Source organism: Cohnella fermenti, assembly GCF_004801405.1.
Classification (GTDB): Bacteria; Bacillota; Bacilli; order Paenibacillales; family Paenibacillaceae; genus Cohnella; species Cohnella fermenti.
On the sequence record NZ_SSOB01000047.1, the window covers coordinates 1 to 57,671 of the forward strand.

The 57,671-nt window shown below is 54.1% G+C and carries 47 protein-coding genes and 1 pseudogene (1 of these 48 running past the window's edge); 42 read left to right on the forward strand and 6 right to left on the reverse strand.

Translation table 11 applies throughout. From position 1 onward, the window contains the following. Window positions 1-133 precede the first annotated feature (133 nt). The 40 genes and pseudogenes from E6C55_RS26960 to E6C55_RS27150 all read left to right on the forward strand — a co-directional run bounded on the left by E6C55_RS26960 (window position 134) and on the right by E6C55_RS27150 (window position 47,981). Window positions 134-421 carry a hypothetical protein gene (locus E6C55_RS26960; protein ID WP_136372945.1) on the forward strand — a complete coding sequence of 96 codons (288 nt, stop codon included), beginning with the start codon at window positions 134-136 and terminating at the stop codon, window positions 419-421. A gap of 12 nt (window positions 422-433) precedes the next feature. Continuing rightward, complete coding sequence (locus E6C55_RS26965; protein WP_136372946.1) at window positions 434-889, forward strand: hypothetical protein; 456 nt, start codon at window positions 434-436, stop codon at window positions 887-889. Between the two features lie 6 nt (window positions 890-895). After that, window positions 896-1,876, forward strand: a complete 981-nt coding sequence (locus E6C55_RS26970; RefSeq protein ID WP_136372947.1) for a hypothetical protein — start codon at window positions 896-898, stop codon at window positions 1,874-1,876. Between the two features lie 18 nt (window positions 1,877-1,894). Next, window positions 1,895-2,851 carry a M23 family metallopeptidase gene (locus E6C55_RS26975; RefSeq protein WP_136372948.1) on the forward strand — a complete coding sequence of 319 codons (957 nt, stop codon included), beginning with the start codon at window positions 1,895-1,897 and terminating at the stop codon, window positions 2,849-2,851. A gap of 26 nt (window positions 2,852-2,877) precedes the next feature. Continuing rightward, on the forward strand, window positions 2,878-3,492 hold the full coding sequence (locus tag E6C55_RS26980; protein ID WP_136372949.1) for a hypothetical protein: 615 nt from the start codon (window positions 2,878-2,880) through the stop codon (window positions 3,490-3,492). A 145-nt stretch (window positions 3,493-3,637) separates the two neighbouring features. After that, on the forward strand, window positions 3,638-3,928 hold the full coding sequence (locus tag E6C55_RS26985) for a hypothetical protein (RefSeq protein WP_136372950.1): 291 nt from the start codon (window positions 3,638-3,640) through the stop codon (window positions 3,926-3,928). Further along, window positions 3,888-4,253 (forward strand): hypothetical protein, encoded by a 366-nt coding sequence (locus E6C55_RS26990; RefSeq protein ID WP_136372951.1) that lies wholly within the window; start codon window positions 3,888-3,890, stop codon window positions 4,251-4,253. The genes E6C55_RS26985 and E6C55_RS26990 overlap by 41 nt, the downstream gene beginning before the upstream one ends. Further along, window positions 4,250-4,642: a hypothetical protein gene (locus tag E6C55_RS26995; RefSeq protein WP_136372952.1), complete on the forward strand. Its 393-nt coding sequence runs from the start codon at window positions 4,250-4,252 to the stop codon at window positions 4,640-4,642. The genes E6C55_RS26990 and E6C55_RS26995 overlap by 4 nt, the downstream gene beginning before the upstream one ends. A gap of 35 nt (window positions 4,643-4,677) precedes the next feature. Then, window positions 4,678-5,205 carry a hypothetical protein gene (locus E6C55_RS27000; RefSeq protein ID WP_136372953.1) on the forward strand — a complete coding sequence of 176 codons (528 nt, stop codon included), beginning with the start codon at window positions 4,678-4,680 and terminating at the stop codon, window positions 5,203-5,205. Next, window positions 5,180-9,766, forward strand: a complete 4,587-nt coding sequence (gene essC / locus E6C55_RS27005) for a type VII secretion protein EssC (RefSeq protein WP_136372954.1) — start codon at window positions 5,180-5,182, stop codon at window positions 9,764-9,766. Before E6C55_RS27000 ends, essC begins: the two co-directional genes overlap by 26 nt. After that, a complete protein-coding gene (locus E6C55_RS27010; RefSeq protein WP_136372955.1) occupies window positions 9,759-10,010 on the forward strand; it encodes a methyltransferase in 252 nt (83 codons plus the stop codon). The genes essC and E6C55_RS27010 overlap by 8 nt, the downstream gene beginning before the upstream one ends. Before the next feature lie 30 nt (window positions 10,011-10,040). After that, window positions 10,041-10,343: a WXG100 family type VII secretion target gene (locus E6C55_RS27015; RefSeq protein WP_136372956.1), complete on the forward strand. Its 303-nt coding sequence runs from the start codon at window positions 10,041-10,043 to the stop codon at window positions 10,341-10,343. 23 nt (window positions 10,344-10,366) lie between these two features. Continuing rightward, complete coding sequence (locus E6C55_RS27020; RefSeq protein ID WP_136372957.1) at window positions 10,367-10,669, forward strand: pore-forming ESAT-6 family protein; 303 nt, start codon at window positions 10,367-10,369, stop codon at window positions 10,667-10,669. 77 nt (window positions 10,670-10,746) lie between these two features. Then, window positions 10,747-11,100, forward strand: coding sequence for a hypothetical protein (locus E6C55_RS34305; protein ID WP_211093659.1), 354 nt, complete (start codon window positions 10,747-10,749; stop codon window positions 11,098-11,100). 27 nt (window positions 11,101-11,127) lie between these two features. Continuing rightward, the gene (locus tag E6C55_RS27030) at window positions 11,128-12,477 is read left to right on the forward strand and encodes a hypothetical protein (RefSeq protein WP_136372958.1); all 1,350 of its coding nucleotides are present in this window, start codon (window positions 11,128-11,130) and stop codon (window positions 12,475-12,477) included. 9 nt (window positions 12,478-12,486) lie between these two features. Continuing rightward, a complete protein-coding gene (locus E6C55_RS27035; protein ID WP_136372959.1) occupies window positions 12,487-13,545 on the forward strand; it encodes a hypothetical protein in 1,059 nt (352 codons plus the stop codon). A gap of 202 nt (window positions 13,546-13,747) precedes the next feature. Further along, entirely contained in the window at window positions 13,748-14,218 is a 471-nt protein-coding gene (locus tag E6C55_RS27040; RefSeq protein WP_136372960.1) for a hypothetical protein, read from the forward strand. A gap of 9 nt (window positions 14,219-14,227) precedes the next feature. After that, window positions 14,228-15,313, forward strand: a complete 1,086-nt coding sequence (locus tag E6C55_RS27045) for a hypothetical protein (RefSeq protein ID WP_136372961.1) — start codon at window positions 14,228-14,230, stop codon at window positions 15,311-15,313. Window positions 15,314-15,488: 175 nt separating this feature from the next. Next, complete coding sequence (locus E6C55_RS27050; RefSeq protein WP_136372962.1) at window positions 15,489-15,938, forward strand: DUF5085 domain-containing protein; 450 nt, start codon at window positions 15,489-15,491, stop codon at window positions 15,936-15,938. A gap of 3 nt (window positions 15,939-15,941) precedes the next feature. Continuing rightward, the gene (locus E6C55_RS27055; RefSeq protein WP_136372963.1) at window positions 15,942-16,391 is read left to right on the forward strand and encodes a DUF5085 family protein; all 450 of its coding nucleotides are present in this window, start codon (window positions 15,942-15,944) and stop codon (window positions 16,389-16,391) included. Between the two features lie 15 nt (window positions 16,392-16,406). Next, window positions 16,407-17,030: pseudogene (locus E6C55_RS34910) on the forward strand (serine/threonine protein kinase); the annotation flags it as partial. Window positions 17,031-17,258: 228 nt separating this feature from the next. Continuing rightward, on the forward strand, window positions 17,259-18,047 hold the full coding sequence (locus tag E6C55_RS34915; protein ID WP_230986884.1) for a vWA domain-containing protein: 789 nt from the start codon (window positions 17,259-17,261) through the stop codon (window positions 18,045-18,047). 21 nt (window positions 18,048-18,068) lie between these two features. Beyond that, window positions 18,069-18,923 carry a hypothetical protein gene (locus E6C55_RS27065; RefSeq protein WP_136372965.1) on the forward strand — a complete coding sequence of 285 codons (855 nt, stop codon included), beginning with the start codon at window positions 18,069-18,071 and terminating at the stop codon, window positions 18,921-18,923. A gap of 3 nt (window positions 18,924-18,926) precedes the next feature. Next, window positions 18,927-20,693 carry a protein kinase domain-containing protein gene (locus E6C55_RS27070; protein ID WP_136372966.1) on the forward strand — a complete coding sequence of 589 codons (1,767 nt, stop codon included), beginning with the start codon at window positions 18,927-18,929 and terminating at the stop codon, window positions 20,691-20,693. Next, on the forward strand, window positions 20,690-22,768 hold the full coding sequence (locus E6C55_RS27075; RefSeq protein ID WP_136372967.1) for a hypothetical protein: 2,079 nt from the start codon (window positions 20,690-20,692) through the stop codon (window positions 22,766-22,768). Before E6C55_RS27070 ends, E6C55_RS27075 begins: the two co-directional genes overlap by 4 nt. Continuing rightward, window positions 22,765-23,037 (forward strand): hypothetical protein, encoded by a 273-nt coding sequence (locus E6C55_RS27080; protein ID WP_136372968.1) that lies wholly within the window; start codon window positions 22,765-22,767, stop codon window positions 23,035-23,037. The genes E6C55_RS27075 and E6C55_RS27080 overlap by 4 nt, the downstream gene beginning before the upstream one ends. 66 nt (window positions 23,038-23,103) lie before the next feature. After that, window positions 23,104-30,444, forward strand: coding sequence for a glycine rich domain-containing protein (locus E6C55_RS27085; protein WP_136372969.1), 7,341 nt, complete (start codon window positions 23,104-23,106; stop codon window positions 30,442-30,444). A gap of 135 nt (window positions 30,445-30,579) precedes the next feature. Further along, complete coding sequence (locus E6C55_RS27090; protein ID WP_136372970.1) at window positions 30,580-31,647, forward strand: S-layer homology domain-containing protein; 1,068 nt, start codon at window positions 30,580-30,582, stop codon at window positions 31,645-31,647. A gap of 271 nt (window positions 31,648-31,918) precedes the next feature. Then, a complete protein-coding gene (locus E6C55_RS34310; protein ID WP_211093660.1) occupies window positions 31,919-33,004 on the forward strand; it encodes a CdiA C-terminal domain-containing protein in 1,086 nt (361 codons plus the stop codon). Window positions 33,005-33,020: 16 nt separating this feature from the next. Beyond that, on the forward strand, window positions 33,021-33,500 hold the full coding sequence (locus E6C55_RS27100) for a hypothetical protein (RefSeq protein WP_136372971.1): 480 nt from the start codon (window positions 33,021-33,023) through the stop codon (window positions 33,498-33,500). Continuing rightward, window positions 33,475-34,737, forward strand: a complete 1,263-nt coding sequence (locus E6C55_RS27105; protein WP_168735898.1) for a copper amine oxidase N-terminal domain-containing protein — start codon at window positions 33,475-33,477, stop codon at window positions 34,735-34,737. Before E6C55_RS27100 ends, E6C55_RS27105 begins: the two co-directional genes overlap by 26 nt. Before the next feature lie 1,073 nt (window positions 34,738-35,810). Further along, window positions 35,811-37,235, forward strand: a complete 1,425-nt coding sequence (locus E6C55_RS27110; protein ID WP_136372973.1) for a hypothetical protein — start codon at window positions 35,811-35,813, stop codon at window positions 37,233-37,235. A 111-nt stretch (window positions 37,236-37,346) separates the two neighbouring features. Continuing rightward, window positions 37,347-39,482 (forward strand): glycine rich domain-containing protein, encoded by a 2,136-nt coding sequence (locus E6C55_RS27115; RefSeq protein WP_168735899.1) that lies wholly within the window; start codon window positions 37,347-37,349, stop codon window positions 39,480-39,482. Window positions 39,483-39,523: 41 nt separating this feature from the next. After that, window positions 39,524-41,710: a glycine-rich protein gene (locus tag E6C55_RS27120; protein ID WP_168735900.1), complete on the forward strand. Its 2,187-nt coding sequence runs from the start codon at window positions 39,524-39,526 to the stop codon at window positions 41,708-41,710. Window positions 41,711-41,842: 132 nt separating this feature from the next. Next, the gene (locus E6C55_RS27125) at window positions 41,843-42,910 is read left to right on the forward strand and encodes an S-layer homology domain-containing protein (RefSeq protein ID WP_136372976.1); all 1,068 of its coding nucleotides are present in this window, start codon (window positions 41,843-41,845) and stop codon (window positions 42,908-42,910) included. Between the two features lie 271 nt (window positions 42,911-43,181). After that, complete coding sequence (locus tag E6C55_RS27130) at window positions 43,182-44,183, forward strand: hypothetical protein (protein WP_136372977.1); 1,002 nt, start codon at window positions 43,182-43,184, stop codon at window positions 44,181-44,183. Between the two features lie 19 nt (window positions 44,184-44,202). Further along, on the forward strand, window positions 44,203-44,796 hold the full coding sequence (locus E6C55_RS27135; protein ID WP_136372978.1) for a pentapeptide repeat-containing protein: 594 nt from the start codon (window positions 44,203-44,205) through the stop codon (window positions 44,794-44,796). A gap of 341 nt (window positions 44,797-45,137) precedes the next feature. Then, window positions 45,138-46,202: an S-layer homology domain-containing protein gene (locus tag E6C55_RS27140; RefSeq protein WP_136372979.1), complete on the forward strand. Its 1,065-nt coding sequence runs from the start codon at window positions 45,138-45,140 to the stop codon at window positions 46,200-46,202. A gap of 22 nt (window positions 46,203-46,224) precedes the next feature. Beyond that, entirely contained in the window at window positions 46,225-47,655 is a 1,431-nt protein-coding gene (locus E6C55_RS27145; RefSeq protein WP_136372980.1) for a toxin glutamine deamidase domain-containing protein, read from the forward strand. Between the two features lie 2 nt (window positions 47,656-47,657). Then, entirely contained in the window at window positions 47,658-47,981 is a 324-nt protein-coding gene (locus tag E6C55_RS27150) for a hypothetical protein (protein ID WP_136372981.1), read from the forward strand. Window positions 47,982-48,137: 156 nt separating this feature from the next. Here the strand turns inward: E6C55_RS27150 and E6C55_RS27155 are convergent, their stop codons facing one another. Next, entirely contained in the window at window positions 48,138-50,126 is a 1,989-nt protein-coding gene (locus tag E6C55_RS27155; RefSeq protein WP_136372982.1) for an ABC-F family ATP-binding cassette domain-containing protein, read from the reverse strand. A 227-nt stretch (window positions 50,127-50,353) separates the two neighbouring features. Here E6C55_RS27155 and E6C55_RS27160 point away from each other — a divergent pair, with 227 nt between their 5' ends. Next, on the forward strand, window positions 50,354-51,178 hold the full coding sequence (locus E6C55_RS27160; protein WP_136372983.1) for a hypothetical protein: 825 nt from the start codon (window positions 50,354-50,356) through the stop codon (window positions 51,176-51,178). A 22-nt stretch (window positions 51,179-51,200) separates the two neighbouring features. After that, window positions 51,201-52,391: a SulP family inorganic anion transporter gene (locus tag E6C55_RS27165; protein ID WP_136372984.1), complete on the forward strand. Its 1,191-nt coding sequence runs from the start codon at window positions 51,201-51,203 to the stop codon at window positions 52,389-52,391. A gap of 68 nt (window positions 52,392-52,459) precedes the next feature. On the opposite strand, the gene E6C55_RS27170 is transcribed toward E6C55_RS27165, so the two are convergent. The 5 genes from E6C55_RS27170 to E6C55_RS27190 form a co-directional block, all read right to left on the reverse strand. Further along, complete coding sequence (locus E6C55_RS27170) at window positions 52,460-53,479, reverse strand: AI-2E family transporter (RefSeq protein ID WP_136372985.1); 1,020 nt, start codon at window positions 53,477-53,479, stop codon at window positions 52,460-52,462. A 192-nt stretch (window positions 53,480-53,671) separates the two neighbouring features. Beyond that, a complete protein-coding gene (locus tag E6C55_RS27175) occupies window positions 53,672-54,823 on the reverse strand; it encodes an ABC transporter permease (protein WP_136372986.1) in 1,152 nt (383 codons plus the stop codon). Window position 54,824: 1 nt separating this feature from the next. Next, window positions 54,825-55,946 carry an ABC transporter permease gene (locus E6C55_RS27180; protein ID WP_136372987.1) on the reverse strand — a complete coding sequence of 374 codons (1,122 nt, stop codon included), beginning with the start codon at window positions 55,944-55,946 and terminating at the stop codon, window positions 54,825-54,827. Between the two features lie 17 nt (window positions 55,947-55,963). Further along, on the reverse strand, window positions 55,964-56,899 hold the full coding sequence (locus tag E6C55_RS27185; RefSeq protein ID WP_136372988.1) for an ABC transporter ATP-binding protein: 936 nt from the start codon (window positions 56,897-56,899) through the stop codon (window positions 55,964-55,966). 129 nt (window positions 56,900-57,028) lie between these two features. Further along, on the reverse strand, window positions 57,029-57,671 hold the 3' portion of the coding sequence (locus tag E6C55_RS27190) for a sensor histidine kinase (protein WP_136372989.1). 503 nt of this gene lie beyond the right edge of the window; only the last 643 of its 1,146 coding nucleotides appear in the window; the start codon falls outside the window, past its right edge — the gene reads right to left on this strand; its stop codon occupies window positions 57,029-57,031.

The window sequence follows — 57,671 nt, forward strand, 5'->3', positions numbered from 1 at the left end:
CGGAAAGTCCAGTCCCTTTTTGATTTTCAAAGAACGAAGTACTGGGAATTTGGCGACCGATTCCCAGCCCCCTCGGGGGCTGGGAACTAGCCTTCAAGTGCTTTCAAAACATACTATACGAGGGGGACGGACCATGCGAATATTCGGCCTGTTGCTGCCGGCCTATTGGAAGGGAACGACGGTCAGGATTGCCGATCCGGCGAGCGCAAGAGGGAAGGAGGCGGAGCTGTTGTTCCGGCATCTGGACGCCAAGGAGCAGTACAAGAGAAGCGTGTATGTCTCCCCGAAGCGGGGAGCGACCGGCCGGATCGTCTCGTTGATGAAGTACAAAAGTCCCGAAGGAAGCCCATTCATTTATTACGGCGTACTGGTCAAGGACGTGCTGTATGCGCTGGAAGAAAGCAGATTGGCGAAGGTGTAGGGGGACGGCTCCGTGACGGATATTTTCAACAAAATTCTGGGAGTGCTTCTGGCATTCACCTTGCTCGCCGGAGCTCCGCTCGTGATCAACACGATGGGCAAGGATCTGACGATGAACCGGAGCGTGCTTAACGAGATGACCAACCTGATCGACAAGGTGACGGACAAAGGAACGCTGACGGAGGATGACATGACGGATTTCTATCTGGGCATCTCCTCGTACGGCGTCACGATGGACGCGACGGTTCAGCGATACATCAAGGTCGTCAATCCGGACGGGGCCGGCGGGACCTATACGACATACATGCTCAGCGACCAGGCGGTCGGATCGAGATGGAACAAGGGAGATGTCATCAAAGTGACGGTCAAAGCGGTCGATTACACCTCCTCGCAGCGAATCCAGTACCGTCTGCTGCACTTGACCCCCGCGAAATTCGATCAGACCCTGTCGGGCATGATCCGAAAGTAGGCGGCTATGAGCAGATTTTTCGGCATTGTCAACCTGGTGGTTATTATCTTCCTTGCGGCCTTGCTGACCGGCTATATGACCTATCGCTACAAAGAGAGCAACGAGATCGAGCAATTAAAGCTGAGCTATGCGATCGACTACGCGACGGATGCCGGTACGATGGCCATGCTGGACACGGCAAGCCTGGACATGGATTATTCGAAGTTCAAATACTTGAACATGGACCCGAACCTGGCGCTGGACGCGTTCCTCGACGTCTTCTGCTTCAATTACGACCTGCCTCCGACGAAGGAGAACAAGGACATGATGAAGGATTACATTCCGGTGGCGGCAGTGGCTACATTCGACGGCTACTATCTCGCCTCGCACCAGCTCGTTCATAACAACGGGGGCGATTATCCGGAGACTGCGGAGAACGATTCGGATTGGGATCTCGTCTTCGGGATGAAGCTTCCCTACAGCTATAAGCCCGACGGGAATTCATCCGCAACCTACGCCTTGAACATGGGGCTGGAATACTACTATGCCCTCGAAGGGGGCACCTTGTCCAAGCAGATGGGGCTGCCGCCGGACGAATCCGGAACGTTGACTCCCAATGAGGCGCGCAAATACATTAACGACAAAATCGCGAACAGCATGGCCGACAGCATCGATACCTTTAACGAGAATAATCCGAACTGGCAGAATTCGTTCTACATTCCGAGTTCGCTGACGACCTTCAGCGGCGTCAATCCGATCGAAGGTCCAAGCTTCCTCGTTCTGGTTCAAGGGTTGAATCTGACAACGGCCCGGTCGATTAGCGGATTCAGCGTATCCGGCTCGAAGATCGACCTTGTCCGAAGTGTCGTCGGTTATACGCGCAACGGCCAGCACTACTACGCCTTCGCCGATAAGGTGCCCGAAGGAGTTGCCGTTGAAGAGCTCTTCACTTCGCTCGACGAGGCGGCGGAGGACGGCTATTCCTTCGATCCCCTGTTCATGAATTAAAGAAAGGAGGAATGCGGCATGCTGCGGACACTGCCGATTGCGCTTGTGCTGCTTCTGACCTTCGCGGCTGTCGCTCAAGCGGAGAATGCCTCCGTCCTGCTTAAGATGTATGGCATATCCGCGACCGATCCGGTGGAAGAAGAAGCGAAGCTAAGTCTGCTGGAGGAAGAATATTCCGTCAAGGCTTCCGAGGTCAGCTCCAATACGATGCTTGCCGCCGCTTACGAGTTGATGAGCCAGTACAGCGAGGAGGTGCTGGCCGGAATGGATTCGGAGATTTATGCCTTATCCGACGAATTGAACGCTATTGAGGCGGCAATGGGGGCCAGCAAGGAGCAAGACGTGGCCACGATCATGGAGCTTGATTCGCAATATCGCACCGCAGCCGCAAGGCTCGAGGAGAAGCGCCGGCTCAGGGACGAGTGGACAGAAGCCGCACAGGCACAGCCACTCGACGTCCCGTCGCAGGAGAAGCTGGAGCAGGACAAGAGCAGCCTGAACTCGCTGGGAGATAAAGTCGACCGCCAGAGGCAGAAGTACGAGCAAGCGTTGGAATACCCGGAGCTTGGGGAAGTGACGAGCTTCAAGTCCCCGCTGGCGATTCCGGTGCGGATGACCTCGGGCTACGGAGTAAGGCTGGACCCGATAACGCGGGACCGCATGACCTTCCATAGCGGCATGGATATGGGGGCACCGATCGGAACGGCCGTGCTGGCGGCGTTTAACGGTTATGTGGAGGAGGCTTCCCGCAATGAAGAACTCGGCTATTATGTCATTCTTAATCACGGGAGAGGCATCAAGACGCTCTACGGGCATCTCTCCGGCTATCAGGTCGAGCAAGGGCAGCAAGTGAAGCAGTACGAACCGATCGCCGAGTCCGGCAACACCGGCTCCCGCTCGACGGGACCGCACCTGCACTTCGGCTTGTTCATCAACGGCCGAACCGTGGACCCGGGTATTCTGGTGCCGCATTGATATCGCGATCAAGGAGGCGGGTTCTTATGCTAGTCGTGTCGAAGGAACGCTATCGGCCTTCCATGCTGAATACGATCGTTCTGTTTAAGGATCATTGGTATTACTACGTTCACCGGAGCGTCTACGACCAGACGGTGCTGTTGGCCGATCAATTCGGTTCGGCAGAGGAATTGGCCGAGCTCGTCGGCGGGACGCCCGTCAATCGGGAGGCTGCCGATTGGTTCTACGAGCATGCGCCGGCGCCGTTGCGGATTCTGGCCCCCTTCCTTCTGTTGGTGGAAGAGGAGCTGGAGCAGGACATGGAGATGTGTTGCGGAGCGTTGCACGTTATCACCTCCATGATTCACGTTAAGCACTTCATTCAGAAGCCGCTCGAGATTCGCAAGAGTGTGCTGTTCTCCTCCGCTGTCAAGGAAGAGTACGAGATGATGTGGGAGAGCTTCTTCCTGTCCGCGATTCCCCGCGAGCGGGCGGAGCCTTCGCCTTCGCTCCAAGCGCCTCTTCCGGATTCGATGGAGACGGAGCAGTTGTTCCGGCCGAGGGATTCCTGCGGCTCCGCGGGGCGCGGCGCGCAGGGGGATGCGATGCATCGGGAGGCTACGGAGGCGGAGAAGGCAGCGACGCGGAATCTGCTGCGATAGTTCGATAGTTCGCGGCGGGCGGTGCGGAAGCAAGCTTATTTATGGAGGCAGATAGAGGCAGATAGAGGCAGATAGAGGCAGATAGAGGCAGATAGAGGCAGATAGAGGCAGATAGAGCAGATTCATAGACGGGAGAGGTCGGCGCATGATGGAGCACGATTATAGAAGCGAGGCCAAGCAAGCGATTGCCGTGATCACCGGGGAGCTGAACACGCTTCGGCAGGAATCGGAACGGCTGAAGGAGAGATATGGCGAGGCCGCGGCGACGAACGATCTGACCTTCATTAAGATTCTGGAGGAAAAATACGGCTGCCTGACAGATGAGATCGGCCGGATCGGAGCGGCCGTATCCGAAGTGGAAGCCGAACTGGAGGAACGGAAGGAGGCGATCGGAATTGGGGGGGAAAACGAAGCTTCTCGACTCTCGCCAGCTTGAGGGGCTCTATCGCGAGAGCAAATCGTTCGAGCAGCGCGGCAACGACGGCATGCAGAAGATTGTGAAGGAGCTGTCCAAGCTGAACGAGCTTGTTGTCCAGCGCGACTTGAACGGAGAAGACAAAGCTGCCGCAAGGCAAGCGGTCTTGACGATTCACGAAGCCTTGAATTCTCTCAAGCAGAATCTGGAGGATACGAGGTTATTGATCGAAGCGAAGATCGCGGGCACGGTTCATTCGAGAGACAACGGAGGAGCGAACGGTTCGGCATCGAGGGCGGTCGGCGCTTGGGGGGATATCCCGGGCAACGTTCGATTGAAGAGATGAAGACCAGAGAGATATCGGCCGACGAATTCTCGTCGCGCTTCGGAGTCGAACGGGCGGCCGGCGACTTCGCTTACTTCGTCTGCGACAACGGAATCGGCATGATCCGGGACAATCGGACCCGGACGATGGAAGTGATCGTCCTTCCGGAGGCGAAGCCGGAAGCGCTAAGCGAAGAGGATGAGATCGCTCTGATGTCCGCGATCTGCGGAGAGTACGAGCAGGATTGCCTGTGGAATGACGGGCTGCCGAAGAGCGATCGGTTGCAGGATTACGAAGAGAGGGAGCAAGCCGCAGGGCGAAGGCTTAACGGAATCCGGGCGATGCTCGGAGGCGCAATCGCCGTCTGCTTCGCGCTAATTGCGTGGTTCTGCCTTCAGGACTGGACTTAATCGCAACAGACTCTACTCGGAGAACGGTGGACTTCATGAGCAGAATGATTTTCCTCGGAATCGCCGCTTGTATCCTTCTGATCGCGATCTATACGCTGCATCGAATTCGTTCCTGCCCGCCGGAGCCGAAGCTGTTCGGCTGGCCTGAATCCGATTCGGCACAACTGCTTGCGTTCCTGGAGGCCGCCGACAACGCCTATATTCTGACTCACTTGCGCAAGGAGATCAGCTACTTCAGCAAGTATGCGGCCCACTCCGTCTGCAACGAGGTCATCGACTGGATCTTCAAGAACCCTCCGAAGATGTTCGGCACCCCGAGATCCCGAACCCGTACGTGGACTGTTCTGGATCGGGACCCGGAGCGGCTGATCGTCCGCAAGCAGGTCTTGCAGCATCAGATCGAGGTGAGGCGAGGAATGAAGGTTGCGCTGGGCGACGATATGGTGGAGCTGTGGAACGTATCGAGGAGCTCGGGCGGTTATCTGGTTACGGAAGTCTCCGCCGAGCCGCAAACGAACAAATCTGGAGGGAGCGGGCATGCAGCTTTCCTTGCTGAAAGATAACGAGCTATACTCCTGCGTCCTGCCGGACAAGCAGAGAGGGCAATATTGGGTTACCCAGAGGAACGAGCAGGGGTTCGAGGAGCAAGTCATCGGAGTCGAGGGAATAGCCGGACGGTGGATTCTGAAGTCGAACCGGAACGCGTACATTCAGGACGTCAACAAGCGGAGAGTGAAGGAACTGGCCGTCGAGGCGCCGTGCTTCTACAGCATCTTCCTGAGAAACTCCAAGCAGACGGTCTGGATCTACGCGGAGCCGGTATCGGACGACCGGAAGATTGTCAATAAGTATGTGCTGCCCGATCAAGGCAAGCTGACGATCGGCCGTTCCGACGATTGCGACATTCGGTTCGGCAACCGGTACGTCTCGTCGAAGCATGCGGAGCTTCTCCTGTCTTCCTCGGGCTTGACGGTTCAGGACTTGGGCAGCGCGAACGGGACGTTCGTGAACGGGTTTCGGGTTCAGCGCAAGGAACTGCGGCCCGGAGACATCATCTACGTGATCGGGCTCAAGATCATCGTCGGTCAAGGCTTCATTGCCATCAACAATCCGGACGGCCAGATGAACTGCAAGCCTCAGCTCCTGAGACCTTACGCGAAGCAGATGCCGCTGCCTTACGACGAAGAAGAGGAATTGTCGCGGGAAGGGGCATCAAGCCGGATCTTCTACCGTTCGCCTCGTTTCCGCAGGGACATCTCCAGAGCGGAGCTGAAGATCGATCCTCCTCCGGCTCCGGCGAGCCCGGACCAGACGCCGCTTCTCCTGATGCTGGGACCGTCGGTCACGATGGGCTTGTCCGCGGCGGTTATGGGCGTATTCTCGGTGCAGAATGTGCTCAGCAGAGGAGGCTCGCTGGGAAGCGCTACGCCTACGATTGCGATGTCGCTCAGCATGCTTCTCGGAACGCTGCTGTGGCCGATTCTGACGAGGAAGTACGACAGGAAGAAGCGCGCCGAACGCGAGAGCCGAAGGCAGAGCAAGTATCGGGATTATATCGAGCAGATCAGGCAGGAGATCGCGGACGAAGCCGTCCATCAGAGCCGGATTCTCCACGAGAACCATGTGACCGTCGACGATTGCGTGACCCGGATCAGGCTGCGTCAGCGCAATCTGTGGGAGCGGACTCGCGGGCAGAACGACTTCCTGACGGTGCGGCTAGGCCTCGGCCAGTTGCCGCTGGATGCGGAGATTCATTATCCGGAGAAAAGATTTATGCTGGACGACGACAACCTGCAGGAGGAGCTGTACAAGCTGGCGGAGGAGCCCAAGGTTCTTCAGCAGGTTCCGGTTACGCTGTCGCTCGCCGAGGACTGGGTCAGCGGTTTTATCGGGAACCGCAGCAACGTCGTCGACCTCGTCAAGGGGATTATTCTTCAATTGATCGCCCTGCACAGCTACGACGAGTTGAAGCTGGTCTTCCTCTTCGATAACAGCGAGCAGGAGGTGTGGGACTTCGTCAAGTGGCTGCCGCACTCGTGGAACAACGATCGTTCCGTTCGTCTATTGGCAACGACGCCAAGCGAGGTCAAGGAGCTATCCTCTTGCCTTGAGAAAGAAGTTGCGAAGAGAGAAACGAGCCGCAGCGGGGAGGAGGCGAAGGAGTCAGGCCCTTATTACGTTCTGTTCATGATGAATAAGAGCCTGGCTTCCAAGTTCGATGTGCTCCACACCCTCTATAAGCAGAAGAAAAACATCGGCTTCAGCGTGGTTCATCTCTACGACGAGCTTAAGAACGTGCCGAAGGAGAGCTCCATGGTCGTGGAATTCGGCGGCGGCGCCTCCAAGCTCTACGACAAGGACGATATTACGGGCAAGCATATCGCTTTCCAGCCGGACTTCTACCTGAAGCAGAACGAACGCGACCTGGCCGTAAGCCTGGCCAACACGGAGCTCGACTCGGCCGCTTCTTCGTACGCGCTGCCGAATATGCTGACGTTCCTCGACTTGTTCGAGGTGGGCAAGATTGAGCATCTGAACGCGCTCACGCGCTGGAAGGAGAACGATCCGACCGTCTCGCTCGAGACCGCCATCGGGGTCGATCCGACAGGCGAACGCTTTAAGCTCGATCTGCACGAGAGGTTCCACGGCCCTCACGGCTTGATCGCCGGAATGACCGGGTCGGGGAAGAGCGAGTTTATCATGACCTTTATCCTGTCGCTGGCCGTCAACTACCATCCATACGAGGTCGCCTTTATTCTGATCGACTACAAGGGCGGCGGCATGGCGAACGCCTTCACGAGCTTGCCCCACTTGGCGGGAACCATCACGAACCTGGATGGAGCGGCGGTCAAGCGTTCCCTCGTCTCGATCCAGAGCGAGCTGAAGCGCCGGCAGTCCATCTTCGGAGAGACGAGCAAGCGGGTAGGCATCAGCAATATCGATATTTACAAATATCAGAAGCTGTACCGGGAAGGTCAAGTGACGGAGCCGCTCCAGCATCTGTTCATCATCTCCGACGAGTTCGCGGAGTTGAAGACGCAGCAGCCGGAATTCATGGAGCAATTGGTCAGCGCGGCGAGAATCGGCCGGAGCCTGGGGGTTCACTTGATCCTGGCAACCCAGAAGCCTTCGGGCGTCGTCGACGATCAGATCTGGAGCAACAGCAAGTTCAGGATCTGCCTCAAGGTGCAAGAGAAGGCGGACAGCATGGACGTCATCAAGCGGCCCGACGCGGCCGAGCTGTCGGTGACGGGAAGATATTACGTGCAGGTCGGCTTCAACGAGCTGTTCGAGCTCGGCCAGTCGGCCTGGGGCGGAGCGCCTTATTATTCTTCCGATCGGACGGAGAAGCCGAAGGAGGAAGGCATCAAGGTAATCGACAATCTGGGGCGGGTCGTCAAGGAGGTTCGCATCGATCGGAACAAGAACGCGATCAAGAATCCTCCGAAGCAGATTGACGAGATCAATAAGTATCTGTCCGGCATCGCCGAGGAAGAGGGAATTCGGATCAGGCCGCTGTGGATGGAGCCGATTCCCGCCCTTATCTATGTGGACGAGCTGCGGGCCAAGTACAAGGCCACGGCCACGGCTTCCGGTCCTGCAGTTCTGAACCCGGTTATCGGCGAAGTGGACGATCCCGCCAACCAGCGACAATTCGCGATGACGCTGCCCCTGACTCAGGAAGGCAATGTCATCGTCTACGGCGCGGCGGGCAACGGCAAGACGACGTTCGTTACAACGGCGATCTGCGCGCTCATGAACGAGCATACGCCGGCGCAGCTCAACTTCTACTTGCTGGACTTCGGCTCCGAGACGCTGCGTTCGTTCGCCAAGGCGCCGCATGTCGGCGACGTGCTTCTGTCGCACGAAACGGAGAAGGTGAACAACCTGTTCAAGCTTCTCTTCGGCGAGATCGACCGGCGGAAGAAGCTGTTCGCGGACTACGGCGGGGACTTCTCGTCTTACATCCGGGCGACGGGAGAGGACCTGGCTTCGATTGTCGTCGTCATTCACAATTATGCCTCCTTCACGGAGATTTACGATGACAAGGATGAAGCGATGGCGTACTTGACGCGGGAAGGGCTGAAGTATGGAATCTACTTCATCCTGACGGCCTCTAACACCGGGGCGGTCAGGTACCGGCTGCTGCAGAACTTCAAGCAATTGTTCGTCCTGCAATTGAACGATCCTGCCGATTATTCCGGCGTGCTGGGTCACGTGGACGGCGTCTATCCTTCCAAGTTCAAGGGAAGAGGCATCTATAAGACGGACACCGTTTACGAATTCCAGATCGCGCATGCCGTTCACGATATAGAGAACACGTTCGAGAGCATCCGGCAATGGTGCAGCGACTATGCGCAAAGCTGGAAGCATACGGGAGCTTCGAGAATTCCGATTCTTCCGGAGCGGGTCGATCTCGACTATCTCGCGGAGAGAATCAAGCTGGAGCAGGAACCCCGATTACCGGTGGGAGTGGAGAAGAGCAGCCTGTCTCTCGCCTATTATCCGTTCCGGCAATCCTATATCAGCCTTGTCCTCTCGCAGAATAACGATAATCCGGACTTCATCCGCGGCATTGAGGAAGTGATCGCCGCCCAGGGGAGCTCCGAGATCGTCGCTCTGGACCCCGAGAGGCAGACCGTCTCCGAGCTGGAGCAGAAGGTTGCGGGGCTGTTCTACACGCTTGTTGCCCGCAACAACGAATACAAGGATGCGCTCGAGAGGGGCGATCCTCCTCCGAGCTTCGGACAACTGTCCTGCTTAATCTATTCGTTGTCGGGTGTCTTGTCCGTCATCTCGGGGGACTGCCAGGACAAGCTGAAGGTGCTGCTCGAGAAGGGGATCGCCGCCTATCGGGTGAGCGTGATCCTGTGCGATTCCGCCTCGAAGCTCTCGTCCTGCTCCTATGAGAATTGGTTCAAGGCGAACGTGTCGACAAGCGATGGGATCTGGCTCGGCAACGGCATTGCCGATCAGTACCAACTGAAGCTGGCCAAGACGACAAGCGAGCTGTATCAAGAGATTGGAGACGAATTCGGCTATGTGGTCGTCAAGGGCAAGCCGATTCTGATCAAGCTCCTGTCTCTTCGCGCATCGGAGAAGGAGGCGGCTCTCGTTGGATAACATCCTGGTCGAGATCTATCTGCCTGTCGCCGGAAGATGCTTCGATGTGTATATCCCTCTGACGAGCAGGCTTCACGAGGTTGAAGTACTGCTGGCGAAGGCGTTCATGGAGGTCTCCGGCGGATACTTCGTCGGCTCTCCCGATTCCGTTCTATGCGACCGGGAGTCCGGCACTGTGCTGGATATTAACAAGTCGGCTCTGGAGCTGGGCATGTGCAACGGATCCAGGCTGATGTTAATATAATAAATTTTCTGTTGAGAGGAGCAATGATTCATGGCAAGAAAGATTGTTGTCGATCCGGCCAAGCTGGAGAGCGCGGCACAGCAAATCGATGCGCAGGCGGCCGATTACGAGCAGCAGTTCAAGCAGTTGTTCATGGAAGTGGATGGGATGGGAGCCGCGTGGAAGGGCGTGGACAATGTCGCTTACACGACCCAAATCAAGGGGTTCGAGGACGACTTCCGGAAGATGAAGGAGCTTATGATTCAATACTCCGACTTCCTGAAGACAAGCGCGACAACCTACCGCAACACGCAGAGCGATCTGGTCAGTCAGGCCAAGAAGCTGGTCAATTAAATTCATAGAAGGAGGAATCCATTATGGCAATCGAGGGCATCAGCATATCGCTTGGAGAGGTCTCGAAGACGGCGGGGACGATTCGCACCCTCAACAACAGCCTGTCGGATCGACTGGATCAAATTATGAAGGCCATGAACGATCTGGAATCGACCTGGAGCAGCGATGCGTCGACCACGATCCGCAACAAGTTCAACTCCTTGTCGCCGCGGTTCAAGGAATACTATCAGGTGGTCGATTCGTATGCCAGCTTCCTGGATACGACCGTAACCAACTACGATACGGCCGAGACCCAGATCAACAATAACGCCAGCGCGTTCAAGTAGAGCATAGCTGCCTATCGGGGATGTTCCCTGTCCCCGATAGGTTATTCCAATCCGAAGAAGGGCGGGGGAGCGAGCGAATGGGCATTAACGTAAGTCTTGCGAATTCTCAAGCCGGTTCGATAGACGGCCAAGCTGCGGCGTTAAGGGATGTCGCCAATGGCTTGAACGATTACCGAACGGCGCTGAACGCTTCATGGCAGGCGGAAGAGACGGTGTTCATCAACGCCGCGTTCGATCGCATTGTAAGCGAGCTTCGCCAATTGGCATCCGATCTGAATTCGATCGGCAGCGATATTGCAAGTGTCGCGGCAGAGATCAGGCGGGAAGAAGAGGCAAGGGAAGCGGCCGAACGGGCGGCCAGGGAACAGGCGGCGAGAGAAGCGGCCGCAAGGGAAGCCGCACTGAGGGAAGCGGCATCGAAGTCGAAGTAAGATGAGGCGGGAAGGAGAGTGCGACACTTGGCCATGATCTCCATTCAACTGGATACCGCAAGAAGCTTAAGGGAGAGGTTATATGCTTGCTCGGTCAGGCTGGCGAATGCAAGCAACGGCTTCGATATGACAACGGCCGGCGTCGATTCGCAGATTGCCTCGCGTCGAAGCATCGGCTCCCGGATATCCAGGGCTTCGAATGCGCTGTACTTGCTGGAGGACCGACTCAGACAATGGAATGCGTTTATTCTCCTGGCCTTGGAGCGATATCAACAGATAGAATTCGAATTGAACGTCAAGGCTTCGGATATGGTGGCTCCGTCCTTCTTGCAGCAAGCTGTTTGGGAATATTCTCAATTGAAAGATAATTCTTATTACAAGTTTTATTTGGATGCCATCAACCCTGCGTTATCCTCTTTGGATAAGAGCAACTTGATGATGTATGCAGGTAATTTAAAATTTTACATGAAAAAAGATGAGTTCGGCAATATCCTCCTTAAAGTGTGGGATTTTAAGGAGGCGAGTGTCAGCAATCTTGCGGATGTCAACAAATACCGCAATCTTCTTATTCAGAACTTTGGGGGGACAGCTTCCCGCTGGGATCGAAGCTTTGTTACTCAACTAGTGAATGATGGAATACCGCTATACGGTCCTCATGGTTCTAGCTCGAGTTTTTTTGCAAGCAATAGCAATAAATTTATGAGGTTCGACACAAGGGGAATTCCGGTTGACGATTTAAGCCAATATATCAATGACTTGCAGTTCGACAAGAGCAAGAATTTTTTTAACGCTTTGAAAAGTGCGGCTTTAGATGACTTAAAGGTCTGGGAGGACTTTAGAGGCTGGAAAAACACGATAAATGTGACTGGAAAAAGTCTGGGGATCTTGGGGAATGCGGTAACTGTTGCAAATGATTTTGTTGACAATTTCTATAGTGAAGAGATGGGCTGGAGCTTCTCGGGAGACCAATGGGAGAAGTTCGGCGTCGATTTGACTGTTGATGTAGCATCAGGGGCTGCGGCAATGGCTTTAGGGGGAGCGATAGGTACTCTTATTCTCCCTCCTCTGGGGACTGTAGTGGGAATAGGCGCTGGAGCAGCAATAAACTGGCTCATGAACACGGATGTGTTTACGGGAACCAGTGCTGTAGACTGGGCAAAGGACGAAATCAAAAGCAGCATCGACTTCATCGAGAATAACTACAAGGACGCGACAGATTGGGTAGGGGATAAAACGAAAGAAGGAGTAGACTGGGTCCAATCGCAAGCGCAAGGCGTGTGGAAGCAAGCGAACAATAAGCTGGAAGAAGTTAAATCAGAGGTGGTAAACTCTGTAATTAAGGGGGTTGGAAAGAAACTCTCTAATATATTCGGCTAGAGGTGTGAAATGATGCCGCAATTACGGGAAGAGGATGTAGTCAGACTTCTATCGATCGCGAAGAATCGATTGCATCCGGAGGCCGTTGTACCGTTTTTCTGGGGCGTATTCTTTTACGAAGCCCTTATGTTTCTAATTCCGTCCATCGGAATTTATAAGAATCCGGATGCTCCGCCGTGGACTGGGTTTGCCAATGTTTGTGTTGCGATGGTCGTCATTCAGTTTCTGATTGCCTTGCTGTTTTCCTTTAAATCAATCATTTATCGATTTCAAAAAGTACAATTCGTGTTGCTTGGCGTAGTGGGATTCATAATGTCGCTTGCCATGTACCCGGCTTTTTTTGTGGCCTGTGCAATAATCGACGAACCCGTAGACCTGGTCCTGACAGGCGCGGCTATTCTTTGTTGTGGTCTGCTCTTATTAGCTTGGTCAACCCGTCACGCTATACGAAGACTTAGAAACGGGCAGTTCAGAGAAGGAGGAAGATTGCTTTATAACTTTCAGAAGCCGCAAGGTTCCGTTAACAAGCCTCTGATTTACGGAATGGCGTTATTCGGCGGCATATTGGCTAGAAATGTGGTCGTTTATGGCATATCTGAAGCATATATTCCGCTTGCGTTAGGAACATTAATTCAATATTGCATGAGCTTGGCGCTTCCGGAATTTTTGCTGGTTGCGTATTGCAAATTCAAGTTTGACGACTTTATTCTCTCAAGACCTCCGGCCGCAACTAAAGGACAACAAAACAAAAATAAGCTGAAAACACAGCGCATAAATGCATTTAAGAATCCAGTTAAGGTGTTAAAGTATTGTGCCCGCTGGAACGTACAGGGAGCAAAGGCGACGGTCGGAGCGATGATTGTGGTTTGGACCGAACTGGCAGTCATTCTTTTTCTCCTCATTGTTCTTTTATATGTATCGGATGCGGAAGGAAGAGCCGAGATGGTTCCATTTCATACCTTTGCCGGATCGAGTCTAATTCTGAGCTATCTTTTCGCAATCGCAATTCTTATTCCGACCGTTGTTGTTTTATGGTTCGTCAAGCTTATTTTTAAAAAGCAGTCTTGAAATTACTGGGAATAAAGGTAGGAGGCTCTCATGTTGCAACGAACGAGCGAGGAAGATTATTACCAGTTACGGTTAATTGCCGGAAGCAGATTGGATCCCACAAGGTTATCTGCTTTCATTAGAGAAAGCGAGGGGGACATTCGTAAGGACCTTCGCGGATGAATTTAAGGTTTGGGATGATTACAGGGGGTGGAACAGCGCTATGACCGGAGCCGGCAAATTCTTGGGGGCTGCCGGGAATATTATCATGGTGGGCAACGATGTACTGGATAACTTTTATAACCCGAACACGGGCAAGTGGAGCTACTCGGGAGAGCAGTTGGAGGAGTTTACGGTTGATCTAACTGTTGATGTGGCGTCCGGAGCGGCTTTTATGGCTGCGGGAGCGGCGGCGGGTTCCTTTATTTTGCCGCCTGCGGGAACCATTCTGGGCGCTGGGGTTGGATTGGCTCTCAACTTTGCGTTTAACAGCAAATTTGGTCCCGACAATAAGAGCTTGATCGATTACACGAAAGATGGAATTAAGTTCACATTGGATGATCCTGTGCAAGCCGCCGAGAATGTCGTTCAATTCGTAGGCGAGGGAGCGAATTATGTCGCGAATAAGGTTAAAGATGGTGCTCAACAGCTTGTTGGCGGAATAGGCAAGCAGGTTTCCAAAATCTTTTGGTAGGAGGCATATATGCTTCATCGAACGAGCGAGGAGGATTATTTCGAACTCAATGGGATTGCAAAGACCAGACTCCATCCTGTACGAATGAAGACTTTTTTTGTTGCTGTCCTTTTCTTCGAAGCAATCATGTTTGGCGTGACCTTATTCGCCATGAATGTCAGTGAATATATTACCAGACCGATCTGGCCAAAGATCAATGCACTGGATTGGTCAATCTTCGTCATCCAACTTATATTGACCTTGGTCTTCCTAAGGACTAGAATCGCGTATCAGCATCAGAAGATTCAGGCTACATTCTTGTCTGCTGTCACATTCCTGATGTCAGTGTCCGTTTATATCCCTTTCTTTGTTATGTGGGAGGATTCACGCACGCCGGTCTATGTCGCCCATATGGGGGTTATTTCTTTACTCCTTGGTCTCGTTATTCTTGTTTATTGCACTTATAGAAGTATGATCAGGGTCCAGAAAGGCATGTTTAGGAAAGGAGGCAGGCTGCTTTACGATTTCCAGAATAAAGTGGGTACGGTTAAGGTGCCGCTTATCGGAGCGTGTGTGATTCTTGCGGGAAGCTTCGCACGATACGCCAGTTCGGAGGGGGTCTCTTCGGAGATGTTCCAACCTCTTGGCTATCTCTTCATTTGCATTGTTCTGCAGTATACGTTATCGATTGTTATGCCCGAGTTCTTCTTGCTTACTTATTGCAAGTTTAGATTTGAATCGTTCCTTATTCAAGCGCCGCCTGAATTGAACATCCAAGTAAAGGCCAGTCCAAAAGAAATCAAAGGCTTGTCCATGCCCTTCCAAACCCTGAAATACTGGGCGGGCTGGGATATGAGAGGGAAAAAAGCTTCCTTCGGAGCGCTGCTTATCGTATGGACGGAACTCGCTATCATTATGTTCATCCTGTACGCCTTGCTTCATCTGACGGATGCCGAAGGCAGAGCCGAGCTTGCCCGGTTTCAGGCCTTTATCGGACCTGCAGCCATCGTAAGCTATACTTTCGCTTTAGCCGTGCTGCTTCCTGTGCAGCTTGTTCTTTTCCTTATCCAATTGACCGCAAGAATGAGACGCCATTTCAAGAAAACCGAGCAATAATCCCATAGACGGCAAACTCTCTACATAGAAGCACCAAACCGGGATCGTCAAAGGCAAAGTCTTCTCTGGCCATCCCTATTTTCGTATGGACAAAAATCGCGATACAAGCCGGCTTTTGACCTCGCTCGCGTTATCGATACCCCCCAAATTCCATCCTCCGAAGGAGTGTCCATTCATGAAAATCAAACGTTGTCCGGTTGTTCTCCACAATGTGATCAGCACCAAAGCAAGATGCCGTATCGACGAATGGGACGTGCCGGCCAGGGAGCTCAGGAATGCGATCGTCAAGAATGGCCTGTACGGGACCGGACCGATCGTCTACCAGGTGTACGGCTACGATCCTTCCAGCGAGGAAGCGGACTATGTGTTTATGCTGCCGGTAAGCCAGCCCATTAATATGCCGGAGAACGGCAAGTTCGGCTTCGTCAGGGAATGGGAACATCAAGACGGCTTCGTCTTGAGGCATGCGGACCCGGACGACGATATCGAACAGTCCTATGAGATTCTGCGAGCATGCGCGCACGCGAATCAAGTCCGCCTGCAGGAGCCTTTTTACCACATTTACTTGGATGTTTACGGAGAAGGCATTATTGACATTTACGCTCCGATCGCGCAGGAGGAGTAAGCGATGGTTAATCCTTCCGATTCGATCCGGCACACCAACGTCCTGTCCAAGCGTTATCGCTTCCATTACACCGAGATGGAACGGGCGCTTGAGCAATTCACAAGCGAGGTTGACCGCCTGCAAGCGTCGCCCAAGGCTCCGCTCTTCTACTCTCTCAACAATGTGCCGATGGACGAGTTTATGAACGTCGAATTTTTCCTGCCCGTTCAGGAGGACCGGGTGGATGTTCGCGATGACATGATCTTCCACAGCTACTTCAGCGTGGAGGACATGATCTCATGCAGCATCCATACCCACATCGAGGCCTACACGGAAGTAGCTTATCGAATCCTGCTGGAATACATCAAGCAGAAGGAGCTGCTGCAGGCGACTCCCGTCTTCCACGTTCTGTCGGGAGACCGCACGCTTCCGTACTTATCGCTTAAGATCGGAGTTCAACCCAAGTCAGAGTAGAGGTCGGTGATTGTCATGCTAAGCCCCGGCGATTGGATCGGGAATCGATATCGAATAGACAAGCTGCTGGCCAAGGGAGGGATGGGCTGCGTTTATCTGGCGAAGGACACGAAGCTGGGGGATAAAGCTTGGGCCGTCAAAGAGATTTTGCAATTTTCCAATAATGAAGCCTTTCTTGAGGAAGCGCGGCTCCTGACTCAGCTCTCGCACCCTAATATTCCCCATGTGACCGATTACTTCGAGCCGGATGCCGAAGGACGCTGTTATCTGGTCATGGAGTACATTCGGGGCAGCACCTTGCAGAGCCGATTCGATGCCGATCCCCGGACGCTTCCGCCGCCCGAGATATTGAGATATGCCCTGCAGATTTGCGATATTCTCGCTTACCTGCACGGGCAGCCGAAGCCGGTTGTTTTCCGCGACTTGAAGCCTTCCAACATCATGATCGACGAGTACGACAACATCAAGCTGATCGACTTCGGCATCGCTCGCAAATTCGACCAGGGCAAGCCCGGCGATACGGTCCAGATGGGAACGATCGCCTTCGCGGCGCCGGAGCAATTCACGAAGGGGCAGACCGATCCGCGGGCGGACATCTACGCATTGGGAGCGGTGCTCTACTACTTGCTTACCGGAGGCAGCTTTGTTCCTCGGACGAGAGAATCGTTCGCTCCCCTTCCGCCGGCATGGACTCGTCTGATCCAGAGGATGCTGGAGCCCGAACCGGCGAATCGGGTACAGGCGATCGAAGAAGTCCGAGAGCAACTGAAGCTTCTGACGGATGGAGAGCCGGCAGAAGCTCCGGCTCCGCCCGATCGGATGCGAACCACGATGCTTCAGGAGGAGGAGCGGACTTGGCTTAGGACCATGCAGCTTGCCGGAGATTCCCTGTTCCCCGTTGGCGCACAGTCTTACACGGTCAAGGCAAGCCAGAGCCACCCGGCCTTGATCCTCTATCTGCTGGATGTCAGCGGATCGATGAGCCTGACGAACGGGCACAAGAAGAGGATCGACATCGTGGCAGAATCGCTCAACGTGGCGCTTAGGCAGATGGTGTTCCGATCGACCAAGGGGAGTCGAATCTCCGCCCGGTACCGGGTTGCCATTATCGCTTACAGCGACGATGTGAACGACCTGCTTGGCGGAATCAAGAGCATCGACGCTCTGATGAACACGGGGATGCTGCCGGTTCTTGCGACCCATCGGTTCACGGATACCGCCAAAGCGTTCCTCTATGCGGAATCGCTGCTCCGGGCGGAGCTTCCGCGCATTCAGGATTGCCCGGCGCCGCTTGTCTGCCACATGACGGACGGGGTGTACACGGGAGAAGATCCGGAGCCGATCGTTCGCCGAATCATGAACATGTCGGTTAAGGACGGCAATGTCCTGGTCGAGAACATCTTCATCGGGGACGTGCTCGAGCACGAGATCGAACAGCCCAAGCGCTGGGCGGGAATTCGGGAGAACACGAGCTTCCGGGACGAATACGGCTGCAAGCTGAGGAAGATGTCCTCCGTCATTCCGGAGAGCTACCGCGACATGATGCGCGAAGCGAACTACAACCTGGCTGCGGGTTCCTTGCTGATGTTCCCCGGCACTCACCCTGATTTGGTGTCGCTGGGGTTCCAGATGTCGGCGGCGACTCCAATTCATTAGAGCATGGACAAGCGATATCGATTGTCCCAACGGATGGAGACGGAGGTTCGGCAGCGAATTCTGTGCGAAGGACGCGAATACAGCTACGGCTATTCCCGGTCCCGAGAATCCAGGCTGGGCGGAGAGCCGGGGCAGGATTACCTGACATTCGCGGAGAGTGCGGAGGCTCTATGCTTCGCGTTGTGCGACGGAATCGGCCTGTCCTACTACGGGGATTATGCGGCCCGGTTCGTCGGCGATCGCCTGATCGACTGGCTTGCGGAGCTTCCGAGGGCGAACGAGGGCGGGGCGGAGCTTTCTTATCGGTTAGACAGGTACATGCGGCAGATGACGGCGGAAGCGACGGAGCAGTTGCGCGAGCACGAGATTCCGCCAACCATCACGGGGATGCTTCGAGAGGTCCTGTCTGTTCAAAAGAAAAAGGGAAGCGGAACGATGTACGGAGCGGGACGAATCGATTGGCCGAGCGCGGAGCTGCCGGAGGGAAGAATCGTTCTCGTCTGGCAGGGGGATATCCGAATTCGGCTATGGGCAGATGGCGTCGAGGCAAGCGCAAGACTGGGCGATAACTTCCATACGAGACACCAGTGGAACAGTGTTGCCGGTCCCGTCGGAGGGCCTCCTTGCGTCCATTGCGACAAGCTGGCGAGCTTGGGGCGGCGAGGGGCGCTGACGATCTATTCGGACGGCTTGCAGGCGCTGGATCGCTTCGCGTCCCCGCTGCCCGTTCCGCAATTGGCAACGCTTCTGAACGGCGAAGCCCGCCATCCGTCAAGCGACGATATCAGCGTGTTCCAAGCGAATTGGGAGCTAAGCGCTGCCGGGATAAACGCGATGAACGACGACTCCGTTAAGCTGCAAGAGAAGGAGACATGAGCAATGGGATTCCAACCCGAAGTCAATTCGCTAATCGCCGTTAACGGTGAGCTGTATTCGATCGGACAACACCCGCAGGCACCGGGCATTCCCTACGGGCAGGAAGGGAGGCAAGGAACGGTTTACCTGCTTCATTCCGAGGACGGGCGGCGCAAGAAGGCCCTTAAGGTATTCAAGAGCAAGTTCGTAACCCCTTCGCTGGTCCATCATACGACTCAGCTGGCCAAGTTCACCGGAATTGCGGGACTGGCCGCCTGCGATCGGTTTATCGTCACTCCTCAGAACAACACGGATCTTCTCCGAAGGGAACCCGAGCTTCTGTACGCGGTTGTAATGGCTTGGGTTGAAGGGCCGACCTGGATGGACATCCTGCTGAACCGGCAGCAGCTCACAAGGAGGGAGGCCCATTCCGCCGCATTCGCTCTGGCACAGGCGCTGGCCTCTATGGAACAGAGGGGGCTGGCTCACTGCGATCTGTCCGGACCGAATGTGATGCTTCCCATGTTGGGAGAAAATGCGGCGAACGTCAGGCCGATCAACAACGTGCAGTTGATCGACCTCGAGCAGATGTATTCGACGCTGCTGGATCGGCCGGAGCATGTGCCCATAGGCTCCCCCGGTTACGCCGGGCGCCTGCTGACGCAAGCTTCGCTGTGGAGCGCGCATTCCGATCGCTTCGCCGGCGCCGTGCTTCTGATGGAGATGCTCGCCTCGTGCACGGATTCGTTCTTCCCGAATGCGTGGGGGGAGAGCTACTTCGCTCCCCAGGAGCTTCAGACGGATGTCGGCCGGTATCACCGGCTGGCGGAGTCGGTCCGTACGAATTGGGGGGAGAGCGTCGCTTCGCTGTTCGTTCGCGCCTGGGAGAGCGGAGATTCGCAGCAATGCCCGACATTCGGCGAATGGATTATCGAGATGGCGAAGATTGAACGTTATATCGCGAAGGAGCCGCAGGCGCCGGGGGCCGGGCTCGAGCAGGCGGCCGCAGCGACGGAATCCTCGCCTTCCGAATATGCGGGTGTCCAAGCCGCACTTCTTCGCAAGGCGGAGCAGCTCGAAGCGAAGGAGAAGTTCAAGGAAGCAATCGGGGCGTATCGGGCTATCCAAGCCCGCAATCCGAACAGCAGCCTCGCGAAGGAAGTCGATATCGCCATTGAAGCGTTGGAGAAGAGACATGGCGGCAAGTCGAGCCTCAAGCGGGAACGGGGCAAGCTTGCTCTTCGATGGGGCAAGCGGATCGTGTGGACGGTCGGCGTGCTCGGCGTACTCGGGACAGGCGGCTACTACGGGTACGGTTATCTCAAGGATATCGACTTCCACCGGGGCGGAGCCCGGCAGGATCAGCTTACGCTCGAAGAAGCGAAGGAGTCCATTCGCAGCCTGGAGCAATCGGTACGGGAGAAGGAAGCGGCCATTGCACAGCTAAGCAAGCAGCTCGAAGAGCAGAAGAAGCCGATGTCCAAGCGATCGGACGAACTGATGGGGAAGCTTGCCGAGGATTACGAGAGCATTCGCAAGCTCGGCAACGATTCCGGGGATACGGGAGAAGGGCCGTCCGCTCAGGCTTATAAGGCGGCCAAGCAATATATGGACGATCTGTTCCACTCGCTTGTCTATTCGTTCAACATGGACGAGAAGTTCGTGGAACAGACCCGCATCGTCGAAGGCTACTACTATCCGTACCTCTACAATCGCAATCGCAACACCCAGCTCAACATCAAGTTTTTCCGAGAGTATGCCGTCAACTTCCAAGGAGGAGATCAACCATGATATTCGGAGCCTCGCTAGGCCCATTCGTGAAGAAAGCGCTGGAGAACAAAGCATTCCAGACCAATGTGAACAAGATCATCGAATTCCTTCCGCAACCGCCGGAATTGTCCAATATGGATGCCGTCGTTCTGGGGCCTAAAGATATGAAGGGTGCAACGGGGCAAGCCTTGAACGAGGCGGTGAGCATCAGGCACCCGAGGGTGGCTGTGTTCTACTTCTATATGAAGGACGAAGAAGCCGAACTGATCGGAGGCGATGTCCGCAAGATTCAGGCGGGCAAGGTGACGCCGGACGGCATTCAGCAGGCCGTCGTGTCCGTGATCGAGATGCAAGCCATCGGCAGCGACTCGAGAGTTCTGGAATCGGCGGATGCGAAGAGCTTCCGGCCGGCGGTGAGCCTGCCGGGCTTGCCGGACGAGGCGCGGACGGAAGCGGAGGAGCTGAGGTTCGAGGAGTCCGAGGCGGGGGCGATGCCTGAAGCGCATCGGGAGCGGGAGGCGGCTCGGGAAGAGGCGGCATCCGCCTCTGAAGCTGCTGCTGCCTCCGCAGTGGATACCTCCGTAGCGGATACCTCCCATGAACGCATGGCGTCCATCGGGCTATCGAGCGAAGAGGTGGCCGACTTGTTATCGGGGGCTTCCGGGCTGTCGATCGAAGCCAAGCTGACGGAGATGGGCAAGTTCGGCGACTTCGACTACTTCAAGAGGTCGCTGGGGAAGGAGAATGTCGTCTCCGACCTCCTGCGCGAGAACACGGAGTACGCGACGGTCGTCAACCTGCTGGACGTGCTGGATCGGCGTCTGTTCGAGGTATTCAAGGATACGTCGTTGCCGCCGGGGGAGCGCTTCGAACGGATCAAGCAGATCGGCGTGGAGCGCGCGGCTTACAGCGGGATCGGAAGCAGCCTCCTTGCGGACAAGGTCCGGTCGATTATGGAAGCCGTCGTAACGGCTGCGGAAGCGACGGTCGAAGCCCGGATCGAGCAGCTTCGTTCGGCTCTTGGGACGATTGCGGATGCGAAAAGCGTATATGAGGATCGTGGCCGGCTGGACGCGTTGATCCAATCGCGACTTGCTATTCAAGCCGATCTGATGGAGCTGTCCAAGCAGATTATCGAGGTCTATATGGCAATGGATCGGAACGTTAACGAGCTGCTCACGGGAATTGAGGACCATCATGCGTCGGAGAACGATTACGTGAACGAGATCATGAAGCCGTACAAGCCTCTGCTCGTCCCGCAGAATATCGGGGCTGTGACGAACCGGCTGATCGGCGATCTTCAGAGAAGCCGTGTGGCCTTGTCCATTGTCGAAGACAAGATCAAGCCTCTGATCAATCTCGTGTTCAAGCTGTGCGAGGAGGACGCGATCATCATCGACTACCAGCAGAAGCTGATCCAACTGCTAATGGCGCAACGCGTCGAGGATGTCGTCGTTGTGGACACGCTGATCAAGAATTCGCTGCGGCTGTTCGTCGGCGCCTCCGATACCGGTCGAACGGCGACCGCCGTAACCTGGTCCGGCATTGTTGCGCGCAGGCACAACACGCTGCTGCTCGATCTGACCGGGCAATCGAAGCTGAGGCACTACGGAATGGAACCCATCGGTCTGGAGGAGCTGCTGGAGAACCGGATCGAGAGACCGTTCCTCGGAGTCGAGGCCGATCTTGGAGAGGATCTGGAGCGGGTCGACCAAGTTGTAGCGGAGCTTAAGACGCGGCTTCATTACTACGCCAATATCCACGTCATCCTGGACGCCTCCCAGACATGGCTTCTTGATCGATTGGCTGCGTCCGCGCTGTCGGTTCACTTCATTACGGATTGCACGCCTCGCGGAACGGAGCAGGTGAAGCGGGCAATCGAAGGCTTCAAGGAGGATAACATCGCGAGGAAAATCGTGCTGATCGATCCGCCGATCGAGCCGCTGCGTCTGCTCTCGGAGCTGTCCGTCGATCCGTTGACGACGAAGCTGATTGTCCTCCCGCGGCTGAATCCGCTTAAAGCTTGCTCGCTGACTCGTACCCGGCCTTACGAGAGCCAGGAGATCACGGAAGTGTTCGAGGAGGCGTTCCGATGAGCAAGGCTGCCCGTGTCGAAGACAATTCCGGCGCATTCGACTATCAGGCGGATGGGCCAAGCTCGCAGGACAGCCTGGATTACGCGCAATTGCAGGAGCAATTGACCGTGATCCCGCGGGAGGCGGTTCTTCAGCCGGCCGAATCGGTTCATGTCTCATTGGAGTTTGATGCGACAACCATTGCTATCTTCGCAGGGAGCGCATTGCTTGCGAGCCTTGCTGCCGTCGTTCTATTCAAAGCCATTAGAAAACGAAGAAGGGGCTGGTGAGGGCGGAGAACGACGATTGGAGAACGGAAGAAATCGCACGAGGCTGTCGAAGAGAGGAGATTCGGAATGAAGCGTATCTTAGCAGTGCTGATGATCGCGGTTATCCTGATATCGAGTTACCCGGTTCAAGAGATAGAGACGGTAGAAGCGGCCGTTGCCGGTACGACGGGATCGATTCCGGCCGGAGGGACCCCGAACAACGGAGGCATGACGGGGTATGCTTATCGTGTGGGGATTGTGCATGAGAAGCTGAAGAACGGGATGGAATTTCTGGAGGGCGAGTCCAACGCCCAATTGATCTCCAAGATCCAGACTCAGTATAACAATCATTATCCTACGATGGAGAATTCGATTGTTTTTGCCCCCTCGCAGTATTACGATTCGAATGCTTTGTTGGGGTGGTACGCTTCCAGCAGCGGAGAGATCAAATATGTGGATGATACCAAGAAGGCTTATAAACTCAGAGGGCTAAGCTCGTCGTATCGATCCGCCAATCTGTACTATTCCTCTCTGGCTGATAAAGCTCCATATAGCAAAACGGCCTCAATGGTCAAGCTGCTGGGAGGGGGCAAATGGAAGGGATCGGTCAGTGCCGATCCTACGGAAGCTAAGAAGGTGTGGAATTATCTTCTATTGGACTACCAGGGGATTGATTCAAGAATAAAAAATTACATTGCAGACGAAAAGAATGACAGTAGCAATCCTGAATATAAATGGGAGGCAATCCTTAAATATATCGATCTCTTGATGACCCTCTATGCTCTATCGGACTCGGAGCAGCAGAAGGTTTACGATACGCAGATTGAACGCATTATCGCAAGTGCCACTTCCGGAGTGAACACAGAGCCGGTATTGCTTGTTATCGACACCGTCACCAAATTCACGGCCCCCGGCCTGCTCCCGTCCGGCAAGCAAATCTTTATTCCAAGCACTGCGTATGTGGATTACGCACATTCCGCAGTGCCCGCTTGGTCGATAACGAATGCCGCATTCAACAATGGCGCGGCGGTCACCGGAGGGACGCTCGGTCTTATCGAATTAGGCGCGAAGAAATCAATTGCGACCTTAAGCACCCGTAAAAGATTAACCGATCTGACAGGGCAAGCGCGGAAAAATAACGGCCTGGCCTGGGCTTACGGCGGGGTTGTAGGCAAGATCCTGTATACGACTTCGGGAGGAACCGCTTCCTGGACGTCCACCTCGGCCGACTCTCCCGTTATGAAGCTTTTGACCTTCGATGCGGACACCTATGGATTCTTGGTAGTGGGAGCAGGAGCGAACAAATCCCATGTCGATGACTGTGCTTGTACGGCCAAACTGTCTATAGCAGAGAAGGGGGGGACCGTTACAACCGATACGATTGGACGGAATGTACCCATTACGGTGAACATGAAAGCTTCGAATGCGGAATATTTAAAATGGGCTAGATATATAGGAACTGCGCCTACTGTCAAGGTTAAAATTGCGATCAGCAGAACCGGCGGGTCGGGTGCAGTTAGCATAACGCCTCAAGGCAACGAACCGGCTATTAATACGACGGTCTCTGTAGCTTCGGCTACCGTTCTGGATTGGCTGGACCCGAGCAGCACAACAAATCCGACGTACACGGACAACATATCCACCATGCAGATAGCGGCCGGCAGCTCCGTTAAGCTGGAATATACGCTGCAAGCCTATATCACGGTCGGGACGGACGATCCTAAGGAATGCGGGGGGAATTCCCTTCCCTTGGGATTCAATAGGCCGAACAATGACCAGGACTTGAAGGGGCACTATACATCCACTCCAAGCTACTGGTCCGAGATCAAAGAAGGATCTCCAGGCAACGAACAATTCGAAGCGATGGCGGGGACGCCAACAACTCGACCTCTGTATTTTGCATCCGGCGGCTCTGAGTTCATCGTCGATATCGAGACCGAATACGTTCCGGACGCGACGTCAACGAGAACGTACAGGTCTTACTTCACCAGCGTTCCCAGTGAATTCAAGCTAGGAGATCAGGCGGGGGATTATACGGTTCCGACACCGAGCGGCGCGAGCTCCTCCTCGCTAACGGTTAACGCTCATACGGGCGGGACGGTATCCGCAACATGGACGGGAACAACGCCATACACCGGTAATTTGTCGTGGAGCGATCACTCCTCGTCGGGAGCCGATTCCTGGAATGATGCCCCCTACAATAACGCAATGGCTCAAGCTCAAGCATGGGCGAGTGCCGTCAACGCGACGGTAATCAAATTCACGTCCGCAAGCGACAAGATCACTAGAAGCTTTAACGCTTGGGGAGCAAGTGCGAGCGGCAGTAATTCGCACCCGGCGGGATCTGTAAGCATAGGACATAATGCAGTGCCGGAAGTTCCCTGCAGCGGGGACCCCTGTACAGGCGGCAGCCCAGCCATTCCATACCAAGCAACGACTGGCAAGCAGGGAACCGATGGCACCTATACCATCACGGTAACCGGGACCCTGCCGGCGCGAATTATAGACGGACCGTCTTCCATTTATGATCTTCCTATGGTTCAAGATACCTGGAGCCAGACGGTAAATTACGATTATATGCGAATCAACAAAGTTCACGTATGGAAGCTGGACAAATCCAAGGTGAACGGAATGACGGAGCTCATCGGCACAGATGAAGTTACGGCTACGGTAAAACAAGGGGACCCATCCATATTTGCCAATATTGCGACCGCCAACACCAGCCTTGCCGGACGGCTGAGGTATTCCCTGGAAGCCAATCAGCATGACGCGGTGGTATGGAATGAGGGATCACGAAGCGACAAGGATGACGGCAATGGCGATAATGGTTGGGTTAAAGGACCAGGACAAGGGGCAAGCTGGGCGACAGGCAATACGTACACCAACAGCAATTATGGAACTGCCGTCGATTATCATGTCGCGAATTCGACTGCCGAAGATAAAGCAACGGTAGAGTGGAAGAAGTTTGACGAGAGACGAAGATCGCTGACTACGGTTACGGCGGTGTCGGATTTCTTGATATTGCAGACCTCCAGCGGCGATCAGTCGGTGATCTACTTCGACCATACGTCTCCTGCGGATCAAGCTCAGAAGCCGTTGGCCGTACCTAAAACGTCAAAGGAGACGATGTGGGACAACAACACTGACTCCGCAGCGAAGTGGTCGGTAAATCAAATTAACATTGGATCTTATAACGGCAAGTATGCGAATCCCGCTGCCAAATACAGCGGAAGCGGCAATGGCAATCAAGTCCTGACTATATTCGATACGTATCCTGCCGGAATGATCAGACCGGCCAGACCTTCCTCCGGACTAAGGTTGATGGAGACAAATCTGGACGTTATCGATACCGACAAGAATGGAGAGTACATAACAGGGACATCGTCCGTGTTCTATAAGCTGCTCTCTTTCGCCAAGGGCGACAATGATTCGATTTATTCATCCGACATGGATTCCGACTATCAAGAGAAGGGCCAATCATTCGAGTCCACCTATTCGCCTTCTCATAGCAAGGTGAATGACATCGTCATTCACGACCCCGTATCGGTAGAGAATTCAATGGTGATTCCTCTTGATTCATCAAGGGATCAGCGAACGGCTCTATCTCAATCCATCGGAGGCAATCTCCAAGCCGACATTATCGAATACGACAAGACGCTGGACCCGGATTGGCGCCCGAATCTCCTGTTCAACGGCGATGCAGAGGCAATAGACGAGTCGAGCGGAACTCCGGTCGGGTGGTCTGCCAACGGTTCAAACTCAGCCGTATTTACGTACAGGCACGGAGATCAGTGGGTAATCTCGGACCATCATAGCTTCGAGATAAACACGCCTCCCAACTCCGGAAGCACGAATTACACGGGACTTTATTATCAGACGGTAACTGCGAGTCCTAACACCAATTATACGTATTCGGGAACGCTCAGTTGCCACAGGTGTCAAGGATATGCCTATGTAGATATTTATAACGCGTCTATGGTGAAAACAAATGTGTACAGCACTTCCGTTAATGCGACGAATGCTGCGCAGCCATTCACTTTGAATTTCCGAACCGATGCGGATACCAAATACATTCGAGTTCACATCGTGAAGGGGAACAGCGCGAATCAGGTTGCCGGGTATCTCGATTATCTGTTCGCCGACGATCTATCTCTAGTCAACAATGATTCGCAGACGGCTGACAAGCCGATCGGATTCAAGCCTGTTCTAGTGGAGAATCCGGATTATGTAAATCCAACGTCTTCATTAACACAAGACTATCCCTATACGGGGGCCGTACAATCCTTCACAGCGCCTTATTCCGGGGTGTTCACGATACAAGCATGGGGAGCACAAGGCGGCGCCGGTGAGAAATACGCTGGAGGCAAGGGAGGGTACTCCACAGGCGAGGTGACCCTTGCCAAGGGACAAATTCTTTACATTTACGTAGGAGGTCAGGGTCAAACGACGACGAGCTCGGATCTATCCGGAGGGTTTAACGGCGGAGGCGGCGTGTCCGCTTCTACTAAGGCATCTACCTCCAGAGGTTCCGGCGGCGGAGCCACTCATGTTGCCGCTGCCTCCGGATTGTTGAGTGCGTTGTCTGCTTCGCCATCCTCTATCTTGTTGGTTGCAGGAGGCGGCGGCGGCTCCGGGACAGAGGAGGCCGGGGGCAACGGCGGCGGTGCGGCAGGGCTTCGCGGCGACGGAACGGTCGGCGACTCGGCTTCAGGCTCTTATGGCGGCGGAGGAACCCAGACGGCTGGAGGGGCTTACGCTGCAACCGGAAGCACCTCCTCCAACGGGACGAGCGGTTCGTTTGGCCAAGGCGGTCACAGTGCAGGCGGCGGAGCTTCCTATGTGTCCGGTGGGGGCGGGGGCAGCGGTTACTACGGCGGAGGCGGGGGCAACTCCGGATCTCCAAGCTTGTCCGGCGGAGGCGGAGGCGGCTCAAGCTATACAGGAGGAGTCTCGTCAGGCTCTACGATAGATGGAGGATCGTCTATGCCTTCGACAAGCGGAGGGACGGAGATTGGGCATGAAGGGAACGGATTCTTGAGAATTACGGGCCGATCTTCGTCAACTGCAGAGGGGGAATCGATCCGGTTCACTTATACCGGGGCCGTTCAAACCTTTACTGCGGCTAAAGCCGGGACTTATAAAATCCAAGCATGGGGCGCCCAAGGCGGAGGCATCTCTCCCGCCTATCCTGGGGGGAAAGGCGGATACGCTGAAGGGACCATAGATCTGGCCGTCGGCGATGTGCTGAATATCTATGTCGGGCAGAATCCGTCAGCCAAGACAGGAGGATGGAACGGCGGCGGTAATGGCGGCTCCGGCGGCTCCGATATCGATTACGGATATGCCGGCGGCGGTGCTTCGGATGTGCGTCAAGGCGGAACTGCTCTGGCCAACCGAATTCTGGTTGCCGGTGGAGGCGGAGGCAGCGATACTGCCGGATTGGGCGGTGCGGGCGGGGGGCTTGCTTCCGTCAACACAGTGGCCTCTTCTGTAGCAGTCGCGACTCAGACGACCGGCAACGCCTTGGGGCAAGGAGCGAACGGTCCGTCTTATGGAGGAGGCGGAGGAGGCGGCTACTATGGCGGCTTCGGAGGGGAAGGCGGAGCTCCGAATAACGGAGGCTCCGGCGGTTCCGGCTATATAGGCGGCGTCTCCAACGGTCAGACGATAGATGGAACGCAATCCATAACGTCCCCAGACGGAACGACGGAGACAGGCCATTCCGGCAATGGCGCGGTCACCATTACAGCGCTCAACGTGACAACGGCCTCTGATCCTGTTGCCCAGTTCTTGACGACATGGGTCGAAGATCCGGATTACAACCCGGATATCCCGGACGAAGCCTACATTCTCGCGGAACGCAAGACCGCGGCTTCTACCCCGATTTCCATCCCTGGGGGAGGCACCTACACTACTGGGAATTTTATTAATCTGGATTATGGATTTACCATCTACTTCCCTAACAAGGGCGACTTCTTCGGCGATGGCGCTTTGGGGATCGGAAGAACGACATCGGTAAGAGGCAAGGGCTATATAGACGGCATGGATACGACAGAGTGGACGCAGTCCAAGTCTGTAACCTTCGAGTTCAATGTCATTTATAACGGCACCACGTATACGGCAGGCGAGGAGATCGATCTCCCAGTCGAATGCAACTCATTTAACTGCAAGTATCAATTCTATGCTCCTCTTGGGAACAGGGAAGCAATCAGTGCTCCGGTCACATATAAGGCGATTGCGATAAATGGCGAATCTCTGGATAACGACAATCCTACGAACAGGGTTCGTTATGCCAATCTCGCGGCCAGGCATAGCGCGATTAAGCACACCAACATTGATGTCGTTGGACGTATAGGCAATATGGTAATCGAGGATACGGGAGATTTCCGATTCTCCAATCTATTCAAGAATCCTGCTGTACCTGCCTCTTGGCTGATACAGGGAGTGGTGAAGAAGGTGAATATGGATTCACAGAATCGAATCATCGGGGATACGGTAGATATCAGAGGCGAGCCTGTAAGCTCGACTACGAACTACTTGAACACCTATGGATTAACGGCTCATATGCAGCAATCGCCAATACCGTTCCCTCTGTCGCCCGAGAAGAACAACATTGCCGCTCTGCAGAGACAGCCCATGCGAATAGGTTACAACGTATTCGCCGACATGCAAACCATTGGGAATTATTATGGCGGTGTGCAGATTATCCCTTATTACTATCATCTTAATCTGAAGACCGGAACTTATACCCCTGTCGATGTCTACATGAATGTGAATTCTTCTTACAAGCCGATCAATGTCTTCGATATTGTTCAACCCGGATGGGATACATCTAGTGTTTACTCCTTCGCATACAGCTTGAATTGGCTGGATGAAGCGGGTCGGCGGAATTATTCTTCTGCCGAGAAGGCCAATACGGAGAATGTCGTAGACTACTGGGCACAGACAGACGACAGCGGCAGCACCGACAAGATGTCCATTCCGTACGGCAGCAAGTTTTCTTACGGGACTTCGCAAATCATGTATTTGGCAGAACGGAATCGAACCTTCGTTGGAAGCTCCAAGACATACGGGTACGACAAGAATCCTGGAGGCGTGCTGGCGGAAGAGCTGTATGAGCTTCAAGCCCAGAGATGGCACTTCACCTATGGCTTGCCGTCTTCGGCTATCGTTGTTGAGCATGGGCTCCCTGTGACCCAGACCAATATGAACAACCTGCGAACCAATTCGTCTGTTATCGTCATGGCTGCCGAAGTTACTTCCATCGGGGATACGTATGCTCTGAAGTACAGCACGAAGGGGATAAACAATCCGATCCAGATCAGCGGCACCTCGTATTCTACAGCATCCATTCCTTATCCCGTCATAGCCGTGTATTCGTCCTCTAAGTCTTCTGCGGATGACCTGGAGGTCATGGGGACGCACTAAGTAAACGGCGAGCGATCTGTGCAGGAGGGAGAGTATAAAAAAATATTCTCCCTCAGATTCCCAACCATTATATAATCGAAGGATGAGTGATGGAAAACTTATACACCTTTTACACAAAGGAGACATGAATGATTTATGAAGAAAATGATCGTGCTTATGATCGCAGTTGCTGCTTTCTTTACGTCGTTACCCGCTTTAGCCGCTACGAACAATACGCCATCGTCCTGGGCGGAGTCCGACGTGAACGCGGCCATCTCGGCGGGATTGGTGCCGGATCGGCTGAAGTCGAACTACCAAGCGGCTATCACTCGAGATGAGTATGCGGAACTTCTGGTTCAAACTATCTTCAAGAAAATAAATAAAGAGAGCTCTTACGAAGCTGCGTGGGATATTCCAACATTCCTAAAAAAAGTGGATGTGGATGTTACGTTCATGGATACCGATGCTGACTATATCAAAGTTGCCTATGCAATCGGAGCCATCAACGGAATCTCCGATACCGAGTTCGCTCCGGACAAACTAATTACTCGTCAAGAAGCCGCGACTATGATCGTTAATACCTTCCATTATAGCTCTGGAATATACTTTAGTGAAACAATCAAGAAGTCATATTCCGATTTTAATAAAGTAGCCACATGGGCTCAAGGGCAAGTACTTATGTCCGGTTCTACTCTTGTGCTGAAAGGTATTGGCGGCAAGTTCGATCCTCTTGGAACATTCACAAGGGAGCAAGCGATACTCGCCATGTATCGAGTCTATCATCATGTCAACTTCAGTACGCTCACTCTGAAAGGCGTAGCTATCGTTAGAACGTTATACGAGAATACGCACTATCATGTAGGGAAGGATTACATTTATATGGATTATCCTGACGAAACCTACTTCAAAACGAACGCAGATCGCCTATGGTTAGATTTATATGATGCATGGGATGATGGGAGCGGCGATTTTCCATCATTGGCGCAAGCGACAGCAACCTATCTCTATTCAAGGCTACTTGATACGAGTTTGCCGGAGGTCAGGGCCGCTTCGGAGGCCAACAAGTCGATAACGGTCGACTTTGGCTATATGACCTATACGACACTTACCAAAGACCATGTCCTAGAGATGAAGCTTAAGCCAGGCTACGAGTTGATGACGGTTATAGCGGGATATCACTACGGCTATCCGGCTATCGATGTAGAACCGAAAATAATTGGCTAGTCCGTCACAGGAGACCCCTGCCAACGGACTAAGGCTAGGGAAACGAGAGGTGGGCAAGCTGTCTCGGATAAGCATCGACCTCAGTGTCGTCAGTCGGCTTCACGATGACTCCGCACGATATACGGGCAGATTGGCTGAGGGGGCAGAACGTCTATCCTCAGTGATCTCCCAAGTAGACTCGCAAATCAAAGCTCGAAGGAGCATCGGCACAAGGCTGCGAAGCTCGATCGACAGCGCGGAGGCACTGGAGCTAAAGGTAAAGCAAATTCAAATGTTTATCAGCGGCTCGATCGAGCGTTACGGCCAGTTGGATAGAGAGATCGTCATGCAATCGTCCCGATTAAGAGAGCTTGGCGCTGCCGGGGATCATGCGAGTTGGCGGGAGAGGGCAACCGATATTTTTGCGAATGCGACCAAGGAAGCGCTGGAACTGTATTTTGAAGTAAAGGAAGTCAGAGAAACGGTCATTGATTTTGTTGAAGATACCGCCAAGGAAGCCATCGAAGCGCTGGAGAGCACGGCAGTCGGTTCCTTCGTTGAAGGAGTTGCAGATGCGGTAACCGAAAATGTCTTGGCCGGGATGATCCAAATCGATTCCCATGCGGAATTTCAAAAATCATTCCTAGCCGGAAAAATCGTGGGAGATCTGGCGTCGGAAGTCATCGGCTTGGCCGAGGTAGTTGCCGGTGCAGGTGCAGAGGCAGCAGGCTTTATTTTAGATGGATCTGTAGTAGGGTTAGCTGGAGGAGTTACCTTAAACGTAGCGGGAGTTGCCGCTCTTGCACACGGCAGTTCCGTTATGAGTTCTGGAATCAAGAGTTTCTTTGAAGATATAGATGATTTGTCCCAGAAGATTTGGAGTGGTTCTGGCGAGGGGGCGGGGAAGGGCGGTTCGCAAAATTTAATAAAGCCTAGTAGATCTCCTGACCCAAATTCAGGCCCTAGCGGGACAAAAACAAAAATTCCTAATAATGTCGACGAAGAGACTAAACGTTCGTTAGAATTAGAAAACGATGCTGCAGAACAACTTGCAAGAAAGGGATACGATATTGAACAGAATCCTAGAGTCATCGAAAGCGATGGGGTTGATCTTAAAAAAGACCCGGATTATAGAATTGAAGGGACAATTTTTGATTGCTATTCTCCATCTGCCAATAAAAGTGTGAGGGGAATTTGGAGCGAGGTTCAAGAAAAGGTTGTTGTTAAGAATCAAACAAAAAATGTAGTGATTAATCTAAAACAATGGTCTGGAGATGTTTCAACGTTAGTTGAACAATTCAAACAATGGGAAATTACCGGGTTGAAAGAGGTCGTCGCAATCACAAAAAATGGAGATATCATTTCGATATTCCCGTGAAGTGGAGGGATGATGTATGGAATACTCATTGAAGGTAACGGGGAAGAAAACGGATCAGAAATGGCTTAGCGATTTATTAAAAAAGAAAAACCTTACTTCAGATTATTTACGAAAGCATCATAATGCTTATTTTATTGATGAGTTTTGTTTAAGTATTGGCTTAAACATAATCGTTTATGAAAATGTTAATCCACCAGGGCACCCAGCTTACTCCTATGAAACAATGTTTTTAGAACACGACTTTGTTTATCAAGAAACGGTGTCATTTGAACTAGATAAGTTCAACGACGATCACCAACTTGGTTATAGGGCAATGCTCGAAATTGTCTTTGCAATTTTAGAATCGCTAAAAAATGAAGGGGTATTTTACCATACGTCAGGAGGAGAAATATTATATTTTAAAGAGGGACGATACATTTTAAACCAGAGCTATTTAGAGTTCCTTGAGGAATATTATGGAGAATTATTGGGTGGAATTGATTATTCTCTTCTCTAAAAGAAGAGAGGTGAATATTTCCGAATTGTGTAAACATATAAGCGAGAGGGGACTATTTATGTTTAAAAAGACAATCGCAACCGCACTGATCGTATCCACTGTATTTTCTTCCGGATCATCCATCGCAGGTGCTGCAACGACGCTTCCTGACCCAATCGTCGGGCAGCTCGGCATCGACGTGATCGTGGACGGGATGAAGGTAACGTTCCCGGATGCAGAACCGTTTACGGACTCAACCAGCCACACGATGGTGCCGGTGCGTTTCGTCAGCGAACAGTTAGGAGCCGAGGTGCTGTGGGACAATAAAGCACAAATCGCCACGATTCAATACGAGGGCCAAAACATTGTGATGCCGGTGAACTCCAAAGTCGTCACGGTAGACGGAACGCAATTTACGCTGGATACGGCGGCAGTCATGGTGGACTCTCGCGTATTCGTTCCGCTTCGTTTTGTCAGCGAGACGCTGGGAGCAGAGGTGAAGTACGATGCGGGTTACGTTGCTGTAACGGTTAGCTCGCAGGACTTTCTGGCAAAGGTCGCTTCTGGAGAGATAAAGGTGGACAACTACGGGCGTAAGCTTCGTTCCAACATGACAACGAATCTTCCTGCAACGGCATCGGAGTGGCAGCTTCTAGAGGATACAGAGAATTATGCTTATGACGTGGGGAAGCCGTATACTGTTCCAAGAGATAAGCCGACTCTTAATGCGTATGAAGTTCTGAACCAACTAAAGATAACTAAAGATTTGCGCGATAGAATCGCATTAAATATAAAAAAGAATTACCAATTACGATTGAATGTAGACTATCGAACGATAAATGCAACTGTTTACTATAATACGGCATTGGATCTGTATTGGAGAGTAGGAACTCTTTTCGGACCTGAGGTGTCTAATCAGTTCGTTAATTTTGTAAAGAAAAATCATGTTATCACTCAAGGCTATGCTTTCCCAGAAGAGAATAGCTTGTATCGTAAAAATGGTGATTATTTTATGAAAACGAAATATAAATTCCGAGTGGTTAGTGCAGATGATGCAAGTCAGTTTTCAATGGATAGTTGGAATCCGACTTCCTATTCAGAGTCCCCTACATGGGTCATTAAGGGTCAATGGTATGTAGGATATGCAGACGTGCGCCTTGAATCAAATGCCGCAGACACATACATCGAAACTCTAATGCAGAAATCTGCAGAAAACATGTTCTTGAAAGGTGCGTACCAATATAAGGAGCTGAAATAGATTTGATAAAGCGACTGCTATCTACCCTAATGGTTATAATATTGTTACTTCAAATCATCCCCTCACCATCATCTTTCGCTGCTTCGGGAGAATCAGATACAGAAGCTGTAATAAACGCAGGTGTAAGATTCGACGACATCACTGGAGATCTAGTTTTCGAAACGGTCAATACATCTTCTTCTACTAGCACCAAATATCGAACAAAGGGATTTATTTTGAGAACGAAGCCTGTTTGTGACGGCACGGATGCATTAACCTCCGAATGCAAACCGAAGACCGGAATTGCTGGAGTCAACTATGTAGAATTATCAACTGATATATTTTCAAGTATTGATTATCCCAATGTACCTAAGGCTGGGAAAACTTGGTCTGTATTCACTCTGGATAACGAAAAAGTAGCAGCGGCATTAAAAGGTACTTTCTTAGAAACGATTACTGAAAATACTATTCTTTACGTGTCTGCAGTATTCGAAACAACAACTGGCAGTGTTTCTAATAACGATACTTATTATACGTTATCGAGTATACGTTCTGCTAAATCCTGGATTGATAAAACAGGGTTTCGTCAGTACTACGACCAGTCCGTTACCTTCCATGGACGCGGGAAATTAAAAGTAAAGCAGTTCACAACTACTCCAAGCAGAACCTTAATCCTTACGTCAGCTAGACCAGATGGGACCGAACTCATAAAGAACCCTAATGGAGATCCAGGAGGACTGCACCCGGATAATCTGGAGCAGTGGCTTATTAGTGAGGCGACATCTCCAGTGACGATTGATAAGGAGATTACCAGTTCAGGGGCCAACTACGTCCTGCAATGCAGCTTCCTGCAACCCATGCTGGATACAAGCCCTTTGGATTGTTCTAGCGCAACAACCGGAAGTCCTAACTATAAGAGAGATAACTCCGTACTTACTCGCAATCCATCAATGACGCTAGGCGGAATGTGGGTCGCTCTCGTCTATCAGCCTGCTGATACGGTAGACTGCAAGTGCAGTTCAACCTTGACCATACCTGGCGCTTCTCAAATTAGCGGGGAGATCACGACTTCCCAGATAGGGAAGTCTGTGGGTTTGCAGCTGGATTTGACTCAGCTAACAAAGGATTACAACGATTGGGACGGCTTGCTTAAAGCCGCAGCCACGGCCACAATAACCGTAAATCTGAAGAGAGAAGATGTTGCCCAGAGCGGATCGGCGAATACAGGGGCCGCGGCGCAATGGATAACCGTGATAGGCGTAACACCCGGAGTAGCGACAAGTATCGCTCCTGCAGACTTGAAGGCATACTTGGCCGGCGGAATCAAATTAAGCTACACCGACGATTTGAGTGCCTATCCGATTCCCGAAGACAGCAAAATAAGCTTTCTGTATAAAGCCGATGTCTCGATTACGGTCAAGACAACGACTGGCAAGACAATCACGGTAAACTGCACTCCGAACGAAGGGACGCAGCTCGACTTTTACCGCAAATCGCAGATTGACCCGAACGTCAACGGGCAATACACGTCGAGACCCAGCTATTGGTCGGAGATAAAGGAGGGCACACCGAATAAGGAGAGCTTTGAGGCGATGGCGGGCACGCCGACGACTCATGATCTCTATTTTGCCTCCGGGGGTTCGGAGTATATTGTCGACATTGTAACGGAGTACGTTAAGGATGCGACGGCGGCCCGGACGTATACCTCTAAGTTTAATGCGGTTAAGAGCGGCCTATGGATTGATGGAGACAACGTCACCCAGAATGACTCTCCTCCGTCTTGCGTAGCCAGAACCTCAACCGATATATCGGGGGCGACGTTCACCGAGTCGGCGACGATGACTCAGGGCACCTACGTGAAGGAACCGGCTTCGGGAACGCCGGGTGAACCCGACTACAAGGCGGCCGTAACGGGGCCGTCCTACACTTGTACTCGTTCCGGCGGTCACAACAGCATGGTAGGCGGCTATAGCAAGAGTTGGACTCAGACCGTTACGTTCGACTACACGAAGATCAAGAAGGTTGCCGTATGGAAGCTGGTCCGATCGAAGGTCAACGGTCTTGCCACGCTGATCGGAACCGATGAGGTAACGGCTACGATCAAGCAGGGCGAGCCCACGATCTTCTACAACATCGCTTCCACCAACGACAGTGCGGGGGGACGGCTGAGGTACTCGCTTGAGACTGCGCAAGGAGATCATGTGGTTTGGAACGAAGGGGACTCCGATAACAGGGATGCGAACAGCTCAAGTGACAGTTATGTCAACGAAGATAAAGTGTTCGAAGAACGAGCCAAGTCGAAGGTTGTGGCTACGGCGGTCTCCGACTTCCTCATCCTGCAGACCTCAAGCGGCGATCAATCGGTCATGTATTTCGAGAAGTCGGCTCCGGAAGTAACGGTCGAGACGACGCAGATCGATATTCCCAAGACCAGCAAGATAGAGCAATGGGATAATAATTCCCTGTCCGCAGCGAATTGGTCTCAAGACGCGATTTATATTGGCTCCTATAACGGGTAGTATGGGGCGCCGGCGACCAAATATGCCGGGTCCGGCAACCATGCCACGATCACGACGAAGCTGGATCAATATCCTGCGGGGATGTCCAGGCCTTCAAGACCCGCTCAGCCGATGATTCTGGATATCGAAGGGCTTGACGTAATCGATACGCTTCCTAACGGACAGTACATGACGGGAACATCGACTGTCTTCTATCAATTGGAGATGTCGTATGGAACCGGTTCGCGGCCCTACTCGACGGCTTACAATTCGACGTACGGAGCGAATGGCGTTCAATTCGGATCGGCGTACTCGAACAATCATTCCAAAGTGAATGATGTCGTTATTCATAATCCGGTCTCCTCCCAGTATGCCATGATTATGCCGCTGCCCGCGGACCGCGATCAGAGGACGACGGACTCGAAGGCGTTGGGCGGCAATCTGATGCAGGCAACGGTCGAGTACCAGAAGACGCTGAACCCCGATTACCGGCAGAATCTGATCGGTAACGGAGACGCCGAGATTCTGGATTCCAGCACTCAGGTCTCGGGATGGACCGGGTATACGACGACCCCGGGGCAAGTAAGCTTCACCAGCCGAACCGGTGACAGTTGGGTGATGGCGGGAACGAATTCGTTCGAGATCAGGACGGAGCCGAATCCCGGAGGGACGGGAACAAGCTACACAGGCACGTACTATCGGGACGTCACGATTAAGGCGAATACGGATTACGAGTTTACGGGTTCGCTAAGCTGTCATCGATGCGCGGCAAGCATTACGCTTGATGCGTATGATGCGAATGGCAGTCTCATTCAAACCTATGTGGCGGGCACGGTATCGAACACGGGAACCGTAACTCCGATCACAAGAATGTTTACTTCTCCTGCGGGCGCGGTTAAGCTTCGGGTCAAGCTGAACAAGGGCGCTGCGGCCAGTAGCTCAGCGGCCTCTTACAGCGAGCACCTCTTCGCGGATAATCTAGTCCTTACCAATAGGTCAGATAACGAATGGATCGGGTTAGACGACCTGTATCAGACGGTAGCCGTCAACAATCCAGATTATCAGCCTGAAGTCGAAGCGACGGATACGTCCTTCGACTTCACCGGAGCAGTGCAGACGTTTACGGTTCCTGCGACGGGAACGTATACGCTGGAGCTGTGGGGCGCTCAGGGAGGCAGCTATTCCGGATCAAATGGCGGTCACGGCGGTTACTCCACGGGTCAGGTCAATCTGACCAAAGGCGAGACCTTGTATATTAACGTAGGGGGGACGACCGGGACCGGAGCCGGCGGCTGGAACGGTGGAGGCTCCACCGCCGGAGTGGCCAAGGGCGGCGGCGGCGCGACCGACATCCGCAAAGGCGGACAAGCCTTAACGGATAGAATAATCGTCGCGGGCGGCGGCGGCGGCGGCCAAGCCGGTGCGGGCGGCGTTGGCGGAGGAACGACAGGCGGGACCGGCTACAAGAACTGCTGCGGGACCGTCGGCTCCGGCGGTACGCAGACCGCGGGAGGAACCGGCGGCGGTACTTCGGGTGTCTTGGGCATAGGAGGCAATGGGGCAACGGGCTCGGATGGCCTGTATGGCGGAGCCGGCGGCGGCGGTTACTACGGCGGAGGTGGAGCAAATTCTGATGTCTCGCTTGTTGACGATGGCGGCGGCGGTGGCGGCTCCGGCTATATAGGCGGAGTGATCGGAGGCACCACCTACGACGGAGCATCGACCATCCCCTCTCCATCCGGTGCAACCGAGATCGGGCACATGGGCAACGGCTACGTAAGAATAACCTCGGAGAGAACCGCTGGTGGTGGCGAGGCAACCCGATTCGATTACACGGGAGCGATGGAACTCTACGCCGCGCCTCGATCCGGCATCTATACCATTCAGGCTTGGGGGGCAAGCGGGGGAGCGAATAGCAGCAACCAAGGGGGCAGAGGCGGCTATTCGACGGGCAACCTCACGCTAAGCCAAGGAGATACGTTATCCCTGTATATAGGAGAAGCGGGAACGGCTGGCGGAGATGCCACGTTCGGCGGTGGCGGAGCGGCGGCGGACAGCAGCGGCGCCAGCGGCGGCGGAGCCTCGGACGTGCGTACGTCGGGCGGAATCTACAAGGTGAACTCCGGCTTGTATTTACGGGATGGAACGACCCTGTCGGGAACGACGGCAACGATGAATGCGACGAATGAAGGCGTGTACGGCCCTTATATTACGGTTGCAGCCGGAAGGTACCAAGTGGATGTATACGTGTATACGGCACAGGATTAATCAATGGCGGAGCCGTCATCTATACCGACTATGGAAGCACCGTGTGGTCCCAATATGTAACGTATATTAAGAAGACGAGTACTCATGTTACGTACGTTGTCGATATCCCGTATGCCACTTCGATTGCCGAATTCTGCTGGCATGCCAATAACGCTGTTACTCAGACCTTCGAGTACGAGACGATATCAAAGCTTGGCGATCGAGCGCTCGTTGCAGGAGGAGGCGGCGGATCTTCCCATAACTCGAACGGGCTTGGAGGGTATGGCGGAGGCGCAAACGGCGGCACGGGAAGCAGCAGCGGCGCAACGGGAGCAGGAGGCACGCAAACGGCAGGTTATCTGTTAGGCTTCGGAGCTCCGGCTCCCGCTCACGGCGGCGGAGGAGGAGGAGGATACTACGGCGGCAAGGCTGGAGCAGCTTATTCTCCTGATCACAGCGGTGGCGGCGGTGGCTCGGGCTATATCGGCGGTGTGACGAGCGGAAGCACCATTGCCGGAAATGCCTCGATGCCATCTCCGGACGGCGCAACAGAGACGGGACACTCCGGGAATGGCGTCATTATCATTACCGCTCCTGCGGCGGATACGGGAGCGGAGTATATCACGAACACGATCCTGATTCCGCAGAGCGCGGAACCGCCGCCGGAGGCGTATATCTACACGCCGATCGCTTACGATCCAACCTCTGAAGTCAAGATTCCTGGGGGAGGAACCTACAAGCCGGGCAACTTCGTCAACCTCGACTACGGATTCCAGCTGTATTTTCCCAACATAGGGGACTTCTACGGCAACGGCGCTCAAGGGATAGCCAGAACGAGCGAGATCGAGGGGAAAGGGTTCACGAATGCGATGAGCACAACAGAGTGGACGAAGGCCAAGTCGGTTCAGTTCCAGTTCATCGTTATCTATAACAATCATACGTACCTACCGAACGAGTGGATCGATCTGGATGTGAGCCGGGAATACTTCGACTTCTATGTGCCGCTGGCGGCCAGCGAATATGCCAGTGCTCTCGTTCAGTTCAAGAGTATCGCGATCAATGGAACGGACGATCAGAACGACGCTCCGCTTAACAAAACTCGTTATACGAATCAGGCAGCGAGGCATTCGGCTCTGAAGCGTTATAACGTAGATGTCGTGGGCAACATCGGCAACATGGTCATTGAAGATACGGGGGACTTCCGATTCTCCAACTTCTTCAAGCAGGCCGTTACGCCAACACAATGGCTCGTTAAGGGAGTGGTGAAGAAGGTTGACCCGACGAAGCAGAACAACATTATGGGAGACACCTACGATCTGCATGGTCGGACAGCAAGTACGTCGACTCAGTTCCTAAATACGTTCGGACTGCTGCCTCACCTTCAGCAACTGCCGGTCGAGCTGCCGCTCTCGCCGGAGAAGAACAATATTGATGCCTTAAAGAGGCAACCGATGCGTATGGGGTATAACGTTCTGGCGGATATCCAGACGACGGGGAACTATTACGACTCCTTGCAGATCCTGCCTTACTATTACAGGCTGGATCTGAAAACGGGAACGTTCACGCCGGTCGATGTTTACATGAACATAAGCGGTTCTTATAAGGTCATCAATAAGTTCGGCGCAGCCGTCTCGGGTTGGGATTCCTCTTCTGTTTATCCTTACGTGTATGCTCTCAATTGGGAGGATGAGAAGGCGAGGCGTAATTACAGCGCGGGAGAGCAAGAGGCAACCGACAGCGCGATTGCATTGGCTGCATCACAGTTCAGCTTGGATACGACCGGTGTCGGCAAAACAGCGGGGCCAAGCGGCAGCAGCTATCGCTACGGTACGGCGCAGGTGATGAGTCTTACCGGAAGAAACCGCACGTTCATCGGCAATGACGAAACTTACGGAGAGAGCAAGAACCCGGATATGAGATTGTCTGCGGCCATGTTCAATATCCAAGCTCAGCGATGGCACTTCACCTACGGGCTTCCTTCTTCGGCGGTCGCCGTCAAATCCGGTGAGCCTATAACCCAAGCGAACATTAATGCCTATCGTACGAATACGAGTGTGATCGTTATGGCTGCGAATATCAAGTCCATCGGGGATGTATGGGCGCTTGATTACAAGATGTCCGGAGGCAATAACCCGATCCAGATCGCAGGAACCTCCTATTCCACGAGTTCGATCCCGTACCCGGTAATCTCCGTGTTCTCCATCAACAAGTCGTCTGCGGACGATCTGGAAGTGTCGGGAACGCACTAGGGGAACGGCAAGGGAACTATGCATGAGGGGGAGTATTCCGTATTCTCCCTCAGATTCCCAACCATTATATAATCGAAGGATGAGTGATGGAAAACTTATACACCTTTTACACAAAGGAGACATGAATGATTGATGAAGAAAATGATCGTGCTTATGATCGCAGTTGCTGCTTTCTTTACGTCGGTACCCGCTTTAGCCGCTACGAACAATAAACCATCATCCTGGGCGGAGTCCGACGTGAACGCGGCAATCTCGGCGGGACTGGTGCCGGATCGGCTGAAGTCGAACTACCAAGCGGCTATCACTCGGGATGAGTTTGCAGAGCTTCTGGTTCAATCTATCTTCAAGAAAGTAAATAAAGCGACCCCTGAACAATCCCCATGGGACATTTCGGCGTTTCTGAAGAAAGTGGATGTAGACGTAGCGTTTACTGATACCGATGCTGACTATATCAAAGTTGCTTATGCAATCGGAGCGATCAACGGCATCTCCGATACCGAGTTCGCTCCCGACAAGTTGATTACCCGTCAGGAAGCGGCGACTATGCTAGTGAACACTGTGCATTATAGTTCTGGGATATACTTTAGTGAAATGATCAAGAAGTCATATTCCGATTTCAATCAAGTAGCCACATGGGCTCAAGGGCAAGTCCTTATGTCTGGTTCTATGCTTGTGTTGCAGGGTACTGGAGGCAAGTTCGACCCTCTTGGAACGTTCACAAGGGAACAAGCGATACTCGCCATGTATCGAGTCTATCATCATGTCAATTTTGGTAACCTTACCCTGAAAGGTGCAGCAGTCATTCGAATGGTCTACGAAAACACGCACTACCACGTAGGGAAAGATTATATTTATATGGATTATCCTGACGAAACCTACTTCAAAACGAACGCGGATCATCTTTGGTTGAACTTGTATGACGCATGGGATGATGGGAGCGGCGATTTTCCATCATTGGCGCAAGCGACAGCAACCTATCTCTATTCAAGGCTACTTGATACGAGTTTGCCGGAGGTCAGGGCCGCTTCGGAAGCCAACAAGTCGATTACAGTGGACTTCGGCTACATGACCTATACGACGCTTACCAAAGACCATGTCCTGGAGATGAAGCTTAAGCCAGGCTACGAGTTGATGACGGTTATAGCGGGATATCACTACGGCTATCCGGCTATCGATGTAGAACCGAAAATAATTGGCTAGTCCGTCACAGGAGACCCCTGCCAACGGACTAAGGCTAGGGAAACGAGAGGTGGGCAAGCTGTCTCGGATAAGCATCGACCTCAGTGTCGTCAGTCGGCTTTACGATGACTCCGCACGATATACGGGCAGATTGACCGATGGGGCAGAACGTCTATCCTCGGTCGTCTCCCAAGTGGACTCGCAAATCAAAGCTCGAAGGAGCATCGGCACAAGGCTGCGAAGCTCGATCGACAGCGCGGAGGCACTGGAGCTAAAGGTAAAGCAAATTCAGATGGTTATCAGCGGCTCGATCGAGCGTTACGGCCGGTTGGATAGAGAGATCGTCATTCAATCGTCTCGATTAAGAGAGATTGGCGCTGCCGGGGATCATGCGAGTTGGCGGGAGAGGGCAACCGATATTTTTGCGAATGCGACCAAGGAAGCGCTGGAATTGTATTTCGAAGTAAAGGAAGTCAGAGAAACGGTCATTGATTTTGTTGAAAATACCGCAAAGGAAGCCATCGAAGCGCTGGAGAGCACGGCAGTCGGTTCCTTCGTTGAAGGAGTCGCAGATGCGGTAACCGAAAATGTGTTGCTGGGAATGACTCAAATCGAGTCGGAGACGGAGCATCAGAAGTCCTATCTGGCTGGGAAAATCGTGGGAGATCTGGCATCGGAAGTGATAGGCATCGTCGAGGGAGCAGCCGCCATAGGCATGGAAGGGGTCGGCCTGGGTCTGGATGCGACGGGAGCGGGAGCTCTTGCAGGATTGAGCTTGAACGCCGCAGGGCTTGTCGTCCTTGGACACGCAGGGTCGGTTATGTATAACGGAGCCCAAAATCTGGGGGAAGATGCAAGCGACTTGGTGCAGAGCTTTAAGCGCGGGGAGTCTGAGGGTGCGGGAAATACTGCTACTAGAACCCAAGCTGAATTAGATGCACTAGCAACAGACCCTGCAATTGGAAATAAAGTTACATCAAAGACCATAGCTGAACGTGAAGTTGGACTTGGCCTTGAAGCTAAAGGTGAAGTAAAAGGTCTGGTTAGAGACCCAAGTGGTAAAGCAGAGTTTATTGATTCATCGGGTCAAAAATGGGATGTTAAAGCGTTTAATTCGAATTATGCTCCAAAAGGTTATAATCTATCTGATGCAATGACAAATATAAGAAAGAGTATTTCTAATGGGGAAAACGTTATGTTAGATACTAGAAATTTATCACAGGAACATTTATCAGAGTTAAAGAATGAATTGGTAAAAACAGGATTGATAGACAATGTGAAAATTTGGCCGTAGTTGGGAGGGAGCGACTATAATGGTCATTGATAAAATGATTGCGGATCATATAAAATGGTTAGATTCTTTAGGCCAACAGGGTGAACAATTATTTGTATCAGAAACTGATTTATCAAATCAGGATTTTTCTAATATTGATTTAAGTGAGACAGTCATACTAGATTCCAATTTAGACTCGACAAACTTAACGAATGCAAACTTGAGTAACTCAAACCTAGGATACTCCAGTTTCAGGTTATCAAATTTATCTAGGGCTAGTCTTGTAAAAGCAGAAGCCAATCATACAAACTTTGAGAAGGCAATAATGGTAAATTGTAATGCTTTCAGGACCACTTTTATTGATTCAAATTTTGAAGAAGCGGATTTGACAGGTGCTAATTTTGCTAGCACCTTACTGTCAGAAACTAATTTAGAAAATGCAATATTTAATCAAGGCGATTTATCAAATAGTTCAATTAGCGGATGCAGAGTACATGGAATCAAGTTAATTGGTGTTAAAGGAATTGAAACAATATCGGTAGAATGGATTGATATTGGTAGTAAGGGAAACCCTGAAAAGTTAGTTGGAAAGGATGCGGTCGAGTGGTTATCTCGACGAGCTAAAGAACAGTAATGATTACATGCTTTCGGAGGGGCTATCCAATGCCGAACGAACCTATCACTCAACTAATAACACCCATAGCCCATGTAATACCCGTATGAAGGTTTTGTCATTTAGGACAGGTGGATCAACAAGTTCGGCGCCTTCGTTTCCGACGAGGATGTGTCCGATCTAGAGAACTGCAAGCCTCGATTGGTTTCTTACCTTTCGGGGTTTCTTTTTGAGGAAGTTAACTAGCGTCAAGAGGGAGAGTATAAAAAAATATTCTTCCTCAGATTCCCAACCAATATAATCGAAGGATGAGTGATGGAAAAAACTATACATTTTTTACACAAAGGAGACATGAATGATTGATGAAGAAAATGATCGCGTTTATAATCGCAGTTGCTGCTTTCTTTACGTCGTTACCCGCTTTAGCCGCTACGAACAATACACCATCGTCCTGGGCGGAGTCCGATGTGAACGCGGCGATCTCAGCGGGACTAGTGCCGGATCGTCTGAAGTCGAACTACCAAGCGGCTATCACTCGGGATGAGTTTGCGGAGCTTCTGGTTCAATCTATTTTTACGAAAATAAACAAAGAGAATTCTTCCGAGTCTCCTTGGGATATTCCGACTTTCCTGAAAAAAGTGGATGTAGATGTTACGTTCATGGATACGGATGCTGACTACATCAAAGTCGCCTACGCAATTGGAGCCATCAACGGTATCTCTGATACCGAGTTCGCGCCGGATAAGCTGATTACCCGTCAGGAAGCGGCGACTATGCTTGTGAACACTGTGCATTATAGTTCGGGCTTAGGATTTAGCGATTTAGTCAAGAAATCTTACAATGACTTTAATAAGATTGCTACATGGGCACAACCGCAAGTATTGGCCGCTGGATCTAGAGGAATTATGCAGGGTACTGGAGGCAAGTTCGACCCTCTTGGAACGTTCACGAGAGAGCAAGCGATACTCGCCATGTATCGAGTCTATCATCATGTCAACTTCAGTACCCTCACTCTAAAGGGCGTAGCCATCGTTAGAACGATGTACGAAAACACTCACTACCACGTAGGGAAAGATTATATCTATATGGATTACCCGGATGAAGATTATGTAAATTCGAATGTCGATAACCTTTGGTTAAATATGTATGATCTATGGGATGATGGGAGCGGGGACTTCCCTTCACTGGCGCAAGCGACCGCAACCTATCTATATAAAACGCTAGGTACGAATATGCCGGAGGTCAGGGCCGCTTCGGAAGCCAACAAGTCGATTACAGTGGACTTCGGCTACATGACCTATACGACGCTTACCAAAGACCATGTCCTGGAGATGAAGCTTAAGCCAGGCTACGAGTTGATGACGGTTATAGCGGGATATCACTACGGCTATCCGGCTATCGATGTAGAACCTAAAGTGATTGGATGAACAAGGAAGGGGAGGCCATCGGATGTCCCTTATCCAAGCGGAGCTGTCGCGATTGATGCAGATTGGGCAGGATGTCGAACGAATGGAACAAAGAGCGGCTTCGGTGGAAAAGGAAGTGTGGACGGTCGGCAGCCGCGTGGAAGGGGCGATCCTCGCCCGGCGCGGGCTGTCCGGTCGGATCGGCGGCAGCGCGAGCGGCATCGGGCGAATCGAGAGTCGGCTCGGTGCGCTGTCGGCGTACATCCTCTCCGCAGTGGAACGCTACGAGCGCGCGGACAAGGATGTCATGGCGCTGCTATCGGCGTCGGGTATCGTCTCGGGCAAGAGCGGTTCCGTATGGGGCTGGCTGAAGGACCGGGCGGACGGCGCCAGAGCGGGCATTCGGGAGCTCGGCGGGGACCTGCAGCTTGTGGGCGACACGCTCGACGGCTGGCTCGGCCAAGGCAACGCCTTCCTCGACGAAGCGTTGGCCTACGGCAACCGGCAGATCGATTACCTGCGAACGCTCGACATCATGGGAGGGGCGCCCGAGGTTGGGACCTTCTTCAAATCCGGCGTGCTCAAGGGCGCGCTGGATACCATCGGCAGCTTCGCGAAGCTGGGGCTGCAAGCGACCCGTCAGGCGTACAAGCCGATAGCGGATGGGCTGGAAGCGGTAGGCTACGTATACGAGACGGCATTCGCCGACGATCCGCTCGGCAAGCTGAAGGAGGACCTGATCGCTTACGTGGACAGCCAAGTGCTGGAGATTCGAACGTTCCCCGAGCGGGCTTCAGCTACGTATGAGGCGACGTTACACGCATTTTCGAGTATGCTGGAGGAGTACAGGCAAGCGGACACGAACCGGAAGGCCGAGATGGTAGGCTTCGGGACGGAGAAGCTGCTGGAGCTGCTGATTCCTCTGGGCGCAGGGGCCAAGGCCGCAACGGCGGCCGGGAAGGCGGAGTCGGCGGCGGTTAAAGCCGAAGGCTTGATTGATGGCCTTCCGGTGGCCGGGAAGGGTGTTGGCAGTGCATATGACCATGTATATACTTCGACCAAACTTCTTGATGATATTTTTCCCGAGCTAAAAGGGATAAACCCTCATTATGTAGATGGGGCAGGTCCAGGAGTAAATACAAACTGTGTTTCTTGCGCTAATGCCGCTACTGCAAGATTAATAGGAGACGATGTATTTGCAGTAGCCCAGGCTTCTAAAGGCTATGGGGGGAGAAATGATTTATTGTATTCAGCGCCATTTGGTACACAAAAAAATCTATCTGTTTCAGATGTAAGCAAGCAATTGCTTGAGGCTGGAGATGGAGCCAATGGTATTGTTATTATTCATCAAGGTAGTGTAGAGCATGTAATAAATGTTGTGAATAGAAACGGAGAAATATACTACATCGACACTCAGATTGGAAAGATTGTAGAACTCCACCCGACCTTAAAACTAGAGCTAGGGGTACGATAACAATGAGAGAATATATACCGACAATAACGTTTGAGCAGGCAAAAGCGATAGCAGAAAAAGCTGCATTTGAGCAGTTAGCACCTTTCGTTGAGGACGAAAGCGACACTGTGCTGAGTGATAAGCATGCTGAAGCTGAATATTGTTGGTTTTTTTTCAGGAAGCAGGAAATTGTCGGGCCGCCCGAAAAAATACTTACATGGGGTGCTGCATATGCAATAAGCAAAAAAGGTGAACTGAGACTTATTGCTGATTTCATGAATGAACCAGATAAGTTGCGGGAATATATTCAGGTTATGTCAAAATATTTTGAAGCAAAAGGATTGTAAGAAAGTGGGGGCATATTACCGTGGCGCCATGCTGGATATCATTGATGGACTGTGTGTAAGAATCGCATCGAGCCCCCAATCTGCAACACCCGCCGGGAGGAGCCTCCCAGGCGGTTCTTCTTGCCTCGTGGGGACTGTGAACCGCCGAAGTCGGTCCTAACGCTTCCCCTTCTGTTCCTCGATCCGCTCGGCCAGCTCGTTCAGCTCCGTCCAGCGCTCAAGCAGTTCGTCCAGCCTCTCCTCGAGCCGGTGCTGCTCCTCCATCAGCTCCTGCAGGCGGACGGAGTCGCTGCCCGCGGCTTCCATCTGCGATGCGATCCGGCTTAGCTGCTCCTCCGCCTCGGCGATCCAGCCGTCGATCTGCTCGAAGTCCTTCTGATCCTTGTAGGACATCTTCAGCGCGCGCTCGCGCTCCGGCGACTTAGCGGCCGATGCCGGTGCGGCTGCGGATTTGTTCTTGGCCGAGGCGGCATCCGAACCGGCCCCAGATCCGGCCCCAGATCCGCCCCCAGAACCCGAGCCGGAGCCGGCGTCGATAACCGAGCCCATCGAGGCTTGCCGCGACTCGTAATCCGAATAGTTGCCCTCCTGCTTCGAGACGACGCCGGCGCCCTCGAAGACGAACAGGCGGTCGACCGTCCGATCGAGGAAGTAGCGGTCATGGGAGACGACGAAGACGACCCCGGGAAAATCATCCAGGTAATCTTCAAGGACCCCCAATGTGGCGATGTCCAGGTCGTTCGTCGGCTCGTCGAGCAGGAGCACGTTCGGCGCCTCGGTCAGGACGCGCAGCAGTTGCAGCCGGCGCTTCTCGCCGCCGGACAGCTTCGAGATGAGCGTCCATTGCATCGCGGGAGGGAAGAGGAAGCGCTCGAGCATCTGCGCGGCGGAGAACGATTCGCCCTCCGCGGTGCGAATCTGCTCCGCTCCCTCGCGAATGTACTCGATGACTCGCAGATTGCCGTCCATCTCCTCGTGCTCTTGGGAGAACCAGCCGAGCTTCACGGTCGGGCCGAGCTCGACGGTGCCGGAATCCGGCTGCAGGCGTTCCGCGATCATCTTGAGCAGCGTGGACTTCCCGCTGCCGTTGCGGCCGATGATGCCGACCCGGTCTTCGGGAACCGCTATGTAGCTGAAGTCCCGGATCAGCGTCCGGCCGCCCATCGCCTTGGTTACATTGCTCAGCTCGACGATCTTCTTGCCCAGTCGGGCGGACGCGACGGACACGTCCAGCTTGCCGTTCCCGCCCTTCGGCGCTTGCGCCTTAAGCGCCTCGAACCGCTCGATTCGCGCCTTCTGCTTCGTCGAGCGGGCTTGCGCCCCGCGCCGTATCCAGGCCAGCTCGTTGCGGAGCAGGTTCTGGCGCTTCGCCTCGGAAGCCGCCTCGCGCTGCTCGCGTTCGAGCTTCAGCTCGAGGAATCGGCTGTAATTCGCTTCATAGAAGAATGCCCGGCCCTGGTCCAGCTCGATGACGCGGTTGCTGACCCGGTCGAGGAAGTAGCGGTCGTGGGTGATCATGAGCAGCGCGCCGCGCCGCTTCTGCAGCATCCCTTCCAGCCAGGCGACGGAATCGTTGTCGATGTGGTTCGTCGGCTCATCGAGGATAAGCACGTCGGAGGGCTGGAGCAAGGCGGCCGCCATCGCCACCCGCTTGCGCTGCCCGCCGGAGAGGCGGTCCACGATCGCATCGCAATCCTCGATGCCGAGCCGGCCGAGCGCGATCTTGGCGTCGCTCTCAAGCTGCCAGGCGTCCAACTCGTCCATCCGCTGGTTGGCGGCGATCAGCCGCTGCTGCAGCTTCTCGTCCTCCGGATTCGCGTTCAGCGCCTCCAGGGCGGCCGCATAATCGCGCACCGCCAGCAGCGAAGGCGAATCGCCGCCGAGCACATGCTCCAGCGCGGTCTCCCCCGCGCGGAACTCGGGGTCCTGCGCCAGCATGCGGACGCGCACCCGGCTGCCGACGCTGACCGTTCCCGAGTCGGCCGGCTCCAGGCCGGCGATCACCTTCAGGAACGTCGACTTGCCGGTGCCGTTCACGCCGATGATGCCGATGCGGTCCCCGTCTTCGACCCCGAGGGTAACATCTTCGAACAGAAGCTTCTCGCCGTGTGTCTTCGTTATATGTTCAATGGACATGAGATTCATGTATCGACCCTACTTTGCACAAGAATGTGGCGTTAACCCGTTCCGATCTTCTCTACTATACCATAATTCTTCTTTTTTCTTCTGCGAGAACCGACCTCGGACGGATTGGCATAATGCCGGACATGGGGATATAATACTACAGAGACAGGTTGCGGCGGAGATTGCATTCGATACATGCCATTACGTTCGATACATATAGAAGGAACGGGAAGATCGGGGGAAGGGTCATGACGGAATACATCTTCGGGCTGGACGGGATGATCGCATTCTGGATCATGCTCGTCTGGGGAATTGCCGTCTATCGGACAGGCCGGATCGCTTATTCGGCCAATTATGCTCATATGAGGAGACGAGCCTTCGGCGCGTTCCTGTTCGTGCTGCTCGGCGCCGCGCTTGTGGTCCTTCGCATCGTAACCGGACTTCTGGAATGGCCTCAGACCGGCTGGCGGGAATGGCACAGCCGCTTCCTCGTGCAGATGATTCCGATGGTGCCCATCTGCGCCTATGTTCTTCGCACCTCCGTGCTTCGCTTGTGGACGCTCTTCGCCGGCATCGACGTGAAAGCGGATTCCAGCACAACAAGAATCGATCCCGAGCAGCCGCTGGACGCTCCGGCGCGCCGGAAGGCGGCGGACCCTGCGCTCAAGGTTCCGATTCAACTGATGGCGTTCGTCTCGGCTCTGGCGTTCTACCTGACGTGCGTCGCGGCGGAGCCGATCGGCTGGATTACCGCGGCGGGCATGGTGCTCCTGCCCGTGCTCTCGATCAGCACGCTGCAGAATCGCGCCAAGAGGCGCAGACGGAAGATCGGCCGGGTCGATTGGGTGCTTCCGAGCATCAAGGCCCGCACCTCCCGCGGCTCGTTCGCGCTGGCGCTTATCGCGATCGGCCTGACGATCTGGCTTGCCGTCGTCTCCGACGAGGACAAGCTGCCGGGGCAGAATGAAGTTGGGGGAGGAACGCGGCTCGATCCGAACGCCGACCTCGTGTTCGATGGGGCCAAGCTGTCCAAGATCGAGGACTCGAATCTCTCCTACGTGAATACGCAATAATGATGGAGGAACGATACGCAACATGATGAGCAAGCTGCAACCAAACCGTCTGTCGGGCATTCGGCTGAACGTGCTGGCCGGGCTGACGACGGTGCTCGCCCTCATTCCCGATTCGCTGGCGTTCGCCTTCATCGCGGGCGTCAATCCGATGGTGAGCTTATATTCGACCATCTGCATTCTTCTTCTGATCTCGATCTTCGGCGGCAGGCCGGGGATGGTCTCGTCGACGGCGGGCTCGATGGCGGTGCTGATGACGGCGCTGGTCGCGAACCATGGGCTCGAATTCCTGTTCGCGGCAACGATTCTGACCGGCATCATTCAATTCCTGATGGGCGTCTTCCGGATGGGCAAGCTGATGCGCTTCGTTCCGCATTCGGTTGTGACCGGCTTCGTCAACTCGCTTGCGATTCTGATCTTCCTGTCGCAACTGCGCTACTTCGACGGGCAATCGTGGCCGATGTACGCGATGGTTGCGGGAACGCTCGTCATCATCTACGTGCTGCCGCGCTGGTTCAAGGCGATCCCGTCGCCGCTCGTCGCGATCGCGGCCATGACGCTCCTGGTCGTACTGCTGCCGGGAGGCCACTTCCAGGCGGTCGGAGACCTGGCGGATATCAGCGCGAAGCTCCCGCTGCCGCACTTCCCGGATCTCCCGCTGACGTGGAGCACGCTGGGGACAATTCTGCCGATCTCGTTGTCGCTTGCGGTCGTCGGCTATTCGGAGACGCTGCTGACGCAGACGATGGTGGACGATCTGACCGAGCAGAAGACGAGCAAGGACAAGGAGCTGCGCGGCCAAGGCATCGCGAACGCCGCGACCGGCTTTATCGGCGGCATGGCCGGCTGCGCGCTTGTCGCGGAATCGGTCATCAACGTCAAGAACGGCGGCCGCACCCGCCTGTCGACGGTCGTCGCGGGTCTCGCGCTGTTCGTGCTGATCTTCGCGCTCAGCGACGTCGTGGCCGCCATTCCGATGGCGGGCCTCGTCGGCGTCATGATGTACGTGTGCGTCGAGATCTTCGACTGGAAGTCCGTTGCGAAGCTGCGGCGGGTGCCGAAGGCGGACGCGCTCATCATGCTCGCGACGGTCGCGATTGTCGTCACGACGGACAACCTCGCGATCGGGGTTGTCGTGGGCGTACTGTTGAATCTGTTGGCGAAGGCAGGTGCGAGATTGCCCCTTCCACGATCCAACAAAGAGCTTGAAGGATAAGGAAGGGCTGCCCGGAGGAGCTGAACCGATCGACTCGGTCTCGCTATCCGGAGCAGCCCTTCTTTTATTTACTCTTGGAGTATTTTCTCATCGTCGGTCTTGACCTCGAGAATATCGAGCAGGAACATAAACACCGGGATGCCGAGAATCAGTCCCCAGATGCCGAAGTAATGCTGCGAGAAGACGAGGATGACGAACGTGTAGAACATCGGAAGCTTCGTCTTGTGAGCCATCAGCCGCGGATTGAGCACGTACGTCTCGACCGCGTGGATGATGAGGATCATGACGACAGTCCAGATAACGAGGACCCAGCCCCCGGTCTGATACGCGATAACGCTGATGGGGATAAACGAGATGACGACGCCGGCTACCGGAATGAGGCTCAGCAGGAAGACGAGGATCGTCAGAATAAACAGGTAAGGGAAGCCGAGAATCCACAGCCCGATCATCGTCAGAACCGTGTTCACGATCGCGATGATAAGCTGCACCTCGATGACCTTGCCGAACGAGTCGACGAACTTCTTGCCGAAGTATTCCATCTCCTCGTACAAGCCGCCGACCTTGCTCGTCTTGAACTTGGACGTGAAGCGTAGGATGGCCCCCTTCTGCAGAATGAAGAAGAAGCTGAGCAGGATAACGACCAGAATAATCTCGAGCCATTCGCCGAGCTTGGAGATGTAGTGGAACGCCTTGTCGACGTAATTCTCGTACTTGAACGTATTGATCGCTTCCGTCAGCTTCTGGGCGATCTGGTCGTCCTTGTTCGTATCGAGGAACTTCACGATCGTATTGATCAGATCGGTCACCTGCGTGATAATCTTCGGCACGTAATTCGTGATGCCGATTACCATGGCGGAGATGATGACGATATAGAGCAGACTGGCGACGGCGTTCGGATGGACCGGGAACAGTCTGCGCAGCTTCTTCGTGACGAAGCCGGTCAAGCTGTTCATGACGAAGGTGACAAGGAACAGAAGCAGGAGCAGGTTAAGCATGTCCCGGAGCAGGTAGACGGCCGCGAGGACGAACAGGCAGACCGCGATCTTGCGAACGATCGGCGAAGCGAAGAACTCTCGAATCATTCCCATGTAATTCCCTCTTCTATATAGACTTGTGCGTAACTACTCCTACGGATGAGATTGCCATCGGTTTCTTCTTTTTAACAAGTATATATCAAATTCCTGTCCGGCACACACCTTGCACGCGATGAAGGGCATCCTTCCCCTTAAGGAAGAATGCCCGAACGAGGTCGAACGAAGCCGGACGAGCCGGCAGGCGGATCAGACGAACTGGCCGGTGTTGTCCTTGCGGCTGAGCCGGTAGGCGGCAATCAGCGCGAAGGCGGCGGCGAAGGCGACGAGAATCGCCAGGTTGAGCGGCAGATCGGACAGCCGTTCCCCGCCCTGGAGCTTATCCAGCGAATCGAGCAGCCAGCGCTGCGGGAGGAAGGAGGAGATGCGGCGAACCGCGTCAGGCATAATATCCGTTGGGAAAAAACAGCCCGAGAGGAGGCAAGTCGGCGTGATGACGAGATTCGACAGGGCTGCGGAAGCGGCGTTGCTGGACGAGAAGGAGACGATAAGCAGCGAGAGTCCGATCGCCGCCAGCGCGAACAGGAACAGAATGGCCGTCAGCTCCCCGAACGGGACTCCCGCGTCGATGCCGAGCACAACCTCCATGAAGATCAGCGTCAGCACAATCTGCACCGCGAGCACGATGGCGTTCACGGTCACATTGGCCAGGACGTAGATGCGGGAGGAGACGGGAGAGGACATCATCCGCAGGAACGTCCGGTTCTCCCTCTCCTTCGACATGAACTCGGTGAGCGAGTAGGAGGACGTCAGCATAAACAGGATCAGGAAGCCGATCGCCTGGTAAGTGACGTCCTTCTTGCCGGAAGAATCCCGAAGCGTCTTGGATGACACCTGATAACCGCTGTGGGCGAAGTCCTCGTACAGCCGGTCGAACAGCTCGGGATTGCTCGCGCTCGTCTGCGCGATCGCCGCCGTATTGCCGAGGTATTCGTTCAGCATGGCGCCGACGTAGGCGGTCACCTGCGCGCCTCGGATGGAGACGATATCCGCGGCCGGCGCTTCGCCGTGCTTCAGCTTCTCCGAGAAGCCTGCGGGGAACACGACGCCGCTGTCGATCTCGCGGCTTGCGATCTTCTCCTTCAGCTTGGCCTCGTCAAGCATCGTTACCTCCACCTTCTCCAGGCGGGAGAGGTAGTCCGCCGCGTCGGCCGCGATGGAGACATCGCCGTCGTTGTTCGCGATGCCGATGTGCAGCGTTCCGCTGTTCGTGTTCCCGTAGAGAAGCAGGGACAGAAGCACCCCGGCGATGGGCAGGATGAGATGGAGCAGACCGCTCTTGCGGTCGCGCAGGATCAAAGTCAGGTTCTTGCGAACGAGCCATAGCCAATCGTTCCGCATGTCAGAGGGCCTCCTTCTTGCGCATGAATGCTGCGCAGAGAGATAAGAATAGGACGGAGAGAATCACATTGAGCAGCAGCGTCGGCCACATGGCCTGCACGTCATCCGAATAGATGATCCGGGCCAGGGCATTGTTGATCCAGTAGAGCGGAGAGAGCTTCGCGACCCACACCCACCAGCCCGTCATGCCCGAGAGCGGGAAGTACGCGCCGCCGATGAACGAGAAGATCTGGGTGACCATCATCACGACCGAGGAGCCGCCGTCGCTCTTGAACAGGTAACTCGCCCCGACTCCGACGCTTACCGCGAGCAGCACTTCCGTGAAGAGAAGCAGGAGGACGGAGCCGTAGTGGCTGCCCCATTCCGCTCCAAGCACGAACCGGCTGAACGCAACAACCGCGATGACGAAGACAAAGTTAATGACGGTGCTGCCGATGATCTTCCCCGCGAACAGCTCGCCCTTGGAGAGCGGGGCGGCGGTCAGACGGAGCGCGGTATGGCGCAGCTTCTCGCTGCGGAACAGTTGGGTTGCGGACATGCAAGCATAGAAGGCGATCATCGTCGACATGGCCATCGCGTAATAATCCATCGAATTCGGCGCGCGATCGGCCGTCAGCGACGTCTCGCGGACATAGGTGCCGCTTCCCGCCGCGGCGAGCAAGGAAGGGAGGGCGTCGGGGGCTTGGCTCGCCGCTGCCATAGCGAGCGAGTAACGGTTCGCGAACGAGGCGAGCATCGCTTGCAGAATGTCGCTCTCGACCGTCAGCTTGGAGCTGCCGTAGAAGGCGATTCCGTCGCTTCCGATCTTCGCGTAGGCGGCGTATTCGCCGTTCTTGACGGCTGCTTGCCCGTCGGCTTCGGCGGACAACGCCGTTGCGGCCACGCCGCTGCTTGCGAGCGACGTCGAGAACCCGTTCCAGTAGCTCTCCACCGGCGAGGCTTGATCCTCCAGCGTGTAAGCCAGCTTCAATTCGTCGAAGCTCAGGCTGTCCGTGAAGGCGTTGCTCAGCGCCGAGCCGAGAATAAGCATAAGGACAATCGGGAAGGCAAGCATAAACAAGAAGGCGCGTCTGTCCCTTATCGTGGTAACAACTTCTTTCCAGGCGATGCTGGCGATCTTCATCTCGCTCTCTCCTCCCCCTAATCCCGCAGGTTCCGTCCTGTGAGGGTCAGGAATACCGACTCGAGGTTCGGGGCCTGCTCTTCGACCGAGCGGATGTCGGCACGGCTGCGGATCAGCTGCTGAATAATCTCGTTCAGGTTGTTGATCTCCGCCTTGGATTGCAGCTTGATCATTCCGTCGTCGATGCGGGCCGAGACGATTCCAGGGATGCTCCGCAACGCTTCGATCCCGACGCCTTCCTCCGAACGGACGCCGATCCAGATTTCCTTCGTGTCCGTCACGATCGCCTTGAGCTGCTCCTTCGTTCCTTCGGCGATGATTTTCCCATGGTCGACGATGGCGATGCGCGTGCAGATCTCTTCGACTTCCTCCATATAGTGGCTTGTGTAGATGATCGTACAGCCCATCTCGTTCAGCTTCCGCACCGATTGCAAAATATAATTGCGCGAATGAGGGTCGATGCCGACCGTCGGTTCGTCCATGATGATGAGCTTGGGCCGGTGGGCGATCGCGCAGGCGATATTCAGCCGCCGCTTCATGCCGCCCGAGAAGCTCTTCGGGAAGCTCTTCGCCTTGTCGCCGAGTCCGACGAATTCGAGCGCCTCCTCCGTTCTCTCCTGGAGCAGCGAGCCGCGAAGGCCGTACAGCCCGGCGAAGAATCTCACGTTCTCGTAAGCCGTGAGCTGCTCGTAGATTGCGAGATCCTGCGGCACGATGCCGATGTTCGCCTTGGCGAAGCGCGGGAACTTCGCGATGTTCTTGCCGAGAATCTCGATGTCGCCCTTCGTTGCCTTCAGCAGCGAGGAGACCATGTGGATCGTTGTGCTCTTGCCCGCCCCGTTCGCTCCGAGGAAGCCGAAGATCTCGCCCTCGCGGACGCTGAGGCTCATATTGTCGACGGCGGCGAAGTCGCCGAACGTCTTGGTCACGTTGCGAATATCCAGTACGTTCACCTGCGTACCCTCCCTTGATTCCTTGTTCTTCCTGCTCTCTTCTTCATGTCCTCATTGTAGAGAAAAAGGGCGACCTTATGACAGTGCATAAGTTCACCCTTCGGGCGTGAGAAATCTCATGATTTGATTTTATCCGCCTTCCCGCGGAAGCAGCGTCGTCACCCGGAAGCCGCGCGTTCCGTCCACGACGACCGTGCCGCCGACGGAGGCGGCGCGCTCCTCCATGCCGGCGATGCCGAGCCCCTTGACGACCTTCGCCGCCCCGACGCCGTTGTCGGAGACGATCGACTGGACGAAGCGGTTAAGCACATTGACCTCGATGCCGACGACGGTCGCGCCCGAATACTTCAGGGCGTTCGTGAGCGCTTCGGTCGCGTTCTCCTGGATGATTTTCCATTGGAGGGGCGTGATCGCGTCGAGGTCGCCTTGATGGGTGACCGTCGTTGCGACGGAGGAGCCGAGCCTGGCCGACAGCTCGTCCGCATACAGGCGCAGCCGGTGAATGCCGAGCTCCTCAGCCTTCGGTTTGATGTCCTTGAGCGCCAGGCGGATGCGCTCCAGCCCTTCCTTCGAGATTGCGATCGCGTTGCCGAGAAGCTCCGCGGACTTGGCCCTGTCGGACTCGAGCAGCCGGCGGGACGCTTCCATCTGAATGAGCGCTCCGGCCATCGAATGGCCGATCTCGTCATGAATTCGCTGCGAGAGCCGATTCCGTTCTTCGAGCTTGCTCGTATATTCGGATTGTCGCCGGTACGCCTCATTCTCGCCTAGC

What these genes read in the sequence shown, in the direction of transcription:
- E6C55_RS26960 (WP_136372945.1), top strand. Translation starts at nt 134, where the DNA reads ATGCGAATATTCGGCCTGTTGCTGCCGGCCTATTGGAAGGGAACGACG.
- E6C55_RS26970 (WP_136372947.1), top strand. Translation starts at nt 896, where the DNA reads ATGAGCAGATTTTTCGGCATTGTCAACCTGGTGGTTATTATCTTCCTT.
- E6C55_RS26975 (WP_136372948.1), top strand. Translation starts at nt 1,895, where the DNA reads ATGCTGCGGACACTGCCGATTGCGCTTGTGCTGCTTCTGACCTTCGCG.
- E6C55_RS26980 (WP_136372949.1), top strand. Translation starts at nt 2,878, where the DNA reads ATGCTAGTCGTGTCGAAGGAACGCTATCGGCCTTCCATGCTGAATACG.
- E6C55_RS26985 (WP_136372950.1), top strand. Translation starts at nt 3,638, where the DNA reads ATGATGGAGCACGATTATAGAAGCGAGGCCAAGCAAGCGATTGCCGTG.
- E6C55_RS26995 (WP_136372952.1), top strand. Translation starts at nt 4,250, where the DNA reads ATGAAGACCAGAGAGATATCGGCCGACGAATTCTCGTCGCGCTTCGGA.
- E6C55_RS27000 (WP_136372953.1), top strand. Translation starts at nt 4,678, where the DNA reads ATGAGCAGAATGATTTTCCTCGGAATCGCCGCTTGTATCCTTCTGATC.
- essC (WP_136372954.1), top strand. Translation starts at nt 5,180, where the DNA reads ATGCAGCTTTCCTTGCTGAAAGATAACGAGCTATACTCCTGCGTCCTG.
- E6C55_RS27015 (WP_136372956.1), top strand. Translation starts at nt 10,041, where the DNA reads ATGGCAAGAAAGATTGTTGTCGATCCGGCCAAGCTGGAGAGCGCGGCA.
- E6C55_RS27020 (WP_136372957.1), top strand. Translation starts at nt 10,367, where the DNA reads ATGGCAATCGAGGGCATCAGCATATCGCTTGGAGAGGTCTCGAAGACG.
- E6C55_RS34305 (WP_211093659.1), top strand. Translation starts at nt 10,747, where the DNA reads ATGGGCATTAACGTAAGTCTTGCGAATTCTCAAGCCGGTTCGATAGAC.
- E6C55_RS27035 (WP_136372959.1), top strand. Translation starts at nt 12,487, where the DNA reads ATGATGCCGCAATTACGGGAAGAGGATGTAGTCAGACTTCTATCGATC.
- E6C55_RS27040 (WP_136372960.1), top strand. Translation starts at nt 13,748, where the DNA reads ATGACCGGAGCCGGCAAATTCTTGGGGGCTGCCGGGAATATTATCATG.
- E6C55_RS27045 (WP_136372961.1), top strand. Translation starts at nt 14,228, where the DNA reads ATGCTTCATCGAACGAGCGAGGAGGATTATTTCGAACTCAATGGGATT.
- E6C55_RS27050 (WP_136372962.1), top strand. Translation starts at nt 15,489, where the DNA reads ATGAAAATCAAACGTTGTCCGGTTGTTCTCCACAATGTGATCAGCACC.
- E6C55_RS27055 (WP_136372963.1), top strand. Translation starts at nt 15,942, where the DNA reads ATGGTTAATCCTTCCGATTCGATCCGGCACACCAACGTCCTGTCCAAG.
- E6C55_RS34915 (WP_230986884.1), top strand. Translation starts at nt 17,259, where the DNA reads ATGCAGCTTGCCGGAGATTCCCTGTTCCCCGTTGGCGCACAGTCTTAC.
- E6C55_RS27070 (WP_136372966.1), top strand. Translation starts at nt 18,927, where the DNA reads ATGGGATTCCAACCCGAAGTCAATTCGCTAATCGCCGTTAACGGTGAG.
- E6C55_RS27075 (WP_136372967.1), top strand. Translation starts at nt 20,690, where the DNA reads ATGATATTCGGAGCCTCGCTAGGCCCATTCGTGAAGAAAGCGCTGGAG.
- E6C55_RS27080 (WP_136372968.1), top strand. Translation starts at nt 22,765, where the DNA reads ATGAGCAAGGCTGCCCGTGTCGAAGACAATTCCGGCGCATTCGACTAT.
- E6C55_RS27085 (WP_136372969.1), top strand. Translation starts at nt 23,104, where the DNA reads ATGAAGCGTATCTTAGCAGTGCTGATGATCGCGGTTATCCTGATATCG.
- E6C55_RS27090 (WP_136372970.1), top strand. Translation starts at nt 30,580, where the DNA reads ATGAAGAAAATGATCGTGCTTATGATCGCAGTTGCTGCTTTCTTTACG.
- E6C55_RS34310 (WP_211093660.1), top strand. Translation starts at nt 31,919, where the DNA reads ATGTTTATCAGCGGCTCGATCGAGCGTTACGGCCAGTTGGATAGAGAG.
- E6C55_RS27100 (WP_136372971.1), top strand. Translation starts at nt 33,021, where the DNA reads ATGGAATACTCATTGAAGGTAACGGGGAAGAAAACGGATCAGAAATGG.
- E6C55_RS27115 (WP_168735899.1), top strand. Translation starts at nt 37,347, where the DNA reads ATGATTCTGGATATCGAAGGGCTTGACGTAATCGATACGCTTCCTAAC.
- E6C55_RS27125 (WP_136372976.1), top strand. Translation starts at nt 41,843, where the DNA reads ATGAAGAAAATGATCGTGCTTATGATCGCAGTTGCTGCTTTCTTTACG.
- E6C55_RS27130 (WP_136372977.1), top strand. Translation starts at nt 43,182, where the DNA reads ATGGTTATCAGCGGCTCGATCGAGCGTTACGGCCGGTTGGATAGAGAG.
- E6C55_RS27135 (WP_136372978.1), top strand. Translation starts at nt 44,203, where the DNA reads ATGGTCATTGATAAAATGATTGCGGATCATATAAAATGGTTAGATTCT.
- E6C55_RS27140 (WP_136372979.1), top strand. Translation starts at nt 45,138, where the DNA reads ATGAAGAAAATGATCGCGTTTATAATCGCAGTTGCTGCTTTCTTTACG.
- E6C55_RS27145 (WP_136372980.1), top strand. Translation starts at nt 46,225, where the DNA reads ATGTCCCTTATCCAAGCGGAGCTGTCGCGATTGATGCAGATTGGGCAG.
- E6C55_RS27150 (WP_136372981.1), top strand. Translation starts at nt 47,658, where the DNA reads ATGAGAGAATATATACCGACAATAACGTTTGAGCAGGCAAAAGCGATA.
- E6C55_RS27155 (WP_136372982.1), bottom strand. Translation starts at nt 50,126, where the DNA reads ATGAATCTCATGTCCATTGAACATATAACGAAGACACACGGCGAGAAG.
- E6C55_RS27160 (WP_136372983.1), top strand. Translation starts at nt 50,354, where the DNA reads ATGACGGAATACATCTTCGGGCTGGACGGGATGATCGCATTCTGGATC.
- E6C55_RS27165 (WP_136372984.1), top strand. Translation starts at nt 51,201, where the DNA reads ATGATGAGCAAGCTGCAACCAAACCGTCTGTCGGGCATTCGGCTGAAC.
- E6C55_RS27170 (WP_136372985.1), bottom strand. Translation starts at nt 53,479, where the DNA reads ATGGGAATGATTCGAGAGTTCTTCGCTTCGCCGATCGTTCGCAAGATC.
- E6C55_RS27175 (WP_136372986.1), bottom strand. Translation starts at nt 54,823, where the DNA reads ATGCGGAACGATTGGCTATGGCTCGTTCGCAAGAACCTGACTTTGATC.
- E6C55_RS27180 (WP_136372987.1), bottom strand. Translation starts at nt 55,946, where the DNA reads ATGAAGATCGCCAGCATCGCCTGGAAAGAAGTTGTTACCACGATAAGG.